General features: G+C 73.6%; 52 protein-coding genes (1 of these 52 cut by a window edge). 21 read left to right on the top strand and 31 right to left on the bottom strand.

The window, feature by feature from the left end; genetic code table 11:
* Positions 1–79 precede the first annotated feature (79 nt).
* The gene (locus K8Z49_RS43390; protein ID WP_412516878.1) at positions 80–1,234 is read right to left on the bottom strand and encodes a helix-turn-helix domain-containing protein; all 1,155 of its coding nucleotides are present in this window, start codon (positions 1,232–1,234) and stop codon (positions 80–82) included.
* Positions 1,235–1,335: 101 nt separating this feature from the next.
* Positions 1,336–2,370 carry a chitinase gene (locus tag K8Z49_RS43385; protein ID WP_412516877.1) on the bottom strand — a complete coding sequence of 345 codons (1,035 nt, stop codon included), beginning with the start codon at positions 2,368–2,370 and terminating at the stop codon, positions 1,336–1,338.
* A gap of 127 nt (positions 2,371–2,497) precedes the next feature.
* Between K8Z49_RS43385 and K8Z49_RS43380 the strand changes: the two genes are divergently transcribed.
* Entirely contained in the window at positions 2,498–2,947 is a 450-nt protein-coding gene (locus K8Z49_RS43380; protein WP_021597411.1) for a YdeI/OmpD-associated family protein, read from the top strand.
* Here the strand turns inward: K8Z49_RS43380 and K8Z49_RS43375 are convergent.
* Both K8Z49_RS43375 and K8Z49_RS43370 read right to left on the bottom strand, forming a co-directional pair.
* Positions 2,916–4,310, bottom strand: a complete 1,395-nt coding sequence (locus tag K8Z49_RS43375) for a sensor histidine kinase (protein WP_021597410.1) — start codon at positions 4,308–4,310, stop codon at positions 2,916–2,918. The genes K8Z49_RS43380 and K8Z49_RS43375 overlap by 32 nt on opposite strands.
* The gene (locus K8Z49_RS43370) at positions 4,307–4,993 is read right to left on the bottom strand and encodes a response regulator transcription factor (protein WP_024934660.1); all 687 of its coding nucleotides are present in this window, start codon (positions 4,991–4,993) and stop codon (positions 4,307–4,309) included. The genes K8Z49_RS43375 and K8Z49_RS43370 overlap by 4 nt, the downstream gene beginning before the upstream one ends.
* A 27-nt stretch (positions 4,994–5,020) precedes the next feature.
* On the opposite strand from K8Z49_RS43370, the gene K8Z49_RS43365 reads away from it, so the two are divergent.
* Together K8Z49_RS43365 and K8Z49_RS43360 are read left to right on the top strand one after the other, a co-directional pair.
* Positions 5,021–5,545: a hypothetical protein gene (locus tag K8Z49_RS43365; protein ID WP_033330655.1), complete on the top strand. Its 525-nt coding sequence runs from the start codon at positions 5,021–5,023 to the stop codon at positions 5,543–5,545.
* Between the two features lie 121 nt (positions 5,546–5,666).
* Positions 5,667–6,998 (top strand): MFS transporter, encoded by a 1,332-nt coding sequence (locus tag K8Z49_RS43360; RefSeq protein ID WP_075019666.1) that lies wholly within the window; start codon positions 5,667–5,669, stop codon positions 6,996–6,998.
* Here the strand turns inward: K8Z49_RS43360 and K8Z49_RS43355 are convergent.
* Both K8Z49_RS43355 and K8Z49_RS43350 read right to left on the bottom strand, forming a co-directional pair.
* Complete coding sequence (locus K8Z49_RS43355) at positions 6,982–7,614, bottom strand: PaaI family thioesterase (RefSeq protein ID WP_412516876.1); 633 nt, start codon at positions 7,612–7,614, stop codon at positions 6,982–6,984. The two genes, K8Z49_RS43360 and K8Z49_RS43355, sit on opposite strands and share 17 nt — an antisense overlap.
* A gap of 123 nt (positions 7,615–7,737) precedes the next feature.
* Complete coding sequence (locus K8Z49_RS43350; protein WP_412516875.1) at positions 7,738–9,258, bottom strand: serine/threonine-protein kinase; 1,521 nt, start codon at positions 9,256–9,258, stop codon at positions 7,738–7,740.
* Between the two features lie 104 nt (positions 9,259–9,362).
* Between K8Z49_RS43350 and K8Z49_RS43345 the strand changes: the two genes are divergently transcribed.
* Positions 9,363–9,947: a DUF4870 domain-containing protein gene (locus K8Z49_RS43345; protein WP_244938935.1), complete on the top strand. Its 585-nt coding sequence runs from the start codon at positions 9,363–9,365 to the stop codon at positions 9,945–9,947.
* A gap of 28 nt (positions 9,948–9,975) precedes the next feature.
* On the opposite strand, the gene K8Z49_RS43340 is transcribed toward K8Z49_RS43345, so the two are convergent.
* The 3 genes from K8Z49_RS43340 to K8Z49_RS43330 all read right to left on the bottom strand — a co-directional run bounded on the left by K8Z49_RS43340 (position 9,976) and on the right by K8Z49_RS43330 (position 12,346).
* A complete protein-coding gene (locus K8Z49_RS43340) occupies positions 9,976–10,800 on the bottom strand; it encodes an LLM class F420-dependent oxidoreductase (RefSeq protein ID WP_021600323.1) in 825 nt (274 codons plus the stop codon).
* Between the two features lie 68 nt (positions 10,801–10,868).
* Positions 10,869–11,618 (bottom strand): hypothetical protein, encoded by a 750-nt coding sequence (locus K8Z49_RS43335; RefSeq protein WP_412516874.1) that lies wholly within the window; start codon positions 11,616–11,618, stop codon positions 10,869–10,871.
* A 44-nt stretch (positions 11,619–11,662) separates the two neighbouring features.
* Positions 11,663–12,346 (bottom strand): cyclase family protein, encoded by a 684-nt coding sequence (locus K8Z49_RS43330; RefSeq protein ID WP_111833572.1) that lies wholly within the window; start codon positions 12,344–12,346, stop codon positions 11,663–11,665.
* A gap of 45 nt (positions 12,347–12,391) precedes the next feature.
* Between K8Z49_RS43330 and K8Z49_RS43325 the strand changes: the two genes are divergently transcribed.
* Both K8Z49_RS43325 and K8Z49_RS43320 read left to right on the top strand, forming a co-directional pair.
* Positions 12,392–13,219 carry a HipA family kinase gene (locus K8Z49_RS43325; protein ID WP_024936784.1) on the top strand — a complete coding sequence of 276 codons (828 nt, stop codon included), beginning with the start codon at positions 12,392–12,394 and terminating at the stop codon, positions 13,217–13,219.
* The gene (locus tag K8Z49_RS43320) at positions 13,216–13,635 is read left to right on the top strand and encodes a DUF3037 domain-containing protein (RefSeq protein WP_021596345.1); all 420 of its coding nucleotides are present in this window, start codon (positions 13,216–13,218) and stop codon (positions 13,633–13,635) included. The genes K8Z49_RS43325 and K8Z49_RS43320 overlap by 4 nt, the downstream gene beginning before the upstream one ends.
* 18 nt (positions 13,636–13,653) lie before the next feature.
* Here K8Z49_RS43320 and K8Z49_RS43315 read toward each other — a convergent pair whose 3' ends face one another.
* The 10 genes from K8Z49_RS43315 to K8Z49_RS43270 form a co-directional block, all read right to left on the bottom strand.
* A complete protein-coding gene (locus tag K8Z49_RS43315) occupies positions 13,654–14,562 on the bottom strand; it encodes a hypothetical protein (RefSeq protein ID WP_075019662.1) in 909 nt (302 codons plus the stop codon).
* Between the two features lie 120 nt (positions 14,563–14,682).
* Positions 14,683–15,609, bottom strand: a complete 927-nt coding sequence (locus K8Z49_RS43310; protein WP_075019661.1) for a helix-turn-helix domain-containing protein — start codon at positions 15,607–15,609, stop codon at positions 14,683–14,685.
* A gap of 77 nt (positions 15,610–15,686) precedes the next feature.
* A complete protein-coding gene (locus tag K8Z49_RS43305) occupies positions 15,687–16,529 on the bottom strand; it encodes a GNAT family N-acetyltransferase (RefSeq protein ID WP_024936782.1) in 843 nt (280 codons plus the stop codon).
* Positions 16,530–16,666: 137 nt separating this feature from the next.
* Positions 16,667–18,259 (bottom strand): alpha/beta hydrolase, encoded by a 1,593-nt coding sequence (locus K8Z49_RS43300; protein WP_412516873.1) that lies wholly within the window; start codon positions 18,257–18,259, stop codon positions 16,667–16,669.
* A 170-nt stretch (positions 18,260–18,429) separates the two neighbouring features.
* On the bottom strand, positions 18,430–20,019 hold the full coding sequence (locus K8Z49_RS43295) for an alpha/beta hydrolase (RefSeq protein WP_021596340.1): 1,590 nt from the start codon (positions 20,017–20,019) through the stop codon (positions 18,430–18,432).
* A 173-nt stretch (positions 20,020–20,192) separates the two neighbouring features.
* Positions 20,193–21,854 (bottom strand): alpha/beta hydrolase, encoded by a 1,662-nt coding sequence (locus K8Z49_RS43290; protein ID WP_024936590.1) that lies wholly within the window; start codon positions 21,852–21,854, stop codon positions 20,193–20,195.
* A 260-nt stretch (positions 21,855–22,114) separates the two neighbouring features.
* Positions 22,115–23,308, bottom strand: a complete 1,194-nt coding sequence (gene ispG, locus K8Z49_RS43285; RefSeq protein WP_021596338.1) for a flavodoxin-dependent (E)-4-hydroxy-3-methylbut-2-enyl-diphosphate synthase — start codon at positions 23,306–23,308, stop codon at positions 22,115–22,117.
* Positions 23,309–23,423: 115 nt separating this feature from the next.
* Entirely contained in the window at positions 23,424–24,623 is a 1,200-nt protein-coding gene (locus tag K8Z49_RS43280; protein ID WP_021596337.1) for a M50 family metallopeptidase, read from the bottom strand.
* A gap of 38 nt (positions 24,624–24,661) precedes the next feature.
* Complete coding sequence (gene dxr / locus K8Z49_RS43275) at positions 24,662–25,879, bottom strand: 1-deoxy-D-xylulose-5-phosphate reductoisomerase (protein WP_021596336.1); 1,218 nt, start codon at positions 25,877–25,879, stop codon at positions 24,662–24,664.
* Positions 25,880–25,919: 40 nt separating this feature from the next.
* Positions 25,920–26,300: a winged helix-turn-helix transcriptional regulator gene (locus K8Z49_RS43270; protein WP_220126896.1), complete on the bottom strand. Its 381-nt coding sequence runs from the start codon at positions 26,298–26,300 to the stop codon at positions 25,920–25,922.
* 122 nt (positions 26,301–26,422) lie between these two features.
* Between K8Z49_RS43270 and K8Z49_RS43265 the strand changes: the two genes are divergently transcribed.
* On the top strand, positions 26,423–27,271 hold the full coding sequence (locus tag K8Z49_RS43265; protein WP_412516872.1) for an NAD(P)H-binding protein: 849 nt from the start codon (positions 26,423–26,425) through the stop codon (positions 27,269–27,271).
* Between the two features lies 1 nt (position 27,272).
* Here K8Z49_RS43265 and K8Z49_RS43260 read toward each other — a convergent pair whose 3' ends face one another.
* Positions 27,273–28,319 (bottom strand): sensor histidine kinase, encoded by a 1,047-nt coding sequence (locus tag K8Z49_RS43260; RefSeq protein ID WP_412516871.1) that lies wholly within the window; start codon positions 28,317–28,319, stop codon positions 27,273–27,275.
* Positions 28,320–28,556: 237 nt separating this feature from the next.
* Between K8Z49_RS43260 and K8Z49_RS43255 the strand changes: the two genes are divergently transcribed.
* The gene (locus tag K8Z49_RS43255) at positions 28,557–28,940 is read left to right on the top strand and encodes a hypothetical protein (protein WP_412516870.1); all 384 of its coding nucleotides are present in this window, start codon (positions 28,557–28,559) and stop codon (positions 28,938–28,940) included.
* Between the two features lie 9 nt (positions 28,941–28,949).
* Here K8Z49_RS43255 and K8Z49_RS43250 read toward each other — a convergent pair whose 3' ends face one another.
* The 4 genes from K8Z49_RS43250 to K8Z49_RS43235 form a co-directional block, all read right to left on the bottom strand.
* Entirely contained in the window at positions 28,950–30,167 is a 1,218-nt protein-coding gene (locus tag K8Z49_RS43250; RefSeq protein ID WP_021599366.1) for an ABC transporter substrate-binding protein, read from the bottom strand.
* A 466-nt stretch (positions 30,168–30,633) separates the two neighbouring features.
* Positions 30,634–30,999 (bottom strand): hypothetical protein, encoded by a 366-nt coding sequence (locus K8Z49_RS43245; protein WP_021599367.1) that lies wholly within the window; start codon positions 30,997–30,999, stop codon positions 30,634–30,636.
* A 222-nt stretch (positions 31,000–31,221) separates the two neighbouring features.
* Positions 31,222–32,721 (bottom strand): CoA-acylating methylmalonate-semialdehyde dehydrogenase, encoded by a 1,500-nt coding sequence (locus K8Z49_RS43240; protein ID WP_021599368.1) that lies wholly within the window; start codon positions 32,719–32,721, stop codon positions 31,222–31,224.
* Positions 32,718–34,022 (bottom strand): aspartate aminotransferase family protein, encoded by a 1,305-nt coding sequence (locus K8Z49_RS43235; RefSeq protein ID WP_075019657.1) that lies wholly within the window; start codon positions 34,020–34,022, stop codon positions 32,718–32,720. Before K8Z49_RS43235 ends, K8Z49_RS43240 begins: the two co-directional genes overlap by 4 nt.
* 145 nt (positions 34,023–34,167) lie before the next feature.
* Between K8Z49_RS43235 and K8Z49_RS43230 the strand changes: the two genes are divergently transcribed.
* The gene (locus tag K8Z49_RS43230; protein ID WP_024936592.1) at positions 34,168–35,784 is read left to right on the top strand and encodes a PucR family transcriptional regulator; all 1,617 of its coding nucleotides are present in this window, start codon (positions 34,168–34,170) and stop codon (positions 35,782–35,784) included.
* Between the two features lie 61 nt (positions 35,785–35,845).
* On the top strand, positions 35,846–36,640 hold the full coding sequence (locus K8Z49_RS43225) for an alpha/beta fold hydrolase (protein ID WP_024936593.1): 795 nt from the start codon (positions 35,846–35,848) through the stop codon (positions 36,638–36,640).
* On the opposite strand, the gene K8Z49_RS43220 is transcribed toward K8Z49_RS43225, so the two are convergent.
* Complete coding sequence (locus tag K8Z49_RS43220) at positions 36,603–37,601, bottom strand: hypothetical protein (protein ID WP_024936594.1); 999 nt, start codon at positions 37,599–37,601, stop codon at positions 36,603–36,605. The genes K8Z49_RS43225 and K8Z49_RS43220 overlap by 38 nt on opposite strands.
* A gap of 118 nt (positions 37,602–37,719) precedes the next feature.
* Here K8Z49_RS43220 and K8Z49_RS43215 point away from each other — a divergent pair, with 118 nt between their 5' ends.
* Both K8Z49_RS43215 and K8Z49_RS43210 read left to right on the top strand, forming a co-directional pair.
* Positions 37,720–38,850, top strand: coding sequence for a carboxylate-amine ligase (locus K8Z49_RS43215; protein WP_075019655.1), 1,131 nt, complete (start codon positions 37,720–37,722; stop codon positions 38,848–38,850).
* Between the two features lie 17 nt (positions 38,851–38,867).
* A complete protein-coding gene (locus K8Z49_RS43210) occupies positions 38,868–39,503 on the top strand; it encodes a class I SAM-dependent methyltransferase (protein ID WP_111833564.1) in 636 nt (211 codons plus the stop codon).
* A gap of 216 nt (positions 39,504–39,719) precedes the next feature.
* Here K8Z49_RS43210 and K8Z49_RS43205 read toward each other — a convergent pair whose 3' ends face one another.
* A complete protein-coding gene (locus K8Z49_RS43205) occupies positions 39,720–40,205 on the bottom strand; it encodes a helix-turn-helix transcriptional regulator (RefSeq protein ID WP_075019653.1) in 486 nt (161 codons plus the stop codon).
* A 255-nt stretch (positions 40,206–40,460) separates the two neighbouring features.
* Here K8Z49_RS43205 and K8Z49_RS43200 point away from each other — a divergent pair, with 255 nt between their 5' ends.
* The 8 genes from K8Z49_RS43200 to K8Z49_RS43165 all read left to right on the top strand — a co-directional run bounded on the left by K8Z49_RS43200 (position 40,461) and on the right by K8Z49_RS43165 (position 51,153).
* A complete protein-coding gene (locus K8Z49_RS43200) occupies positions 40,461–41,657 on the top strand; it encodes a hypothetical protein (protein WP_083597154.1) in 1,197 nt (398 codons plus the stop codon).
* Positions 41,654–44,029, top strand: coding sequence for a serine/threonine-protein kinase (locus K8Z49_RS43195; RefSeq protein ID WP_075019651.1), 2,376 nt, complete (start codon positions 41,654–41,656; stop codon positions 44,027–44,029). Before K8Z49_RS43200 ends, K8Z49_RS43195 begins: the two co-directional genes overlap by 4 nt.
* Positions 44,026–45,291 (top strand): protein phosphatase 2C domain-containing protein, encoded by a 1,266-nt coding sequence (locus K8Z49_RS43190; RefSeq protein WP_412516869.1) that lies wholly within the window; start codon positions 44,026–44,028, stop codon positions 45,289–45,291. The genes K8Z49_RS43195 and K8Z49_RS43190 overlap by 4 nt, the downstream gene beginning before the upstream one ends.
* The gene (locus K8Z49_RS43185; protein WP_021600287.1) at positions 45,288–46,619 is read left to right on the top strand and encodes a vWA domain-containing protein; all 1,332 of its coding nucleotides are present in this window, start codon (positions 45,288–45,290) and stop codon (positions 46,617–46,619) included. Before K8Z49_RS43190 ends, K8Z49_RS43185 begins: the two co-directional genes overlap by 4 nt.
* A 2-nt stretch (positions 46,620–46,621) precedes the next feature.
* A complete protein-coding gene (locus tag K8Z49_RS43180) occupies positions 46,622–47,413 on the top strand; it encodes an FHA domain-containing protein (RefSeq protein ID WP_412516868.1) in 792 nt (263 codons plus the stop codon).
* Positions 47,410–48,924: a hypothetical protein gene (locus K8Z49_RS43175; protein ID WP_412516867.1), complete on the top strand. Its 1,515-nt coding sequence runs from the start codon at positions 47,410–47,412 to the stop codon at positions 48,922–48,924. The genes K8Z49_RS43180 and K8Z49_RS43175 overlap by 4 nt, the downstream gene beginning before the upstream one ends.
* Positions 48,912–49,766: a transporter substrate-binding domain-containing protein gene (locus K8Z49_RS43170; RefSeq protein WP_412516866.1), complete on the top strand. Its 855-nt coding sequence runs from the start codon at positions 48,912–48,914 to the stop codon at positions 49,764–49,766. Before K8Z49_RS43175 ends, K8Z49_RS43170 begins: the two co-directional genes overlap by 13 nt.
* A 190-nt stretch (positions 49,767–49,956) precedes the next feature.
* Positions 49,957–51,153, top strand: a complete 1,197-nt coding sequence (locus tag K8Z49_RS43165) for a hypothetical protein (protein WP_021594754.1) — start codon at positions 49,957–49,959, stop codon at positions 51,151–51,153.
* On the opposite strand, the gene K8Z49_RS43160 is transcribed toward K8Z49_RS43165, so the two are convergent.
* Positions 51,114–51,671 (bottom strand): hypothetical protein, encoded by a 558-nt coding sequence (locus tag K8Z49_RS43160; protein WP_244938932.1) that lies wholly within the window; start codon positions 51,669–51,671, stop codon positions 51,114–51,116. The genes K8Z49_RS43165 and K8Z49_RS43160 overlap by 40 nt on opposite strands.
* Positions 51,672–51,870: 199 nt before the next feature.
* Between K8Z49_RS43160 and K8Z49_RS43155 the strand changes: the two genes are divergently transcribed.
* The gene (locus K8Z49_RS43155; RefSeq protein ID WP_021594756.1) at positions 51,871–52,389 is read left to right on the top strand and encodes a PH domain-containing protein; all 519 of its coding nucleotides are present in this window, start codon (positions 51,871–51,873) and stop codon (positions 52,387–52,389) included.
* Between the two features lies 1 nt (position 52,390).
* On the opposite strand, the gene K8Z49_RS43150 is transcribed toward K8Z49_RS43155, so the two are convergent.
* The 4 genes in view from K8Z49_RS43150 to K8Z49_RS43135 are tightly spaced (at most 14 nt apart) and all read right to left on the bottom strand, a layout consistent with a single transcriptional unit that may run on beyond the window.
* Positions 52,391–53,842, bottom strand: a complete 1,452-nt coding sequence (locus K8Z49_RS43150; RefSeq protein WP_021594757.1) for an NAD(P)/FAD-dependent oxidoreductase — start codon at positions 53,840–53,842, stop codon at positions 52,391–52,393.
* A 14-nt stretch (positions 53,843–53,856) separates the two neighbouring features.
* Entirely contained in the window at positions 53,857–54,678 is an 822-nt protein-coding gene (locus tag K8Z49_RS43145; RefSeq protein WP_412516865.1) for an ABC transporter permease, read from the bottom strand.
* The gene (locus tag K8Z49_RS43140; RefSeq protein WP_021594759.1) at positions 54,675–55,538 is read right to left on the bottom strand and encodes an ABC transporter permease; all 864 of its coding nucleotides are present in this window, start codon (positions 55,536–55,538) and stop codon (positions 54,675–54,677) included. Before K8Z49_RS43140 ends, K8Z49_RS43145 begins: the two co-directional genes overlap by 4 nt.
* Positions 55,538–55,912, bottom strand: partial view of a polyamine ABC transporter substrate-binding protein gene (locus tag K8Z49_RS43135; protein WP_021594760.1) — the 3' portion only. It continues 870 nt past the right edge of the window; only the last 375 of its 1,245 coding nucleotides appear in the window; its start codon lies off the right edge, out of view — the gene reads right to left on this strand; its stop codon occupies positions 55,538–55,540. Before K8Z49_RS43135 ends, K8Z49_RS43140 begins: the two co-directional genes overlap by 1 nt.

Genomic DNA, 55,912 nt, shown 5'->3' with positions numbered 1-55,912 from the left:
CTGAGCACAAGGATGTGACCGCCGCCATCGCCTGACCATGGGCGACGCCCCAACGCTCCGGGGCGCCGGTTGTGGCCGGCTACAACGAGTCGAGGTCGTCCGGCCGCAATCCCGCCAGCAGCCAGGAGAGCTCGACGAGCGTGTCGCTCTCCTCCAGGGAGCAGGACGCGATCTCCTCGAACCGGCGCAATCGGTAGCGCAGGGTGTTGTGGTGCACGTGGAGGGCGGCCGCCGCCGCGGGGATGTTGCGCCGGTGGAGGAGATAGCCGTCGAGCGCCTCGACGACGACCCGGCCGAACTCGCCGTGGCCGCGCAGCGGAGCGAGGTACCGGTCGCGAAGAACCTCGGTGACCTCGGGGCACTGGGCCACACCGAGCCGCCAGGTGACGGTCTCCAGGCTGTGCACGCCCGCGCTGGGCGGCCGGCGTACGGCGGCCAGGACGCGGGTGGCGATGTCGAACGACTCCCGCGCCTCGCTCAGCGGCCGTGCCGGGCCCACCGCGACGACACCCCGCCGGATTCCGGACGGCACGCGCGCGACCAGCCCGACGACCTCGTCCCCCGACTGGATCACGAGGCCGCCCGTGCCGGGCGGTGCCGCGAACCGCTCGATCTCGCGCCGCAGCACCAGGGGCGACGCGGTGTCGAGAGGAACCGCCCGCAGCGCGTACAGGTGCGACTCGCGATGCAGGCCGTAGGCGACCGCCCCTTGGTGGAGCTCCGTGGACGGGAGCCCCAGGGTGAGCACGCGCATGACCCAATCGGCACGGCGCTGCTGGTCTGCGACCGCGGCGGCGATGTCGTACTGCCGGTAGACGACGGCCACCCGTGCGGAGAACGCGTCCCCGAGCTGCCAGAGCAGGGAGGAGAGTTCGACCACGTCCGCCGGTTCGACCCCGTGGAACGGGGCCACGTCCACCAGACGGGCCTGGATCCTCGACAGGACGACCCGGAAGCCGCGCATGATGTCCTCGATCGGGACGCCCTGCCGCAGCCGCTCCAGCGTGGACACCTCGGCCTCGGAGATCTCCTCCGCGGTGGGCGCCCGCCCGCTGCTGATCGTGCGGGCGGCCAGCCCGAGGTTCCGCCCCACACTGGCGATCAGCGACTCGTGCGGCACGGGGGCGTACGAAGGGATCTCCTCGCGGACCCGGGCGATGATCTGCTCGACCAGACTCTCCTCGGGTGCCAGCGCGCCGACCAGCGCCTCCATCGTGGCCTCACGTGCCCGCACTGCCCTTCACCCCCTCGGTGTCCTTCCGAGAGGTACAACATGCGGGCCCGCCCCACCAGTCCGCACCCTGCGAACCCGCCAGGGGCGACGCCGGGTGCTGGTCAGTTGGTGAAGGCGTGGGTGAAGGCGAGGGGCTGCTGGTCGATGCTGCTGCAGGTGGGGTCGGCCTGGGGCTTGGGGCCGCCGGGGCAGGGCCGGTCGCGGTTGGCCGACCACATCGCCGTCCAGGCCAGGCCCTTGTCCGCGGCGAACGCGGCGACCTGCGCGGCGTCGTCCACGGTGAAGGTCTCGGTGACGACGTCGTTCACGCCGATCATGGGGGTGACGGCGAGCCGGCTCCACGCGGACGGGACGTCGAGCGCGGTCCGCAGCTGCGCCTCGGTGGACGTCGCGGCCTGCACGGCGAGGTCGCCCATCGCCGAGGACGGCGGCCCGTAGTCCATCGCCATGATGTTGACAGCGTCGATGGCGACGCCGTTCGCCCTGGCGTTCTCGACGAGGCCGACGCCGTCCTGTGTGAGGCCGGTCGGCAGGACGGGCAGCGTGAACGACACCTTCAGGTCGGGGTGCTTCTTCTGGAGCGCGGCGATGGCCTGCGCCCGGCGCGTGTTGCCCGCGCTGTCGGGGAGCGCGGCGCCCTCGATGTCGAAGTCGGCCCGCTTGAGGTCGAACGCCGTGACGACCCGGTCGTAGGCCGCGGTGAGGGACTCGACGGTGGTGCACGCCGTTCCGAGCTCGCTGCCGGACGCGCCGCCGAACGAGACGCGGATGTCGCCGCCGGCCGCCCGCAGCGCGTCCGCCTGGTTCGCGACCGGGTTGGCGTCCAGGTCGGTGACCCCGCCCCACTTCGGCACGCAGCCGCCGCCGGAGGTGATGAACGCCAGCGTGAACGCCTTGGCGCCCGTCGTCTTCGACGTCTCCACCAGGTCGAACGGCGGGGAGAGGCTGCCGTCGACGTAGGGCGCGAACTCGGGGCCGGTGCTCGCGACGCGGACGACCTGGACCTGGTACGAGGTGGGCGCGGTGGGCTCGTAGCCGCTGGCGAGGAAGCCGGCGACGGCGATGACCACGGCGACGATGAGTCCGACGACGCCGATCACCCCGGCGGCGACGTACTGCGGGCGGGGGCGCTTCATGGCGATCAAGCTAGGGCCGCACTCGGGCGACATCTCCGGATTTAAGGGGCGTTTAAGGCGCGCCTATGTCGATCCGGCCGCCGGCCGTTCGACGCGTTGCCGAGGCACGCTTCACAAGGAGGTCATCATGAGGTTTCGCGCGACGCTGGAGCTGGGCGGGAAGACGGCGACCGGGCTGGAGGTGCCCGGCGAGGTCGTGGAGGAACTCGGCGGGGGACGGCGTCCCGCCGTGACGGTCACGATCAACGGGCACACGTACCGGTCGACCGTGACGCCGAGGGGCGGTCGGTACATGCTGCCCGTCAGCGCGGACAACCGGCAGGCCGCGGGGATCGCCGCGGGCGACGCCGTCGACGTGGACGTCGCGCTCGACACCGCGCCGCGCGAGGTGGCCGTCCCGGACGACCTGGCGGAGGCCCTGGCGGCGGACGGCGAGGCGCGGCGGTTCTTCGAAGGCCTGTCCTACAGCAAGCGGCAGTGGTTCGTCCTGTCGGTCGAGGGCGCGAAGAAGCCGGAGACGCGCCGGCGCCGGGTCGAGCAGGCCGTCAGGATGCTCCGGGAGGGACGGAGCCGCTAGCACGGGAGCGGCGCGGCTGGGTGCGGGAGTGGCGGCGGCGGCCGACCAGGCGGCGGGAGCGGCGGGCGGGCGGCAGCCACTTCGTGCGGAACCACATCTGCACCTGGGCGCCGCCGAGGACGCTGCGGTGGATCCGCAGGTAGCCGCCCGTCGACTCGGCGGCGCGGCGGGCGATGTCCAGGCCGAGGCCGGTGGAGCCGCCGCCGCTGCTGCCGCGCTTGAGCGCCGCGTCCGGGTCGCTGATGCCGGGCCCGCCGTCGGCGACGAGGATGCCGGTGACGCCCTGCCCCTGGTGCAGGGTGACGACGAAGCCGGTGCCCTCGGCGGTGTGCCGGAAGATGTTGCCGAGCAGCGCGTCGACGGCGGCGGCCAGCTCGGTGCCGGGGATGGGCAGCGGCGCCGGCCCCTCGGCGCCGATCAGCTCGCAGGAGCGCCCCTCGTCCTCGGCGAGGACGGACCAGAACGCGACGCGGTCGCGCAGCACCTTGGAGGCGTCGCAGCTGCCCCGCCCGGTCGGCCGCCGGACCGTCCGGATGATCTGGTCCACCTCGCGCTCGATGCGGTCGACGGCCTCCCGGGTCTGGTCGGCGACCGACCCGTCCCCGAGCGCCTCGGCGTTGAGGCGGAGCGCGGCGAGCGGCGTGCGGAGCCGGTGCGACAGGTCGGCGGCCATCTCCCGCTCGGCCGACAGCAGCTGCACGACGTGGTCGGCCATCGCGTTGAACGCCAGGCCCGCCTCGATCAGCTCCGGCGGCCCGTCCGGCTCGATCCGCACCGACAGCTCCCCGTCCCCGAAGGCGCCGGCCGCCTCGGCGAGCCGCCGGGTGGAGCGGATCATGCGGGCGCCGAGCCGGTCGGCGACCGCGACCGACCCGGCGACGAGCGCCGCGGCGACGGTCGTCATGACGAGCCACGCCTTCCACACGCCGCGGGACAGGTCGTCGTCGGGGAGGAACACCTCGACGACCGCGGTCCGGCCCGCGTCCAGCGACACCGGCTGCAGCAGCGCGTACCCGCCGTTCACGCGGGCGGTGTAGGAGCGCCCGCGGCGCCCGGCCTCGGTGAGCTGCTCGGGCGCCGCGCTGAAGTCGCCGTGCGTGTTCTTCGGGACGAGCCCGCCGTCGGGCATGTGCACGGTCATCCGGCCCGCCGCGCCGGCCTGGGTGCTCGCGACGGCGCGTTCGAGGGCGGCCGGGTCCTCGGTGACGACGAGCACCGGCCCGAGCGCGCTGGCCTGCCGCTCGGCGGTGGTCAGCGCCCGGTCGCGGGCGATCTCCCGGACGGTGAGCGCGAGCGGGATCAGGAACGCGAGCGCGACCATCGAGGTGACCGCCAGCGAGACGAGGACGAGCGTCTTCCTCATGACCGCGGATCGGGTTCGGCCAGCCGGACCCCGACGCCGCGCACCGTGTGGAGGTAGCGGGGGGCGGCGGCGGTCTCGCCGAGCTTGCGGCGCAGCCAGGACAGGTGGACGTCGATGGTCTGGTCGTCGCCGTAGGCCTGCCGCCACACCTCCGCGAGCAGCTCGCGCCGCGCCACGACCCGGCCGGGACGGGCGGCGAGGTAGGACAGCAGGTCGAACTCGCGCCGGGTCAGCTCCAGCGGCTTGCCGTCCAGCATCGCCTCCCGCCGGTCCAGATCGATGTGCAGGCCGCCCACGCTCAGCTCCGCGGTCGGCCCGGACCGCGCGGACCGGCGCAGCACCGCGGCGAGCCGGGCGCTCAGATGCTCGATGGAGAACGGCTTGATGAGATAGTCGTCCGCTCCGGCGTTCAGTAACCGGACGATCTCGGGCTCGTCGTCCCGTGCCGTCGCGATGATGACCGGGACGTCGGAGATGCCGCGCAGCATCTTCAGCACCTCCGCGCCGTCGAGGTCGGGCAGCCCGAGGTCGAGCACGACGACGTCGGGCGGCGCCTGGGTGACCTCGCGCAGCGCGTCCATCGCGGTCCCGACGCTGCGCACGACGTGCGACCGCACGCTCAGCTCCCTGATCAAGGCGGTCCGGACATTCGCGTCATCCTCGACCACCAGAACACTCGCCATGGCGGAACCGTATGCCACCATGTGCCCATGCGTCGCGCGATGTCGTATGTTGCCCCGTGGGCAGCGGTGACCGCGCTCGCGGTCGCGCTGTCCTGGCTCGGGGTTCGCGGCGTCGTGCGCGGCGCGGTGTCGGAGCGGTCGGCGCCGCCGCCGATGGCCGGCCCGGTCATCCACTCCAGCCCGTCGACGCCGCCGGGCCCGACCAGCATCGGGTCGCCCACCGCGCGGCCCCGCCCGGGGACCGGCGAGGACAAGGGGCCCGAGCCGTCCAAGAGCCCGAAGGCGCCGGCCGGCGGCCCCACGGGCACGCCCACCTCCCCGAAGCCGCACGACAACGTGCGCAGCTTCGCGACGCGTGGCGGGCGCGCCGCGATGGCCATCGAGAAGGACCGGGTGCGGCTCGTGTCGGCGACGCCCAACCCCGGCTACGAGACGCGCGTGACGCAGGCCGAGGGCTGGCTGCGCGTCGACTTCCTCTCCGACAAGCGCACCTCGTCGGTCGTCGCGTCCTGGTACGGGCACGACCCGGCGGTAAAGGTCTACGAATACTGACCGCCGGACCAGCGGATTGTAGACCGTCCGCCGGAAAGCGGTTTCGGCCGCGGATCCGGCGGGAAACAGTCGGGCACGTTCACCAGAGCCGGCGGGGGCGGCGACCGAGAAGAGAGCTCCCATGGTCCTGGATCCCGGAGAGGCGGGACGCGCCCGCGCCGCCGGTGCCGACGAGCGCCGCGCGCAGGTCCGCAAGGCCGCCGCCGCGAGCGTCATCGGCACGTCCATCGAGTGGTACGACTTCTTCCTCTACAACACCGCCGCCGCGATCGTCTTCAAGGACGTCTTCTTCCCCGAGTCGAGCGACTACGCGGGCACGCTGTCGGCGTTCGCGACGTACGCGGTCGGGTTCGCGGCCCGGCCGGTCGGCGCCGCGATCTTCGGGCACTGGGGCGACCGCCTCGGCCGGAAGGCGACGCTGATCGTCACGCTGGTGCTGATGGGCGTGTCGAGCGCGCTCATCGGCCTCCTCCCGGGGACGGGGACGATCGGCTGGGCGGCGCCCGTCCTGCTCGTCCTGCTGCGGATCCTCCAGGGCATCGCGGTCGGCGGCGAGTGGAGCGGCTCGGTGCTGCTGTCCATGGAGTGGGGCGACCGGAACCGGCGCGGGCTGATGGCGAGCCTGCCGCAGCTCGGCGTCCCGATCGGGCTCATCCTCGGCACCGGCATGATGACGGCGATCGCGCTGTCGGCGGAGGACGCGTTCAAGGACTGGGCGTGGCGCATCCCGTTCCTGTTCAGCGTCGTCCTGGTCGGGATCGGGCTGTGGGTGCGGATCCGGGTGATGGAGACGCCGCTGTTCGCCGAGGTCGTCGAGCGGGACGAGGTCTCCCGCGTCCCGGTGGCCGAGGTGATCAGGCGGCACCCGCGGGAGATCCTGCTGAGCGCGCTGCTGCGCTGCTCGGAGCAGATGCCCTTCTACCTGTTCACCTCGTTCGCCCTCACCTACGTGCACGAGGACCTCGGCAAGGCGCAGGGTCTCGCGCTGAGCGCGGTGACGGCGGCGGCGGTCCTGGAGCTGTTCACGATCCCGGCCTCCGGGCACCTCGGCGACCGGATCGGCCCGCGCCGGGTGTACGCGGTCGGCTCGATCTGCGTCGCGCTCTTCGCGTTCCCGTACTTCGCGCTGCTCAACACCGGGGTCGCGGCGCTGATCGTCGTCGCGGTCGTGGTGGCGCAGATCCCGCACGCCGTCCAGTACGGGCCGCAGGCGTCGCTGATCGCCTCGACGTTCCCGACCCGGCTGCGGTACGGCGGCGCGGGCATCGGCTACCAGCTCGCCTCGGTGTTCGCGGGCGGCCCGGCGCCGCTGCTGGCCACCTGGCTGCTGCACGACTTCGGCTGGCAGGCGATCTCGATCAGCATGATCGTGGCCTCGGCGCTGACGCTGACCGCGCTCGGGTTGCTGCCCGCGCCCGCCGAGGAGCGCGCGAAGGTCAGTACGGCGACGTGACGAACCGCTGCGGCATGATGAACATCGCGGTCGCCTCGACCGTGACGCGGCCGTCCGGGGCGCTGATCGCCCCGGACGCGTAGACCTTGCGGCCCTCGACCCGGCTCGCCTTCGCCTCCACCTGGAGCGGGACGCCGAGCGGGGTCGGGCGCCGGTAGCGCGTCTCCAGGGTCGCGGTCATGCCGGGCGTGCCGGAGGCGGCCGCCGCCATCCCGAGGGCCTGGTCGAGCACCATCGCCGACACGCCGCCGTGCACGTAGGACGGCGGCCCCTCGTACAGGGCGCCGAGGGTGAACTCGCCGCGGACGATGCCGCCGGCGCCGACCGTGAGCACCACCGGCGGGGCGATGGGGTTGGCCGTCCCCGTTACGGGGTTGGCGATCTGGTGGTCCATCGTCCGCTCGCCGGGCGTGACGAACGGCGGCGCGTCCCGGCGCTCCGCGGTGAGGCGCGCGGTCAGCGCCGCGACCTCGCCCGCGATCGCGGTGGTCTCCGCGGCGCCCGCGCGGGTGAGGACGGCGGCCTCGGCCAGCTCGCGTACGCGGGCGGCGAGTTCCGCCAGCGCCGCGGCCTCGTCGTCCTCCAGCTCGGGCCGCTCCATCGGGATCGCGCTCACTCCAGCCTCCTCGCGGGGGACGCCCCCGGACATCACCCATGGACCGAACCCGATTCTAGAACGTGCGGGCGACCGGATCGGCCGCCGGGTCCCGCTCAGTGAGCATTCCGGCCCTGCGACTTCTCAGGAGCGCGACAGCGGACCCACGACGGTCCATTCACGGCCGTTCGAAGACCGGCCGACGTAGCGGAACATCAGCCGGTCCCCTCCGGCCTCCGGGGTGAGCGTGAGCGTCCCGGTGTCCACGCATCGTTCCGTGCCGAAGGTGATCCGCTCGCGGAACCTCAGCGTGCCTCCCGACTCGCCCAGGTAGATCTCGGACCCCGAGCAGTTCTGCTCCGGATAGGCGATGCTCCCCGCGGCGCCGCCCGCGGGGAGCACGAGCCTCGCGGAGAAGACCTTCCCGTCGTTCTGCGTCAGCCGGCCCGTCCACGTCCCCGCGTACCGCTGCGGGATGCCGTTCTCCGGCCCGGAGGTGCCCGGCGACGGAGACGAAGGCGTCTCGGACGGCGGGCTCTCCGGTCGCGTCGCGCCCGCCGTGCCGGACGTGGCGGCCAGCGGGCGTCCGCTCGCGCCCGGCCCTTCCGGGTTCTCGCCGCCGCCGTCCCCGCTGGACAGCGCGAGCACCGTCACCACGACGGCGGCCGCCACCGCGACCACGGCCGCCGACACCGCGACCACGCCCGTGACCGGCCGCCGGTCCCGGGGCGCGGGCGGGCCCGGCGGCGCGGGATGCGCGTACGGCGTGGGCGGCGTGGGCGGGGCGGGCGGGGCGGGCGGGGCCTGCATGGTCCGCGTCCCGGCGGAGGCGGGCGGGGCGGGCGCCTGGTCCGCGTCGCCGAGCAGGGCGCGCAGCACCTCCGACGCGGTCGGGCGCGCCGCCGGGTCCTTGGCCAGGCAGCGGGCGGCCACGTCCCGCAGGGGCCCGGTCAGCTCGCCGAGGTCCGGCTCGCCGTGCATGACCCGGCCGACCATCGCCGTCATCGTGTCGGCGGCGAACGGCAGCCGCCCGGACGACGCGAACACCATCGTGCCCGCCCACGCGAACACGTCGGCGGCGGGCCCGGCGCGCAGCCCCTCCAGCTGCTCGGGCGCCATGTAGGCCGGCGTGCCGATCGCCCCGCCGGAGGTGATCGTCCCGGTGTCCAGGGCGCGGGCGATGCCGAAGTCGATGACGCGCGGCCCGTCCGGCCCGAGCAGCACGTTGTGCGGCTTGAAGTCGCGGTGCACGACGCCCGCCCGGTGGATCGCCACGAGCGCCGTAGCGGTGCCGACCGCGAGCCGCTCCAGCGCCCCGCGCGCCCGCGGCCCCTCGGCCGTCACGACCCGGTGCAGCGACGGCCCGTCGACGAGCTCGCTCACGATGTAGGGGCGGTCGCCCGCCACGTCGGCGTCCAGGATCGCGGCCGTGCAGAATTCCGCGACGCGCTTGGCCGTCTCCAGCTCGCGCAGGAACCGCGACCGCGCCTCGGTCTCGGGGCCGAAGCCGCCGTTCAGCAGCTTGACCGCGACCCGCCCGTGCGTGCCGCGCTCGTCCTCGCCGAGGAAGACCACGCCCTGGCCGCCCTCGCCGAGCCGGCCGAGCAGCCGGTACGGACCGAGCCGCTCGGGGTCGCCGGGACGCAGGGTGCCCGCCGCCGACATGTGTGCCTCCCGTTCTGGTGAGACCCGCGTCGGCGAGCCCGGTTCCTATAGATTCCTGAAGTATCTCCCACCGAGCCATGCGCAGAGGACCTAAAGGAACACCAGTGACGGACCAGCCCCCGCCACCACCCCCCGAGCAACCGCCGCCCTACCCCGGTGCCTACGGCGGGCCACCTGGCCCTCCTCCCGGGCAGCCGCCCGGCCCGCCGCCCGGACAGCCCCCCGGCCCGCCGCCCGGACAGCCTCCGGGCCCGCCGCCCGGAATGCCGCCCGGCGGCTACGACCCGCGCTACGGGTACGGCCCGCCCGGGTACGGCCCGCCCGGGTCCGCCCACGGCGAGGAGACGACCTGGGCGGTCTTCGCCTACGTCGGCAACGTCCTGATCGGGTTCCTGCCGGCGCTGGTCATCTACCTGTGGAAGAAGAACCTGTCGCCCTACACCCGGTTCCACGCCGCGCAGTCGATGAACTACCAGCTCACCATGCTGATCCATCTGCTGGCCGTGGCGGCCGTCTGCGTGCCGCCGGCCATCCTGCTGGACGCGCCCGCGTTCCTCGCCCTGCTCGCACTCCCGTACCTGGAGTTCCTGATCGGCGGGTGGTGGCTCCTCATCCTGGGCGCGGTGAAGGCCGGCAAGGGGCAGTACTACCGGTTCCCGACCTTCATCTGCTACCGCATGATCCGCTAGCTCCTCCGCGGGCTCCCTGGGCCGGGGCTCACAGATACGAGCGCGCGTACCCGTCCAGGACCGGCAGGACGGTGTCGCGGCCGCCGCCGGGGACCCGCAGCACGACCTCCTCGATCCCGAGCGAAGCGTAGTAGGCGAGCTTCTCCGGGGTCGGCAGCGTCCCGAACGGGATCACCGGCACGGGGTCCCGCCCCGCCTCCGCGCAGGCGCGGCGCAGGGCGGGCAGCGCCTCGCGGATGCCGGCGCCGCCGATCGGCAGCCATCCGTCCCCGTACTCGGCGAGGTGCGCGAACAGCGTGGGCCCGGCCGCGCCGCCGAGGAGCACGGGGATCCGGCGGGACGGCTTGGGCCACGACCAGCTCGCGTCGAAGCGCACGAACTCGCCCGCGAAGGACGCCTCGTCGTCCGTCCACAGGGCCCGCATGGCGAGGACGTGCTCGCGCGCCATGGCCCGCCGCCGCTTCCAGCGGACGCCGTGGCCGGCGCCCTCCTCGGCGTTCCATCCGTAGCCGACGCCGAGCGCGACCCGTCCGGGCGCGAGCCGGTCGAGGGTGGCGACGGCCTTGGCCGTGACGATCGGGTCGCGCTGCGCGGGCAGCAGGATGCCGGTGCCCAGCGTGATCCGCTCGGTCGTGACGGCCGCGGCGGCGAGCGAGACCAGCGGGTCGAGCGTGCGGGCGTACTCCTCGGGCAGGCTCTCGGCGCCCGTCGGCGGCGCGGTCTCACGGGCCACCGGGATGTGGGTGTGCTCGGGGACGTAGAGCGAGGCGAACCCGCGGCGCTCCGCCTCCACCGCCAGCTCGTGCGGAGCCATGGTCCGGTCGGTCGCGAACATCGTGATCCCGAGCCGCATGCCGCTCCTCTCCCAGGGGTCGCGGGCACCCTACGGCGCCGCCCGGCGGGCGCTCGCGGCGGTCCCGCTCAGCGGCCGAACTCGCACACGGCCACCGTCGCGTCGTCGTGGACCTTGTTCCGCGGCCAGCGGGCGGCCCGCGGGTCGGTCCGCTCGATCTCCCGCGTCCGCCCGATCAAGGCGGCGGGCCCCGGGTCCGCCGCCAGCGCGGCCAGGCCGGCCCAGTCGGTGGCGCCGAACATGTCGGCGAGCCGGGTCGCGCCGTCGGTCAGCAGGACCGCGCGGCGCAGCTCGGCCGCCGGGACGGTGCCGGTGACCGCGGCGCCGGCGACGGCGGGATCGGCCGCGGCGTAGGAGGTGCCGCCGGTGATCTCCCGCACCCCGTCCCCGCCCTCCAGCAGGACGGTCGAGTCGGCCAGCACCAGGTAGTCGACCAGCCCGCCGCGCAGCCGCAGCGCCAGCACGGTCGCCGCCGGTGTCGTGGGGACGCGCAGATCGCAGCTCAGCCGGTGGGCGGCGGCCACGTCCGCGATCGCGCCGGCGAGCCGCGCCACCAGCGGGCGCGTGCCGGGACGGTGCGCGCCCTCGGGCGGGCCCACCGGCGAGCCGGCCGGCGGTCCGGCGCCGTCCAGCATCCGCGCGAGCAGCCGGGTGCCGAGCGACCGCGCGTACCAGGCGGTCCCGTGCACGCACCCGAGGTCGGTGCCGAGCGGCAGCCCGCACCCGTCGAGGACCACGACCGCACCCGCCGCCGCGGCCACGAAGTCCTCGTTGAGCCGCTCGGGGCTCCCCTGGTCCGTCGCCCATTCCACCCGCACGCGTTCCCGCCCTCCGTCGCCCGGCTCCCAGTATGGGGTCCGGCTCAGCCGGGCGCGGCGCGCTCGCCGACGCGGGCCACGGCCCGGACGGGGGCGCCGTCGGCTCCCGCCAGCGCGAGGGGGAAGAGGGAGACGTCGATCGCGCGGCCCGCGGCCTGGGCGTCGACGAGCCGGTCCAGGCCGGTGAGGTTCTCCGCGATCACGGCGCCGGCCCCGCACAGGACCCGGTGGGCCGCCAGGGAGAAGTCATCGGAGCCGGGCGGCGGGGTGCGGTCGACGCTGAGGGCGTCGATGCCGACCGTCCGGACCCCGGCGGCGGCGATCGCCTCCGCGGTCTCCGGCGCGGGGTAGGGATGGGCCAGATAGCCGTCGGTCCCCCAGTGCTCCGGCCAGCCGGTCGCGATGAGCAGGACGTCACCGGGCGCGAGGCCGGGCGGGACGGCGTCCGGCGGTATCGGCGTGCGGGGCGGCAGCCCCCGGACGTCCATCACCACCGCCGGGCCGGTGAAGCGCTCCAGCGGCACCTCGTCCAGCTTCGGCAGGGCGTCGTCGATGTGGAACGGAGCGTCCACGTGGGTGCCGGTCTGCGAGCCCATGTGCAGGCGCAGGACGTTCACCCCCGAGCCGGCGACGGTGAGCGCGGGCACGGCCTCCACCTCCGGGTCGCCCGGATAGACCGGCATGCCCGACACGACCGGGACCGACAGGTCGACCAGCTCAACGCCCATGAAACCGATTATCCCGGCCGGAGGCCCACCCGGTAGCGTTGCGCCGTGTTGCCACATGTGACCGCCATCCGATACGTGACGCCGCTGCGCGAGGGCGGTTCGCTGCCGGGCGTCGTCGAGGCCGACGATCTCGGCACCTACGTGATGAAGTTCCACGGGGCCGGGCAGGGGCGCAAGGCGCTGATCGCCGAGGTGATCGCCGGTGAGCTGGCGCGCGGGCTCGGCCTGCGGGTGCCCGACCAGGTGCTCATCGACCTCGACCCGGCGATCGGGCGGCACGAGCCCGACCCCGACGTGCAGGACCTGCTCAAGGCCAGCCCCGGCTGGAACCTCGGCGTCGACTTCCTCCCGGGGTCGCTCGGCTTCGACCCGCTCGGCTGGACGCCCGACCCCGGCTTCGCCTCGCGGGTGCTGTGGTTCGACGCGTTCATCGGCAACGTGGACCGGAGCTGGCGCAACCCCAACATGCTCGTCTGGCACGGCGACGTGTGGCTCATCGACCACGGCGCGAGCCTCATCTTCCACCACGCGTGGACGAACGCGGCGCGGCTGTTCTCCGGCCCGTACGACGTCGACGACCACGTCCTGACCCCGTACGCGACCGCGCTGCGGGACGCCGAGGCCGAGCTCGCCCCGAAGATCACCGAAGGGCTGCTGCGCGAGGTGATCGAGCTGGTGCCCGACCGCTGGCTGGAGGGCGAGCCCGGCTTCGAGAGCCCGCGCTCGCTCCGCGACGCCTACCTCGACATCCTGCTCCCGCGCGCCGGCAAGCCGCGCGACTGGCTGCCCGACCTGGACGTCGGCGGCCGCCGCCCGGACACCTCCGCGCGGCGCGGCCGGAACCGCCCCGACTGGCTCGGCGGTGCCCCATGAGCGGCGACCGGGTGAGGACCAACATCAGGACGGCCGCCGAGCCGACGGTGTTCGAGTACGCCGCGCTGCGCGTCGTCCCGCGCGTCGAGCGGGGCGAGGCCATGAACGTGGGCGTGGTGGTGTACTGCCGTGCCCTCGACTACCTGGGGTGCCGCACGCACCTGGACGAGAAGCGCCTGCTCGTCCTGGACCCGGCGCTGAACCTCGACGGCGTCCGCGCCGCGCTCCGGGGCGTGGACGCGCTCTGCCGCGGCGGCGAGCGCGCCGGCCAGGCGGCGGCGGAGGCGCCGGGCGCGAGGTTCCGCTGGCTCACCGCGCCGCGCAGCACGATCGTCCAGCCGGGGCCGGTGCACGCCGGCCTCACCGAGGATCCGGCCGCCGAGCTCGACCGGCTTCTCGACCTGCTCGTCAGGTAGCCGCCGGCCGGGGTCCGGTCACGTCCACTCCCAGCGGATGCCGTGGTACCCGGCGGCCATGCCGAACTCGATGAAGTGGACGCTGTGGTAGCTCGACAGGCGCAGGTCGGCGGTGTCCTTGAGCGCGGTGTGGCCGTCGGGCCGCCACGTCCGGTAGCAGCGGGCGGGCAGCGCCGCCGGATGGAACCGGACCTCGATGAGGTACTCGTGCTGGGGGGCGCGGAAACCGCGCCCCTCCTCGGTCACCGGCGGGCCCGTCCCGTCGAACCCGAAGCCGAACTCCACCAGGTAGGTCTCGCCGCGGCCGAGCGCCCGGTCGAAGAGCAGCTCGGCGGCGATCAGGCCGCTGGACTCGTCCATCCGGACCCGGCCGAACCGGCAGCCGCGCACGGTGCGCGACGACGGCAGGACGCCCTGCGGATGGTGGTAGACGGCGGTCCAGCGGTCGGCGCCGCGCTGCTGGGCCTGGAACACCGCGCGGACCCGCACCTCGCGCAGCTCGCGGCGGCGGCCGAGGATGTACTGGTCGTGCATGCTGAGCCCGGTGAGCTGCCGTTCGCCGCGGTCGCCGATCTCGTCGAGCAGGTCGCGCACGCCCGGCTCCGGGCACAGCTCCTCGACCGGCCGCCACGTGCCCGCGGGGCGTTCGGCCACCGGCCGCAGCAGCGTCAGCAGCGAATGGCGCGGCAGTTCGAGGATGGTCTCCAGACCGCGGACGGCGCGCAGCGAGTCGGCGCGCTCGGGCCTGGTCCGGCCGCGCTGCCAGTAGCTCAGCGTGGACAGGCTGACGGCGATGCCCTGCTCCTCCAGGCGGCGCCGCAGCGAGTCGAGGCTCAGCCCGCGGGCCTGGATGGCGGCGTGAAGGGCGACGTTGAACGGACCGTACTGGAGGACCTGTAGGAGATCGTCCTCTGCGACACTCTGCACTTTCCGGCCTCCGGATCGGCTCCGGCCGGCCCCCGCGCGACGGCCTTGACTCCTGCGATTGCTGTTACCGCGCTCACTGTAAGGCCCCGGGGGCCGGTTGCCAACAGGCGAGCTGCGACATCAGTGCCATTCCCACTCGATCCCGACGATGCCGCGCCGGACGGCGCCGACCGCGATGTTGGCGCTGCCGGACGTGCCGATCCACAGCTCGCCGAGCCGCCGCCGCGGGGCGGCGGAGGTCTCGGCGGTGAAGCCGTAGCAGCGCGCCGGGAGCCGGTCGCCGGCGAACTGGACGATCGCCACGTAGTCGTGGACGGGATGGGAGAACCGCCGGTCGTAGCTGTCGCACGGGGGCTGCGCGACCCGCCCGAGCTCGTACTCGACGACCGCGGTGTCGCCCGCCGACAGCACCCGGTCGAAGACCAGCTCGAACGCCACCAGCCCGCCCTCGGCGCGGACCCGGCCGGGCCGGCAGTACCGCAGGCCTCCGAGGCGGGCCGCCCCGTCGTCCGGCTCGCCCTCCGCGCGGGAGCGGTCTCCCGTCTGGTGGACGCAGACGACGCGGTCGACGTCGTCGCCCGCGGCGCGCAGGACGGTGCGCACCGACAGCGTCCAGCAGCGGCGGGCCTCGTCCAGCCGGTAGACGTCGTGGATGCTGAGCCGTTCGAGCCGGTGGTCGCCCGACCGGTCGAGCTGGCCGACGAGGCCGGCGTAGCGCTCGGGGTCGGACCACAGGTCCCGGACCGTGCGGCCCCTCTCCCCGGTGGCGGCCCGGCTCGGCGCGGGCCCGGCGCGCGCCCCGCGGACCGCGACGGCCTCGGCCGCCGGGTCGTCCAGCAGCTCGGTGAGGCCGCCGGGCGGCACCTGGAGGATCTCTTCCAGGGCGACGACGACGGTGCGCGACCGCGGGCGGCTGCGGCCCCGCTGCCAGTAGCTGAGCGTGGCGACGCTGACCGTCAGGCCCTGCGTGCCGAGCCGGTGGCGGATCCGGTCGAGGGTCAGCCCGCTCGCCTGGACGGCCTGCCGCAACGCGCCGGCGAACTCCACGGCCGGATGGTACCCGCCCCGCAAGATCGATTCAGGAAACCGGGCAGATCAGGCACGCAGCGACAAATCAGAAGACATCAGAACAGGATCGACGTGAACGAGCCGAGTTCGGTGAAGCCGACCCGCCGGTAGGCCGCCCGCGCCCGCGTGTTGTAGTCGTTGACGTACAGCGACACGGTCGGCGCGATGGTGCGCAGCGCCTCCCGCACCACCGCCGACATCCCGGTCTCCGACAGGCCCCGGCCGCGCAGGTCCGGCGGCACCCACACGCCCTGCACCTGGCAGGCCCGCGGGGTGACGGCGCCGACCTCGGCCTTGAACATGACGCGGCCGTCCTCGATGCGGGCGAACGCGCGGCCGTCGCGGATCAGCTCGGCGACGCGGGCGCGGTAGAGCACTCCCCCGTCGCCGGCGTTCGGCGACACCCCGACCTCCTCGGTGAACATCGCCACGCAGGCCGGGTAGACGATGTCGAACTCCTCCATCCGGACGCGCCGCACCCGCGGGTCGGCGGGCACGGCGGGGACCGCGGAGGTGGCCATCACCGGCTGGACGGCGCGGACGGCCCTGGCCGGCCCCCAGTAGGGCGCGAGGATCTCCCACAGATCGCCGACCGCGTCCACGGGCCCGACGATGGACGAGCAGCGCCGCCCCTGGGCCTGGGCGCGCTCGGCGAACGCGCGGACCGCCTCGGGGCCGGCCGCGACCGGGATGAGATTCGCGCCGGAGTAGCACAGCGAGACGAGCCGCCCGTCGCGCAGGTAGCCCCACATCTGGGCGCCGAGCCGGCGCGGGTCGAGTCCCGCGGCGTGCACGCGGGAGCTGACGAACACGTTGGACACCGGGTCGGCGTCCAGGATCGCGAGGGCCTCCGCCCGGTGCCGGTCGTCCAGCACGCGCACCGGCACCGAGCCCAGCATGCGCACGGCTACCGGCCCCTGGACGGGCGCGGCCCCCGTTCGGCCCTCACCACTGAAAGCTCCACGTGGACAAGCCTATGTCGTCCAGGGGCCGCGTACCCCCACCGGCTCCGGTCGCGCTCCGATCCGGCGCCGGGTCACGGGTGGGTGGCCACCACCCGCCCGGTCTCCCGCGCCGTCCCGCGCTTCGCGGGCTCGGGCGCGGGCCCGCGCGCGCACCTCGCGTCGGGGCCGGGCCGGGAGGCGGGGACCCGGCCGGTGGCGAGGTAGCCGGCGACGGCCCCGTCGACGCACTCGTCCCCGCCCAGCGTGACGCCGTGGTCGCGCCCGCCGGTCTGCACCAGCAGCCTGGACGTGGGGAGCCTGCGGTGCATCTCCAGCGCGCCCCGGTAGGGGGTCGCCGCGTCCTCACTGCCCTGGACGAGCAGGATCGGCGGCAGCGAAGAGGCGCCCTTCACCCGCGGCGGCGGCCCGCCCGGCACCGGCCAGAAGGCGCAGGGCGCGTTGTACCAGGTGTTGCTCCACGTCTCGAACCGGTAGCCCTGGCTGAAGAGGCGCCGGCTGTCGGCGTGCCAGCGGGCCCAGTCGCGCGGCCAGGGCGCGTCGCGGCACTCGACCGCGACGTAGACGGTGTAGTTGTTCTGGTCGAGCCGCCCCGGCGGCTGCCACGCCTTGCGCAGCGGCCCGGGGTCGTGCCGGACGACGAACGCGGACAGGGCGCTCGCGTGCGACGCCCAGGAGTGCTCGCCGTAGCCGTCGGCGAGGAACACGTCGTCCAGCTCGGACGGGCCGATCTTCCCGTCGACGGGCCGGGCCTTGAGCGCGGCCCGCGCCTTCGCGTAGGAGGCGGCGACCTTCCGCTCGGTCCTCCCGAGCCGGTACACGTCGTGGTGCCGGGCGATCCAGGCGAAGTACGCGCGGATGCTCTTCTCGAACGCGACGTTCTGGTCGAGGTTGTTGCCGTACCAGACGCCGCTCGGCCGGACGACGCTGTCGAGCACCATGCGGCGGACCCGCCCGGGGAACATCGTCGCGTACACCGCGCCGAGGTAGCTGCCGTACGAGTACCCGAAATAGCCGATCTTCTTCTGGCCGAGGGCGGCGCGGATCGCGTCCATGTCGCGCACGAGGTCGGCGGTGCCCATGTGCGGCAGGATCCCGCGGTACTTGCGGGCGCAGTCGCCGGCGTAGGCCTTGGCCCTGGCGGTCCAGGCCCGCTCCTCCGCGGCGTTCGCGGGGATGGTGTCGGAACGTGCCCGGCCCGGGTTCTGGTAGCCCGGGTCGCAGATCAGCGCCGGTTTGCTCGCGCCGACGCCGCGCGGGTCGAAGCCGATCCAGTCGTAGGACGCGGCGACCTGCTTCGGGAGCCTGCGGGAGAAGAAGCCGGACAGGTCGCGTCCGTGCGCGCCGGGCCCGCCGCGGTTGAGCAGCACCACGCCCTTGTACGTGCGGGCGGTGTGCCGGGCGCGGGTCAGCGCGAGGGTGATGTGCTCGCCCCTGGGCCGCGCGTGGTCGAGCGGCACGCTGAGGGAGGCGCACTCCAGTCCTTTGAGCCGGGTGCCCTCCACCGGGTCCTTGGCGGGGCAGGGCTTCCACGCGAGGCCGGCGGGCCTCGGCTCGGGACGGGGCGCGGTCCGGGCGGCGGCGGGCGGCCCCAGAACGGCGACTCCGAGCGTGAGTGCGGTGGCGGCCGTCCCGGCGGCGGCCTTCTTTCCAGCGTCGTTCAGCACCTTCGATTTCTACAGGCGCGAGGCCCTGAACTGCGCGAACTCCCACATCGCGCGATTCCGGCCGCAACCGGCGGAAACGAACGCGGCGTGCCCGGCTCCGCCCTGCGTGGGGGACGGAGCCGGGCACGCCGCAGGCGGTGTGCTACCCGCGTGCCACCGCTACCCGCGTGCTACGGGCGTCCGACCGGGAGGTCCTTGCCCGCGGCGGCGCGGGCCGCCTTCGCGGTCATGGCGGTCGGGTCCGGATCGTTCAGCTCCGGAACGGCCTTGCAGTAGGCGTCCGGGCCGCGGTGGCCCGCCGGCAGGGCACCGGTGTCGAGGTACGCGGCGACCTTGTCGTCCAGGCACACGTTGCCGTTGAGCGTGTTGGCGTGGGTCTTGCCGCCGACCTCGAACACCAGCCGGGAGGACGGGAAGACCTTGTGCATCTCCAGGCCGCCCGCGACCGGCGTCGCCGCGTCCTTCGTGGACTGGACGAGCAGCATGCCCGGCAGGCCCTTGGCGCCCTTCAGCCTGAACTCCGGACCGCCCGAGAACGGCCAGAAGGCGACGGGGGCGTTGAACCAGACGTTGCTCCAGGTGTTGAACCGGTAGCCCTGCTCGTAGAGCTTCACGGCGTCGCGGTGCCACTTGCTCCAGTTGCGCGGCCACTTGGCGTCGGCGGCCTGGACGGCGTTGTAGACGGCGAAGCCGTTGTCGTCGCCGCCGGGGCTGAGCCAGTCGAGAAGGCCGGCGGGGTCCTTGTCGTTGGCCCACGCCGAGAGCGCCTGCGCGAACGGGATGTAGAAGCCCGTGTTGTAGCCGGCGGACAGGACGATGTCGTCCAGCTCGTCCGGGCCGATCTTGCCGCCGATGGGCGCCTTCTTCGCCGCCGTGCGGACGGCGTAGTACTTCGCCTCGACGGCCTTCTCGGTCGTGCCGAGGTGGTAGACCGAGTCGTACTTCGCGATCCAGGCCCACCAGGCCTTCATGTTGGCCTCGAACGCCTTGTCCTGTTCGAGCTGGGCGTCGTACCAGACCGTCTTCGGGTTGACGTTGCCGTCCAGCACCATCCGGTTCACGCGGTTGGGGAACAGCGTGGCGTAGGTGGCGCCGAAGTAGGTGCCGTAGGAGAAGCCGTACCAGCTGATCTTCTGCTGGCCGAGGGCGGCGCGGATCGCGTCGACGTCGCGCGCGGCGTCGGTGGTGCGCATGTGCGGCAGCAGCCAGCCGAACTTCTTCGCGCAGTCCTGCGCGTACTTCTTCGACTTGGCGATCCAGGCCTTCTCCTCCTTCCACGACGCCGGGTTGTAGTCCGGGCGGATCGGGTCGGAGTAGTTCGGGTCGCAGCTCAGCGCGGGCTCGCTGGAGCCGACACCGCGCGGGTCGAACCCGATGATGTCGTACTTGGCCGCGACGTCGGCGTGCCCGGTGCCGCCGATCCAGCGGGCGAGGGCCGGCGAGTACGCCAGCCCGGACCCGCCCGGCCCGCCCGGGTTCACGAACAGGACGCCCTGGTAGTTCTTCTCGTCGGTGTGCTTGAAGCGCGACACCGCGATGGAGATCTTGCGCCCGCCGGGCCGGGAGTGGTCGAGGGGGACCTCGACCTGGGCGCACTCGGCCTGGTTCATCGGGTCGTCGGGGCCGCTGACCTCGCACTTGCCCCAGGCGATGCCCTCGGCGGCACCGGCGGGGCCGGTGTCCGCGCTCGCGGAGACGGCGACGCCCGCCCCGCCTGCCGTCACGACCAGCGCGGTCGCGACGAGGATGGTTCTCTTCACGTGACCCCCTCAGATCGGCGGCTCCGGACGCCCGACACGGGCCGGAGGGGGGAGCGACGCCGATGCGTTGCGGATGCGTACTGCGAATCGGTTCGCCGTCCGCGCCGGGCCCCGGGGATCGCTCCCCGGGGCCCGCGCGGGCGGCCCTGTGCGGACGGCCTGGCGGCCGGGCCTCAGCGGATGACGTCGGCCTTCAGGCGCGCGGCCTTCTGCGAACCCGGGCCGTTCAGCGTCCTGGCGGTCGCCGACGACGGCGGGGTCGGGTCACCGAGCTGCGGGACGTGCACCGTGCGCTGCTCCGGACGCTCTCCCCGCAGGAAGTAGGCGTCGAAGTAGGCGTCCACCTCGGCGGAACCGCGGTGGACGATGCAGTGCGTGCGGTCACCGTCCTGGACGACCAGGCGCGATCCCTTGAGCCGGCGCTGGAGCTCCAGCGCGCCCTCGTACGGGGTGGCCGCGTCGGCGGTCGACTGGAACATCAGGATGTTCTTCGGCAGGTCGCGCGTGTGGCCGATGTTCACCGGCTTGCCGGCCTTGGCGGGCCAGAACAGGCAGGGCGCGTTGAACCAGGCGTTGCTCCACGTCATGAACGGGTGCTTGCGGTTGATCCGCGTGTTGTCCCGCCACCACTTGCCCCAGCTCTGCGGCCACTGGGCGTCGGTGCACTCGGTCGCGGCGTACATCGCGTAGCCGTTGTCGTCGGTCTCGCCGGACGTCGGGGAGCCGAACGTCCCGACGAAGGTGGCGGTGTCGCCGGTCTTGTGGGCGGCGAGGCCGGCGGCGTAGCCGTGCCAGACGGCCTGGCTGCGGCGGTAGGCGGCGTTCAGGATCACGTCGGTCAGCTCGTCCGGACCGACGGCGAGCTGCTGCCCGCTGTCGGGATCGGTGTAGTAGACCGGCTTCTTCTTGAGCTTGCCGCGCAGGTCGTAGAAGAAGCTCCGCACCTTCTTCTGCGTCGCGCCCAGGTGGTACACCGAGTCGTACTTGGCGATCCAGCCGAAGTAGTACTCGATGTTCTTGTCGAAGGCGACGTCCTGGTTGAGGTTGGCCTCGTACCAGACGCCGGACGGGCCGACGTTGCCGTCGAGGACCATCTTGTCGACGTTCTTCGGGTACACGGTGGCGTAGGCCGAGCCGAGGTAGGTGCCGTAGGAGGCGCCGTAGTAGTCGAGCTTGTCGCCTCCGAGCGCCTTGCGGATCGACTCCACGTCGTTCACCGAGTCGATGGTCTTGACGTGGTCCAGCAGCCCGATCTTGTCGGCCTCGCCGCAGTCGTCCGCGTAGCCCTTGGACAGCTTCAGCCAGGTGGCGACGGACTTGCGGTCGCCGGTGCCGTAGTCGGGCCTCGGGGCGTTGGTGTAGGTGGGGTCGCAGCTCAGCGCGGGGACGCTCATGCCGACGCCGCGCGGGTCGAACCCGATGACGTTGTAGGCCTCGCGCATCGGGGCGGAGTTCTGCGCGAACACGCGCGGCCCGAAGAGCGCGCCGCCGCCCCCGGGGCCACCCGGGTTGACGACGATGTCGCCCTTCGCCTTGCCCTCGCCGGTGTGCGGCGTTTTCGTGAGCTGGAGCGTGATCTTCTTGCCCCGCGGCTTGGCGTAGTCCAGGGGCACCGACAGCTCGGCGCACTGCACGATCTTGGAGACCGGGTACAGGGCGTCGTAGAGGTCGTGCACCGTCTGGACGAAGTCGGTGGGGCAGGCGTGCCACTTGAGCGCGGCGGGGTTGAAGCCTCCGGCCGTTCCGGCGGATGGACCCTCGGCCTGCGCGCTTGTGGCGCCGAGGCCGGTGAGACCGAGCCCGGCCACCGCGGCCACGACAACGATCCTCTTCACATATCCCCCTATCGTGCCGACTCCGGTTGAGTCAGACATACGGGTAAATGAGTGAAGATTGTTGCGGTTCGGGCATCCGGCTCGACAGGTCCTGATCAGAGTGGATGCCGAATCGTGACAAGATCAGCGGAACTCCGTGACATGCTGGATCGTTCCGGATCCGGGATCACGATCCGCGGTCCCCGGGCACGCGAAAGGGCCCCGGGTCGCATTCACACCCGGGGCCCTTCGGACGCTGCGGCGTCAGCGCATCGGTGAGATCAGCCGACCACCACGTCGGCGCCCGGCCCGGAGACCGAGCCGTCCTCGCCGATCTCGATCCCCATCTCGTCGGCGATCCGCATCGCCTCCTCGATCAGCGTCTCGACGATCTGCGACTCGGGGACGGTCTTGACGACCTGCCCCTTCACGAAGATCTGGCCCTTGCCGTTGCCGGAGGCGACGCCGAGGTCGGCCTCCCGGGCCTCGCCCGGCCCGTTCACCACGCAGCCCATCACCGCGACGCGCAGCGGGACGGGGAAGTCCTTCAGCCCGGCGGTGACCTGCTCGGCGAGCGAGTAGACGTCCACCTGCGCGCGCCCGCAGGACGGGCAGGACACGATCTCCAGGCCGCGGGTGCGCAGCCCGAGCGACTCCAGGATCGCCGCGCCGACCTTGACCTCCTCGACCGGCGGCGCCGACAGCGACACCCGGATCGTGTCGCCGATGCCCTCGGCGAGCAGCGCGCCGAACGCGACCGCCGACTTGATCGTGCCCTGGAACGCCGGGCCCGCCTCGGTGACGCCGAGGTGCAGCGGGTAGTCGCAGGCCGCCGCCAGCTTCCGGTACGCCTCGATCATCACGACCGGGTCGTTGTGCTTGACGGAGATCTTGATGTCGCGGAAGTCGTGCTCCTCGAACAGCGAGCACTCCCACAGTGCCGACTCCACCAGTGCGTCGGGGGTGGCCCTGCCGTGCTTCTCCAGCAGCCGCTTGTCGAGCGAGCCGGCGTTCACCCCGATCCGGATCGGCACGCCCGCGTCCTTGGCGGCGCGCGCGATCTCGCCGACCTTGTCGTCGAACTTCTTGATGTTGCCGGGGTTGACCCGGACGGCCGCGCAGCCCGCGTCGATCGCCGCGAACACGTACTTGGGCTGGAAGTGGATGTCGGCGATGACGGGGATCGGCGACTTGCGCGCGATCGCCGGCAGCGCCTCGGCGTCGTCCTGCGACGGCACGGCGACCCGGACGATCTGGCACCCGGACGCGGTCAGCTCCGCGATCTGCTGGAGCGTGGCGTTCACGTCGGCGGTGAGCGTGGTGGTCATGGACTGCACCGACACCGGCGCGTCGCCCCCGACCGGAACGTTCCCGACCATGATCTGCCGGGATGCGCGGCGGGGCGCGATCGGATCCGGCGCCCCCTGCCCGTCGCCTGCGCCGCGGACGCTCGGAATTCCCAGTGAAACGCTCATCCCTCTCCTCTGGCTTGCGGCCCCGTACAAAGCCTAGGCGCCCCGCGCCGCTGTGTTGACGCCGCGCGGCACATATCACTGTGAGCATTTGACCCCGCAACGTGAACATTTTGGGTCACTCCGGTAGCCGGAGCGGATTGAACAGGTCGGCGAGGATCAGCAGCACCCCGAACCCCACGAGCACCAGGACGGCCAGGTATGTCAAGGGCAGCAGCCGGGTCATGTCGACGGTGCCCGGATCCGGCCGCCCCCGGATCCGGTTGACGCCGGCGCGCGCCCGCTCGTACCCGACGACCGCGAGGTGCCCGCCGTCCAGCGGCAGCAGGGGCAGGACGTTCAGCGCGCCGAGGAAGATGTTCACCGACACGACCAGCGACAGGTACAGGGCGAGCTTGTCACGCGCGGAGCTGTCGGAGGAGAAGATCTGCCCGGACACGTCGGTGGCGCCGACCACGCTGCCGACCTGGCCGCCCGGCGTGCTCTCCCGCTCGGGCGTGAACAGCTTCGGCACGGCCGCCGGCAGGTCCACCACGACCTCGCCGATCCCGGCGAGGGTCCGGCCGATGCCGCGTCCGGCGAACACGGCCGCGTTCAGCGGGCCGGTCCGCTCGTACCCGGCGCCGACGACCTTCGCGGACATGCCGACGAACGGCCGCCCGTCCACGTCCGCCAGGGTGATGGGCAGCGTCACCGGCCGGGCCGCGCCCGGCCGCCGCACCGCCACCTGGACCGTCTCCCCCGGCTTCGCGTCGTCGATCGCCCTGGTGAGGCCGTCCCAGTCGGACACGGGCGTGCCGCCGAAGGAGACGACGCGGTCGCCCGCGCGCAGCCCCGCCCGGGCCGCCGGGGAGGGCGGGCGGCCGCCGCCGCAGTCGCTCGTCATCGCGGCCGGCACGCAGGGCGTGACCTCCTCGACCGTGCTGGTCACCGTGCCGGGCTCGCGCACGCCGACCGTCATGGCCATCACCATCAGCAGCAGGAACGCGAACACGAAGTTGGCGACGACGCCGGCGACGATGACCACCGCGCGGCGGCCGGCCGGCTGCCGGTAGAAGGCGCGCGGGCGGTCCGCGGGGTCGATCTCCTCCAGCGGCGTGTAGCCGACGATCTTGACGAAGCCGCCCAGCGGGATCGCCTTCACCCCGTACTCGGTCTCGCCGCGCCGGGTGGACCACAGGGTCGGCCCGAAACCCACGAAGTACTGGGTGGCCTTCATGCCGAACCGCTTGGCGGTCAGCAGGTGCCCGCCCTCGTGCAGCATCACCGACACCAGCAGCGCGACGACGAACGCCGCCGCGCCGAGGACGAAGGCCATCGGGTCTCCTCGGGGTCGGTCCCGAGGCGGGCCCCGGGTCAGCCGGTTCCGGTCAGTTCCGCGGTCCGGGCCCGCGCCCATCCGTCCGCCGCGAGGACGTCGTCCAGCGACAGGTCTCCGGGGGTTCCGGAACCGTGCTCCTCCACTACCCGCGCGATCGTGTCGACTATCCCGAGGAACGGGAGCCGTCCGGCGCGGAACGCGTCCACACATTCCTCGTTGGCGGCGTTGTAAACCGCCGGGACGGTGCCGCCCAGCTCACCGGCGTGCCGCGCCAGCGCGACGGCCGGGAACGCCTCGTCGTCGAGCGGGGACAGCTCCCAGGTGTGGGCCCTCGTCCAGTCGACGCCGGGCGCGGCGTCCGGGACGCGGTCCGGCCAGTCGATCCCGAGCGCGATCGGCAGCCGCATGTCGGGCGGGCTGGCCTGGGCGAGCGTGGAGCCGTCGGTGAACTCGACCATCGAGTGGATGACCGACTGCGGGTGCACCATGACCTCGATCCGGTCCATCGGGACGTCGAAGAGCAGGTGCGCCTCGATGACCTCCAGGCCCTTGTTGACGAGGGTCGCGGAGTTGATCGTGATGACCGGGCCCATGTCCCAGGTCGGGTGGTTCATCGCCTCCTCGGGGGTGACCTCGGCCAGCTCGGCGCGGCGGCGCCCGCGGAACGGGCCGCCGCTCGCGGTCAGCACGAGCCGCCGCACCTCCTCCGCGCGCCCGCCGCGCAGGCACTGGGCGAGCGCCGAGTGCTCGGAGTCGACGGGGACGATCTGCCCCGGCCGCGCCCGCTCCTTGACGAGGGGGCCGCCGACGATGAGCGACTCCTTGTTGGCGAGGGCGAGCGTCCGGCCCGCGTCCAGCGCGGCGAGGGTCGAGGCGAGGCCGAGGGCGCCGGTCACCCCGTTCAGCACCACGTCGCACCGCCACGCGGCGACCTCGGCGACCGCGTCCGGCCCCGCCGCGATCTTGGGGATGGGGTACTCGCCGGTGGCGTAGCCGCGCCGTTTCGCCTCGGCGTAGAAGGCGAGCTGGAGCTCCTGCGCGGCGGACGCCTTGGCCACCGCGACGATCTCGGGACGGAACTCCAGCGCCTGCGCGGCCAGCAGGTCGACCCGGCCGCCGCCCGCCGCGAGGCCGGTCACCCGGAACCGGCCGGGGTTGCGGCGGATCACGTCCAGCGCCTGGGTGCCGATCGAGCCGGTGGAGCCGAGGACGGCGATCTCGCGGGCGGTCGCGTCGGGGCTGGGTGCAGACATCACCGCTCCATTGTCGGGCATCTGCCGGGCATCGGCCCGCTCAGCTCCCGGTGGCGTCGTAGGCGCGCCGCGCCCGCTCCACCTTCTCCAGGTTCTCCGCGGACCACTCGGCGAGCGAGGCGAACAGCGGCGCCAGGCTGCGCCCCAGCTCGCTGATCTCGTACTCGACGCGCGGCGGCACCTCGGGGTGGTAGGTGCGGCCGACGAGGCCGTCGCGCTCCATCTGCCGGAGCCGCTGCGTCAGCACCTTCGGCGTGATGGAGCCGATGCGGCGCTGCAGCTCGACGAACCGCTGCCGGCCGTACTCGTGCAGCGTCCACAGGATCGGGGTCGTCCACCGGCTGAACACGATGTCGACCACAGGGGCGATCGGGCAGGCGTGCTCGGCGTCGAACTCCTCCGCGTTCCACACGGTCCCCACGGCGCCCTCCCGGGTAGTCACTATCTTCTAGGTACCTACTATATCGAGGATGCTAGCTTCGCCGGGTCGCACCGCGACAGCGCCGCCGCGGCGGCGTCAGCGCAGCTCATACGGAGTGACTCATGATCGTTGTCACGGGTGCCACGGGAAATGTCGGACGGCCGCTCGTCCGGGCGCTGGCCGGGGCGGGCGAGGACGTGACGGCCGTGTCCCGGCACGTCCCGGACGATCTGCCGGACGGCGTCCGCCACCGCGCGGCCGACCTCGCCGACCTCGAAACCCTCCGGCCCGCCCTGGACGGGGCGGACGCCCTCTTCCTCCTCATCGCCGGGCCGCTGCTCGGCTCCCCTGCCGGCCCCGGCCCGCGCGACGTCCTCGACGTGGTGAAGGCCTCCGGCGTCGCGAACGTCGTGCTGCTGTCGTCCCAGGGGGCGGGGACGCGCCCGGAGTCGCCCGCCCACGCGCGGCTGAGGGCGTTCGAGGAGGCCGTCCGGGAGTCGGGGCTCGACTGGACGATCCTGCGGCCGGGCGGCTTCGCCAGCAACGCGTACGCGTGGGCGGAGCCCGTCCGCGCGCACCGGTCGGCCGCCGCGCCGTTCGCCGGCGTCGCGCTGCCGTTCGTCGACCCGGCCGACATCGCCGAGGTCGCGGCCGCGGTGCTGCGGGAGGGCGGGCACGCCGGCCGCGTCTACGAGCTCACGGGCCCGGCGCCGGTCACGCCGCGGGACCGCGCGCGGATCATCGGCGAGGCGCTGGGCGAGCCGGTGGCGTTCACCGAGCAGACACGAGAGGAGGCGAGGGCCCGGATGCTGGAGTTCATGCCCGCGCCGGTCGTCGACGGCACCCTGGACATCCTCGGCGAGCCCACCGAAGCCGAGCGGCGGGTCAGCCCGGACGTGCAGCGGGTCCTCGGCCGCCCGGCGCGGTCGTTCGCGCAGTGGGCGGCCGGCGCCGTCGCCGCGTTCCGCTGAGTCACCGGGCGAGCGGGAGCCGAAGGACGAGGCGGGCGCCGTAGGTGCCGTCGGCGACGTACAGGCTCCCGCCGTGGCCGATCGCGATCTGCCGGGCGATCGGGAGCCCGAGGCCGCTGCCGCCCTTGTCGCGGCTGCGCGCCGTGTCCAGCCGGGCGAAGCGCTCGAAGACGCGGTCGCGTTCGGCGTGCGGGATGCCGGGGCCGTCGTCGTGCACCTCGACGACGGCGTCCCCGCCTTCCGCGCGCGCCTCGACCTCGATCCGCCCGTCCGCGTAGCGCTCGGCGTTGGCGAGCAGGTTGATGACGACGCGGCCGAGGCGCAGCCGGTTGCCCACCACCATGAGCCCCGGTTCCACCTTGACGGCCGTCGGGACGGCGGAGCAGCGCCGGGCGACCTCCGACTCCACCAGCGCGCCGAGGTCGATGCGCTCGCGGACGGGGACGTCGCCGGCGTCGAGGCGGGCGAGCACGAGGAGGTCGTCCACGATGTGGTGCAGGCGTTCGATGTCGGCGAGCGAGGACCGCAGCGTCTCGGCGACGTCCCCGTCCTCGGGGGCGGCGAGGGCCAGCTCGATGCGGGTCCGCAGGCCGGTGATCGGCGTGCGGAGCTCGTGCGAGGCGTCGGAGATGAACGCGCGCCGCTGGGCGGCCGCGCCGTCCAGCCGGCCGAGCAGGTGGTTGACCTGGCCGGCCAGCCGCTCGGCGTCGTCGCCCGTGGCCGGGACGCCGACCCGCTCGCCGAGGCCGGCCTCGTCGAGGTCCTGCAGTTCCCGGCAGAGCCGGCGTACCGGTTCGAGCAGCCCGCGGGCCAGGCGGGCGACGCCCCGGCCGGCGAGGCCCGCGGCGGCCGCGGCCAGCACCGCCATGACCGCCGCGAGGACTCCGGGGCGGCCGACGTCGGCCAGCAGGGCCAGCGCCACGGCCGCCAGGGCCACCACGGCCACCAGCAGGGAGCCGAGTGCGGTGACCGCGAGCGTCACGCGCGCCCGTACGGGGCGGGGCCTGTGCGGCCGGAGGCGCCGGAGACCGACGTTCCAGGCCGACATGTCTCCTTTGTACGCAACTGCCGACCAACGGACGGCAAAGATCCCGGCCCATGACCGCATAGCCCTGGTCCGCGATCCCCGCCCGCGGGGCTCCGGCGGCGCATAGCTCAGCCGATCTTGGACGTCCCGGCGACACGGGATGCTTTGCCGCGCTTTTCACCTTCGGTAACGGTGACCACACCCTCCCCCGCCTATAAAGGAGTGACGTGAAGCCGACTCCCGCCGGGGGATGGAGACATGGGCCAGACAGGCGAGCCGATCGTCGACCAGGGCGGGCTCAGCAGAGCCCAGCGCCTGGGCGACGCGTGCGTCGTCTGCCGCAAGAGCTGGCCCCGGCCGCGCGTCCGCGTCGGCCGCCTGCCGGACTCGTCCGGGGTGTTCGCGTGCGACGACTGCGCACCCGCCCCGCCGGTATCCCGCGCACGCCGGGGCCCCAGGGAGCAGCTCACGGGCGCCGGGCGGCCGGTCGGGGAGCCGCCGCCCGCGCGGACGGCGGCGCCCGCCGCCGTCATGGAGGTCTCTCCAAGGAGAAGGGTGACCCGGGCGTTCGGGGGGAAGTCCGGGACCACCCCGCAGGCGCGTCCGGCTGGGGGCGGCCGGACGCGCCGGAGAGACCCCTAGGGGCCGCCGTCAGCCCTTCGTCCGCGTCGCCGTGAGCCAGGTGCGGGTCCACTCGGCATAGTCCGTGCAGCTCGCCTTCTCGTCCTCGTCCTTCTTCCCGCCGCACGCCTTCGACGGCGCGTGCGCGAAGATGATCTTGTCGAGGTAGGCGCGGTCGCCCACGTGGTAGGCGGCGCAGAACCCGGATCTGAGGCGATCGCCCGAGCACGCCTGCGGGTTGGCGGGCGCCACCCCGGTCCACTCGGCGACCTGCTGCTGGACGTCCGGCGAGGCCGTCCACTGGAGCCACTGGTACATGCAGTTGGGGTGCTGGGCGCGGGCGCCGATCATCCACGCGTCCATCCACCCGGTCGCGCCCTCCGACGGGATGACGCCCTGGACGGGACGGGACGCGCGGTTCAGCACGTCCACGTGGTAGGGCCACGCCTGGCCGAGGACGGCCCGCCCCCCGGCGAACGCGCTGACGGCCTCGGCCGGCAGCTCCCAGTACTCCCCGACGTACGGGCGCTGCTCGGCCAGCACGCGCCCGGCGGCGGCGAGCTGCGCCGGCGTCAGCGAGTACGGGTCGCGGATCTTCAGCTTGCGCCGCTCGCCCTTGAGGTAGAGGGCCGCCTCGGCGATGGCGAGCGGGCTGTCCCGCATGATCAGCCTGCCGGAGTACCGGCGGGCCTGGGCGGGGTCGAACAGCGCGGCCCAGCTCGCCGGCGGCGGCACGGTCCGGGTGTCGTAGGTGAGCAGGTTGGTGCCCCACACGTACGGGATGCCGTAGTGCTTGCCGCCGCGGTCCAGCAGCTTGCGGAGCTTCGGCTCCAGCTTCTTGTAGCCGTCCACGAGGTCGGGGTTGACCGGGACGACCTGGTTCTCCTCGATCAGCCGGCCGGCGACCTCGGGCGGCGCCGCGACGCCGTCGTAGCGGCGGTCGGGGTCGCGCATGAGGGCGGCCATCTCCTCGGGCGTCTGGACGGTCTTCAGCCCGACCTTGCAGCCGGTGCGCTTCTGGAACGGGGTGGCCCAGTCGACGCGCGGGTCGGTGGTGCCGCTCTCGACGGACCCGGGCAGCGCGACCAGGTTGAGCATCCCCTCGCCCGGCCCGAGGGTGCCGGCCACCTTGGCGACCCCGGCCGGCCTCTCCTCGTCCCCGCTGCAGGAGACGAGCCCCGCGGCGAGCGCCGTGGCCGCCACCAGGGCCCCTGCCGTCCAGACCCGCGCCGTGGCCGTCAGCCGCATCTCGCTCCCGATCCGTGCCAGGGCCCTCCCCCTTCGCGAACGGGCCCGTCGGCGCAGCGTAGCGTCTCCGGGGCCGCGGGGCGGCGCGCACCCGGCACCGGGCGGGGCCCGCGCCCGTCCGGCCGCCATTCCGTCCGTTCCGGAGGCCGCCGGCGAATTTATCGCCGGTGGGGCACGGCTTTTCCCGCCGACTTCGAGTCGTACGACCGGGAATTACCGGTGATCGCGACTCGCGAGTTCAGCCGAAACTTTCCCGGAGGTAAGAACTCCATAGCCATTGCCGTACCGTTTACTGGCGCATTTCGGCCGGCCGTTCAACGGAGAAACCGCCGGGGCCCCGGGAGACGGCGGGTGCTGGCGTCCGCGCCATACACGGAGGTTGCTGGAGAGGGATATGGCGCGGGCTGCCGTCCTGCCCGGGACCGCGGCGGCACCGGCGGGCGTGGCGAGGTTGGGGAACAGCGGATCACCGTGCGGTGCTGCCTGGCCACGCGATCACCGGTACCCGGCCGAACGGCGACGGTGTGACGCCCTCGAGACGGAGGAGGTTCGAGGGACGCCGCACGTCCTGCCGGGTGTCGCGGGACGGCCGCGGAGGGCCGTCGGGGGATGCCGGCACACCGGCCGGCGGCCGCCTGGGAGCGGCGTGCTTGACCACCTCGATCCGTGCGATGAGCCGCTGCGGGGTGTCGGCCTCCAGGAAGTCGCCGACGTCGCGGTCCTTGGGCGGCAGCGCCCACCAGTGGCCGGTGCACAGGCCGAACCAGATGGTCCAGCCCGGGAATCGCCTTGCGAGGGCGTCCACCTCTGCGGCGTGGTCGCCTGCGGTCATAGCGCGGCTCTCCTGCACGTTCCGGCCCCACGTGGCCCTGCGGCCCCTGGACTCCGTGTTTCTGACTGCCAACCCTGACTTTTGAATTCATCCCAATTAATTGAGACAGTCAGATTGTGTCGCCGGACACAGACCCCGTCAATGGGTGTAGCCATTATTCGTCCGCGCACGGCGGACGAAAATCAACGACGAAAAACGCCGGAGGTAGGAAACTCCCGTACCTCAGCCGCCGGCGGGAAATCCCAGCTCAACGCCCCGGTGGCTGGGATCGGCCCAGCGCGCGGTGACGGCCTTGGTCCGCGTGTAGAAGTGGACGCCCTCCATCCCGTGGGCGTGACTGTCGCCGAACAGTGAGTCCTTCCAGCCGCCGAAGGAGTAGTAGGCCATCGGGACCGGGATGGGCACGTTGACGCCGACCATGCCGACCTCCACCTCGTTCTGGAAGCGGCGCGCCGCCCCGCCGTCGTTGGTGAAGATCGCCGTTCCGTTGCCGTACGGGTTGGCGGAGATCAGCTCCATGGCGGCGTCGTAGGAGCCGGCCCGCGCGACCGACAGCACCGGCCCGAAGATCTCGTCCTTGTAGGCGTCCATGTCCGGGGTGACGTGGTCGAGGACGGCCGGGCCGAGCCAGAAGCCGTCTCCCGCGCCGCCGAGCACGTCCGGGTCGCGCCCGTCGACGGCGAGGGTGGCGCCCTGCGCGACGGCGCCGTCCAGGTACGAGGCGACCTTGTCGCGGTGCGCCCGGGTCACCAGCGGCCCCATCTCCGCCTCGGGATGGTCGCCGGGGCCGATCCGGAGCCGGGCGACCCGCTCGCGGATCTTCGCCGTCAGCTCGTCCCCGACCGGGTCCACGGCCACGACGACGGAGATCGCCATGCACCGCTCCCCCGCCGACCCGAACCCGGCGGACACGGCGGCGTCCGCGGCGAGGTCGAGGTCGGCGTCCGGCAGCACGAGCATGTGGTTCTTGGCGCCGCCGAGCGCCTGCACCCGCTTGCCGTTCGCCGCCGCCGTCGCGTAGATGTACCGCGCGATGGGGGTGGAGCCGACGAAGCTGACCGCCTTGACGTCCGGATGGTGCAGCAGCCCGTCCACCGCGGCCTTGTCCCCGTGCAGGACGTTGAACACGCCGTCCGGCAGCCCCGCCTCGGCCCACAGCTCGGCGAGCCGCACCGACGCCGAGGGGTCCTTCTCCGACGGCTTGAGCACGAAGGTGTTCCCGCACGCGATCGCCACGGGGAACATCCACATCGGCACCATCGCCGGGAAGTTGAACGGGGTGATCCCGGCGGCCACGCCGAGCGGCTGCAGGATGGAGTAGGCGTCGACGCGCGACGAGACGTTCTCGGAGAAGCCGCCCTTGAGCAGGTGCGGGATGCCGCAGGCGAACTCGACGACCTCCAGGCCGCGCGACACCTCGCCCGCCGCGTCGGAGACCACCTTGCCGTGCTCGGAGGAGATGAGCCGCGCCAGCTCGTCGCGGTGCCGGGCGACCAGCTCGCGGAACGCGAACAGCACCTTCGTGCGCTGCGAGAGCGAGGTGTCCCGCCAGCCGGGGAACGCCTCCTTCGCGGCTGCGACGGCCGCGTCGACCTCCGGCCGCCCGGCGAGGTCGACCGCCCCGGCGAGGCGTCCGGTGGCGGGCTCGTAGATGTCGCCCTGCCGGCCGGGCTCCCCGTCGAAGGGCTTCCCGCCGATCCAGTGTGCGACGCGGTGGCTCATACGGACTCCTCCGGAAGTGCTTCGAGGGACGCGATCAGGATGCCGAGGCCTTCGGCGGCCTCGTCGTCGGTCAGGGTCATCGGCGGCGCCATGCGGACCACGTTGCCGTACAGGCCGCCCTTGCCGACCAGCAGCCCCCTCTCGCGGGCCGCCTCCATGAGGGCGGCGGCGAGCGGCGGGCTCGGCTCGCCGGTGCGCGGGTCGGCGAGCTCGACGGCGAACATCAGGCCCTTGCCCCGGACGTCCGCGACCACCGGGAACCGGCCGGCCGCCGCCGCCAGCCCGCCGATGATCGTCGCGCCCTGCCGCGCCGCGTTGGCCTGCAGATCGTGGTCGAGAATGTGGTCCAGCGTCGCGTTCGCCGCGGCCATCGAGACCGGGTTGCCGCCGAACGTGGAGATGCCGACCGCGTGCAGGCCGTCCATGAGGTCGCCGCGCGCGACGACGCCGCCGACCGCGAAGCCGTTCCCGAGGCCCTTGGCGAACGTCATCGCGTCCGGGGTCACGCCGTGGTCGTCGATCCCCCAGAAGCCCTGGCCCGTCCGCCCCCACCCGGTCTGCACCTCGTCGGAGACGAACAGGATCCCGTGCTCGTCCAGGACGCTCTTGTAGGCGGCGAACAGCCCGTCGGGCGGCATCGTGAAGCCGCCGACGCCCTGGATCGGCTCGGCGATCAGCGCGGCGACGTCGCCGCCGGTCGCGGTGGCGAGCACGTGCCGCAGGTCCTGCGTGCAGGCGTCGATGTACCGCTCGTCCGACATGCCCGCGAACTGCGGGAGGTGGCGGTCGGCGCCGTGCAGGAAGTGGACGTCCAGCGGGGAGAAGGACAGGTTCGTCCAGGCCCGGTTGCCGGTCACGCCCGTCGCGGCGAACGACCGGCCGTGGTAGCTCTGCCGCATCGCGAGGACCTGGTCGCTGCGCCGCGCGTACGCGGCGAGCAGCAGCGCCGCCTCGTTGGCCTCCGTTCCGGAGTTGACGAAGAACACCTTCGCGTCCGGGATGCCGGAGAGCCGGGCGATCTTCTCGGCCAGCTCCACCTGCCCGCGCAGCAGGTACGCGGTGGAGGTGTGCACGACGCCCGTCGCGATCTGCCGCTCCACCGCCTCCCGGACCTCGGGCACGTCGTAGCCGAGCATGTTGGTCAGGATGCCGGTGAAGAAGTCGAGGTAGACGTTGCCCTCGGCGTCGGTCACGCGGTTGCCCTTGCCGCCGACGATCTCGATGGGGTCCCGGTAGTTGAGCGCCATCCACGACGGCATGACCGCCCGGTGGCGCCGGAGCAGGTTCGCGTGTTCCGACATGGCACAAGTCTCGTTCGCGGGAGGGGCCGGAGGCCACCCGCAGAGTGTCAATACCGCGCCGCTCCGCTTGACGGTCTGCTCGCGGCTGACACCCTGTAACGACCTGATCATCGTCGTTGACACCCTGTCGGATACCATCGCGGTGATGCTGCCCACTGTCGACGACGTCCTCCAGCTCGACGCGGTCCGCCGCGGCCAGCCGCACGTCGTCGCGGGCGCCGACCGCACCGGCAACCGGGTCCGCTGGGTGCACGTCGCCGAGGTCACCGACATCGCCCACCTGCTGCACGGCGGCGAGCTGGTGCTCACGACCGGGATCGCGCTGCCGGACGAGCCGGAGCGGCTGCGCGCCTACATCGGCGACCTCGCCGAGGTCGGCGTCAGCGGCCTGATGATCGAGCTCGGCCGGCGCTACGCCAGCGTGCTGCCGCCCGCGCTGATCGCCGCCGCCGAGGAGTTCGGCCTCCCGGTGATCGTGCTGGCGCACGAGCCCGCGTTCGTCGACATCACCGAGTCGGTGCACGCCCGGATCGTGCAGGAGCAGTACGCGGAGCTGCGCGCCTCCGAGCAGCTGCACGAGATCTTCACCCAGCTGTCGGTCGAGGGCGCCTCCACCGACGAGGTGGTCCGGCAGGTCGCGGCGCTCGGCGGGCATCCCGTGGTGCTGGAGAACCTCGCCCACCAGGTCCTCGCCGCCGACGCCGGCGGCGCCGACCCCTCGGAGCTGCTGTCGGCGTGGGAGACGCGGTCCCGCGCCGTGCGGCCGGGCCGCCGCACCGGCTACGACGAGGCGTCCGGCTGGCTGGTCACCATGGTGGGCGCGCGCGGGGAGGACTGGGGCCGGCTCATCATCGACCTCGGCGCGCCGCCCTCGCCGCGGGAGACGGTCCTGGTCGAGCGGGCCGCGACCACGCTCGCCCTCGGCCGCCTCCTCGACCGGCACGCCGAGAGCGTCGAGCGCCAGGCGCACGGGACGATCATCGCCCGGATCCTCGCGCACGCCTACTCCGACCCGCAGGAGGCCGCCGCCCGCGCCCGCGCCCTCGGCGTCCCGCTGTCCGGCCGCCGGCTGCTCGGCGCGGTGCTGCGCCAGCGCGGCCCCGCCTCGGCCGCCCCGCGGGTCGGGGAGCTGTCCCAGCTCGCCGAGACCGCGGCGGCGGCCTGCAAGGACGCGCGGCTCGCCGCCCTCGTCGGGGTGCTGGACGAGGGCGGCCCGCACGCCCGCGTCGGCGTGCTGGCCTCCCTGCCGGCCCGCGCCGACGTGGAGACGGCCCTCGCCGAGGTCGCCACCCGGATCCGCGCGCAGTCCGGCGGCACGGTCATGGCCGCCGGGTCCGTCGTGGAGACGATCCGGGACGTCCGCCGCTCGTTCCTGGAGGCCGAGCAGGTCGCCGACGTCGCCGCCCGCGGCTCCGGCGCCCGCCTCTTCTACCGCCTGCCCGACCTGCGCCTTCGCGGCCTCCTGCACCTGCTCCGCGACGACGCCCGCGTCCAGACGTTCGTGGAGCGCGAGCTCGGCCCGCTCCTGGAGTACGACGCCGAGCGCGGCGGCGACCTGACCCGCATCCTGGAGCTCTATCTTGAATCGGGGCGTAACAAGGCGGTGGCCGCCCAGCGGGCGCACCTGTCCCGTCCCGCCTTCTACGAACGCCTCCGCCGGATCGAGCGCGTTCTGGACGCCGACCTGGACGATGTCGAGTCCTGCGTGTCCCTCCACGTCGCGCTGCTGGCTCTGTCGTCCGTTCGCTGGGAACGTTCCTGACATCCGGCCGTGACCGGTGAAGGCCGTCCGCGCGGGTTCTTCCGCGCATACGCTTTACCTCATGGCGGACTCGGCATTGCACGTTCATCGGTATGGGGATCCTGCCGGCGACCCCGTGGTCCTGCTGCACGGCGTCACAGGGCACGGGGCGCGCTGGCGCCGGACCGCCGAGCGGTACCTGGCGGACCGGTCCGTCCTGGCACCCGACCTGCGCGGGCACGGGCGGTCGACGCACGAGCCGCCGTGGACGGTCGAGCGGCACGTCGCCGACGTCCTCGGCCTGATGGACGCCGAGGGCGTCGAGCGCGCCGACCTCGTCGGCCACTCCTACGGCGGGATGATCGCGGTGCACCTGGCGCGGACCGCGCGGCGGCGGGTGCGGCGGCTCGTGCTGCTCGACCCGGCGATCGGCCTGGAGCCGGCGAAGGCCGCCGAGGAGGCGCGCGGCTACCTGGCGCCCGCGTCGTTCGGCGACGTCGCCGAGGCGCGGGCGTACCGGGCGGCGCGCTGGCCGAAGTCGCCGGACGACGCCGTGGACGAGGAGATCGCCGTCCACCTGGAGCACGGCGCGGACGGGCGGCTGCGGTGGCGGTTCGAGCCGGCCGCGGTGGTGACGGCGTACTCGGAGATGGCCCGCCCCCATCTGGCGCCGCCCGCGGACGTCCCGACGCACCTGGTCATCGCGGCCGAGGCCGACCTCGTCCGGCCCGAGTTCGTGGTGGACCTGCGCGCGGCGCTCGGGCCCGGCCTCGTCATCAGCGAGATCGAGGCCGGGCACATGCTCTACCTCGACCGGTTCGAGGAGACCGGATCGCTGCTCAGCGGCTGGCTGGACGGAGCAGGCGCCGCCCGGTGAACGGCGGCAGGGTCAGCGGCGTGTGCAGTCCGGGCGGGGCCCCGGCCACCGCCGGAACGGCGGCGGCCATGCGAAGCGCGGCCGAGTCGCCGGGACCGGCGAGATCGGCGCGCCAGGACGGCTCGCCGGCGATCTCGACGCGGTGGCCGCCGCCGGAGGCGGCCGCGGGCCAGTGCGGGGCCACGTCGGCGCGGGCCCGCGCGACCCGCTCCACGGTGATCACCGGGCGGCCGCCCAGCATGCCCGACACCTGGAGCCGCAGCCCCGCCTGGGCGCCCCGGGCGATCCGGCCGATGTCCTCGGGCGCCGTGCACAGCTCGTAGGTCTCGCGCACCTCGTCCAGGGGGACGGCCAGATGCTCGGCGAGGAGGCGGACCACCGGGCCCCACCGGCGCCGCGGGGTGCCGGGCCGCACGGCCGGCGGGCGGTGGCCGGCGGGTGCGCCGAAGCCGGCGGTCTCCGGGGCGTCCGGGCCGGTGAACGTGGTGATCGTGACGGCCTCGATGCGCAGGCAGGCGCCGCTGAGCAGCAGCGGGAGCACGTCCTCCACCGGGCCGGGGCCGAGCGTGAGGCAGGCGGCGCCGCCGGTGGCGCAGGCCGCGCGGACGCGCCGCACCAGGCCCCGGTCGGCGGACGGCGGATGGACGAGCGAGGGCACGGCGTCCGACACGACTCCGGCGCCCGCCTCCAGGAGGCGGCACAGTTCGCCCACCGCGTCCGTCCCGCCGGACTCCGTGTGGCAGATGACATGGGGGCGGCGGGCCAGGAGCTCCGCCGGGTCATCGGCGGCGAGGACGCCGAGGGGGCGTCCGGTTCCGGCCAGTTCGGCGGCGTCCGCGCCGGCGTGCCGGGGGTCGCCGGTGACGACGCCGGCGAGTTCGAGGTCCGGATGCTCGATCAGGGCTCTGAGCACCCGCATGCCGACGGTTCCGGTGCCCCACTGGCCGACAAGAAATGACATATCACCACTTTTCAACCAAGCGCTCGGTCAACGGCGGCGCGCATTGTAAGCACGCTCGTCCGGCCAGGACGAGACCCGTCCGGGACGTACATCCGTGCACCCCGGGAAGGACTCTCTTGTGACGTTTCGTACCGATCCGCGCACTTTCGGGGTGGAAGAGGAACTGCTGCTCGTCGACCCCGAGAACGGCGCGCCCCAGGCCGTCTCCGGGTCCGTCATCCGGTACGCCCGGCGCCACGACGAGCTGTTCCTGACCGGCGGGCGGCGGTCCAACCCGCTGGAGACCGAGTTGCAGCGCGAGCAGCTGGAGACGGCCACCCCCGTCTGCACCTCGCTCGGCGAGGTGTCCGAGCACGTCCGGTCGGCGCGGCTGGCCGCGGCCGAGTCCGCGGCGGGCGCGGGCGTCGCGGTGGCGGCGCTCGCGACCTCGCCGGTCAGCGTCCGCCCGTCGCTGACCCCGACGCACCGCTACCTGCGGATGGCCGACGCCTACGGGCCCACCGCCGACGAGCAGCTCACCTGCGGCTGCCACGTGCACGTCGGCGTCGAGTCCCCGGACGAGGGCGTCGCCGTCCTGGACCGCATCCGGCCGTGGCTGCCGCCGCTGCTGGCCCTCAGCGCCAACTCGCCGTTCTGGCAAGGCGCCGACACCGGCTACGACAGCTGGCGGCACCAGGTCTGGAGCCGGTGGCCGTCGAGCGGCCCGACCGAGCTCTTCGGCTCGGCGGAGGGGTACCGGGCGACGGTCGAGGCGCTGCTCGCGACCGGGGCGCTGGTCGACGAGGGCATGATCTACTTCGACGCCCGGCTGTCCCGGCGCTACCCCACCGTGGAGATCCGCGTCCCGGACGTGTGCCTGAGGGCCGACGACGCCGTGCTGGTGGCCGCGCTCGTCCGCGCCCTGGTCGACACGGCCGCTGCCGCCTGGCGGTCCGGCGAGCAGCCCGACCCGGTGCGCGCCGACCTGATGCGGCTGGCGATGTGGCGGGCCGGACGTTCAGGCCTGCGCGACGACCTCGTCCACCCGTGCACCCGCCGCGCCGCGCCCGCCCGCGAGGTCGTGGGCGCGCTGCTGGACCACCTGTCCCCCGCGCTCGACCGCTCGGGCGACCTCGGGACCGTGGCCGGGCTCCTGCGCGACGTGATCGAGCGCGGCAACGGCGCCCAGAGGCAGCGCGCCGACTTCACCCGCACCCACGACGTCACGGCCGTCGTCACGAGCGCCGTCGAGCAGACGATCGCCTTCTGATCAGAGACAATCCCCGGATGCTCCTCGACGACGCCGCCCTGGAACAGTCCGCGGTCGTGGCCAACTGCGCCATGAACCGCGAACGCCGTCTCGACGGCTACGCCCGCGAGCTGGGCATCGACATCACCGAGTTGGCCGGGGACCGATGGCTCGACCTGTGCTGCGGGACGGGCCGCGCCCTGGCCGACGCAGCGGCCGTCCTACCGGAAACGGAGATCGTGGGCGTAGACCTGGTAGACCACTTCGTCCCCGGAACAAACGCGCTCCGCCTGATCACCGCCTCGGTAACCACCTGGGAACCGGAGGCGCCCTTCGACCTGATCACCTGCGTCCACGGCCTGCACTACATCGGCGACAAGCTGGGCCTCCTCACCCGAGCCGCATCATGGCTGACGGGCGACGGCCTGCTGGTCGCGAACTTCGACACCGGAAGCGTTCGGCTGCCCAACGGAACCCCGGCCGGACGCCGCCTGACCACAGCCCTCCGCGAAGCGGGCTTCACCTACGACTCCCGAAGCCGCCGCATCTCGATGCGCGGCCACCGAAGGATCGGCCTGCCCTACCTCTACCTAGGCGCGGACGACCAAGCAGGCCCCAACTACACAGGCCAACCAGCCGTCCACTCCTTCTACAAACGTATGAACAACGCCTGATCCGGGACCACGAGATGTGGCCCCGGACCATCACGCACCTACCTCAGCCACCACCGCAACCACGCAACAACCTCAATGGTCGCGATCGCGTCCGAAGGCAGGTTCAAGCGAAGCGAGAACCTGATCGCGCAGCGAGCCGCTAGGCGAGTCGGATGCGATGCCAGCGATCGCCCGCATTTGTCGACGATGGAGGGCCGCCAGGCCCGAAGGAGGAGATCAATGCCATGGGAGGTACCTCTCTGCGCGGCGGGGGCGGGCGAGGAGGCCGGTGGACTCGACGGCGAGGACGCGGTCGAAGCGGAAGGCGCGGACGCCGCGCCGCATGCGGCACCAGCCGACGAGGTACCAGTGGTCGCGGTGGACGAGGCAGGTGACGGGCTCGACCTCGCGGATCGTGACGTTGGCGCCGGCGTCGCCGTAGCAGAGCCGGACGACGCGGTGCTCGGTGATGGCGGCGGCGATCACGCGGGCGCGGTCGGAGGTGGAGGCGTCCAGGGGCGCGGTGAGGGTGGCGAGCGTGGTGGTGACCACGTCGTCGTGGGGGGTGGCGTCGAGGAGGGTGTGCAGGGCGCGGCGCGCGGTGGTGGCCTGCGGGCCGGTGCCGAGGTGCGCGAGGGACAGCGCGAGGGCGGCGATCTCCGCCGCCGTGAGCGCGGCCGGCGCGGTGGGCGCGGTCTGGGGGTGCGTCGCAACGTTCGCCATGGTTCGATCATACGTTCGAACACTGACATTTTGGAGGTCGCGGCACCCTCCGGCCGAGTCGTGCGACGCACCGCGGGGCGGCCGGGGCACATGATCGGCTTCACGCTTGAGAAGGCGGCCTCACATGGGGAAAACTGAGGCACCGAAACGTGCTCTATTCGGGGGAATCAGGGGCGAACATGGGCCAAGCGTGGACCGGCGTTGAGTGACGCGCGCGTGAACCGGCCCCCGTTGAGCCGGGACGAGGCGGACAGAATGCTCGCGCGCCTCCAGGACGAGAAGGAGCGCATCGGCGCCGCCCTGCTCGAACTGGAGGCCCATCACGGCTACCAGCTGCTGGAGGGCGCGAACCTCACCGGGCGGACGCTGAGCGTGCAGTCCGACGTGCGTTCCCGCATGGCGTCCCTGTGGTTGCTGTTCGACCTGTACGGGCGCGTCCTCACCGAGGCCGGTGAACTGCGGGCCCGCCATGCCAAGCCGGGCCAGGCGCAGCTCGCGGAGCTGACCCGGCTCCTGGACGGGCCGTCGGTGGAGCTGCCCGCCCAGGAGGTGCCGCTGGAGCGGCGGACGCTGCTGTCCGCCCCGTCCGGCGAGCGCCTCACGCTCCGCGCGGCGGTCGACCGGATGACGCCGCTCTACGAGGAGATCGCCCAGGCGGTCGCCGAGATCGACGGCGTCTGGTCGGCGCTGCTGTCCCGGCTGGCCGAGGTGGAGGCCGAGCGGCGCGCGGTCGAGGAGCTGCTGCGGTCCCTCGGCGGGGTGGACCCCGACTTCGAGAGGCTTCGCGGCGAGCTGGAGTCCGCGGCCGCCGTCGTGCGCGGCGACCCGGTGGCGCTGGAGCGGGACGGCCGCGCCGACACCGCACGGCTCGACGAGATCCGCACCGGCCTCGCCGAGGTGCGTCGCGGCCTGGAGGAGGCGCGGCGGCTGCGCGACGGGTTCGCCGACCGGATCCGCGGCGTCACCGCCGTCCTGGACCGGCTGCGCGAGGCGGAGGCGGAGGCGCGGGCCGCCCACGACGAGGTGCTCGTCAAGATCGCGGCCCCGGCGCCGCCCGAGCCGCCCGGCTCCAGCGCCGCCCTCGCCGACCGGCTCGCCGCCGTCGCGCGGCCCCGGGACGGCGCGGCGGCGCGCGGCGCGGGCTGGAACGACGTCGCCGAACGGCTCGCCGACCTGGAACACTCGGCGGACACGGCGCTGGCGCGGGCGCGCGAGGCCACCGCCCTCATCCGGGGACTGCTGGACCGGCGCGAGGAGCTGCGCGGCCGGCTTCAGGCCTACCGGGTGAAGGCCGCACGGCTCGGCCACGCCGAGGACCCCGACCTTGCCAGGATCTACGAGCAGGCCCGCGAGCTGCTGTGGACCTCCCCCTGCGACCTGCGGAAGGCGACCGTGGCGCTGACCGGCTACCAGCAGGCCATCACCTCGCGGGCGAAGGGAGTGGATCGATGAGCCAGTGCGCGCAGCCGGGCTGCGGCGGGACGATCGCGGACGGGTACTGCGACGTCTGCGGAAATCCCCCCGCGAGCGCCGCGCCGGGCCCGGCGCCGGCCGCCGCGCCGAGCGTCCCGGCGCCGCGCCCGCCCGCGGAAGGGCCGGAGAAGTGCCGCCAGGCCGGCTGCACCGGCACGATCATGGACGGCTACTGCGACGTGTGCGGCTCGCCGCCCGCGCACACCACCCGCGTCCCGACCACGTCCTCGCCGGGGACGTCCGGCACCGCGGGGAGCACGGGGAGCACGGCGACCGGCAGCACCCGGACGGGCAGCACCCGCACCGGGTCGGCGCGCTCGTCCGGACGCCGCGGGATGCTCGGCGCCGGGCTCGTCGAGGTGCCGCGCGTGCCCTACCGGGACCCGTCCAGCGCCGTGCTGAGCAACCCGGAGGTCGCCGAGGCCAAGCGGTACTGCAGCGGCTGCGGCGAGCCCGTCGGCCGGAGCCGCGGCGACCGGCCGGGGCGGACGGAGGGCTTCTGCCCCAAGTGCGGCGCCCGCTTCTCCTTCACCCCGAAGCTCGCCCCCGGCGACCTAGTCGGCGGGCAGTACGGCGTGCTGGGCTGCCTCGCCCACGGCGGCCTCGGCTGGATCTACCTCGCCAAGGACAGGAACGTCAGCGACCGCTGGGTGGTGCTGAAGGGCCTGCTCGACAGCGGCGACGCGGACGCGATGGCCGCCGCGGCGGCCGAGCGCGCCTACCTGGCCGAGGTCGAGCACCCCAACATCGTCAAGATCTACAACTTCGTCCAGCACGACGGCGACGGCTACATCGTCATGGAGTACGTCGGCGGGCAGTCCCTCAAGGACATCCTGCTCCAGCAGCCGCTGCCGCCGGGCGAGAAGCACCTGCCGCTCGCACAGGCCATCGCCTACGGGCTGGAGGTCCTGCGGGCGTTCGAGTACCTGCACGCGCAGGGCCTCGTCTACTGCGACTTCAAGCCGGACAACGTCATCCAGTCCGAGGAGCAGCTCCGGCTGATCGACCTCGGCGGCGTCCGCCGGCTGGACGACCCGGACGGCGCGATCTACGGCACGGTCGGCTACCAGGCGCCCGAGATCGCCGACGACGGGCCGTCGATCTCGTCCGACCTGTACACGGTCGGCCGCGCCCTGTCCGTGCTGAGCTTCCCGTTCAAGGGCTACACGAGGACGTACGTCGACGCGCTCCCGCCGCGCTCGGAGGTCCCCGTCCTGCAGCGGTTCGAGTCCTACGACCGGCTGCTGCGCCGCGCGACGCACAAGGACCCGCGGGCGCGCTTCCAGGACGCGGCCGAGATGGCCGAGCAGCTCACCGGCGTGCTGCGCGAGGTCCTGGCGGCCGAGGACGGCACGCCGCGCCCCGCCCCGTCCGGGCTGTTCGGCGCGGAGCGGTTCACCTCGTCGATGGCGGGCGAGGCGCAGGAGGGGCCCGCGCTGCCGCCCGTCCCGCCGGAGGTGGCCGCGGCGGCGCTGCCGGTCCCGCTGGTGGACGGCGCCGACCCCGCCGCCGCGTTCGTGTCCGGTCTCGGCGCGCTGGAGCCCGCGCAGGCGGCCGAGGCGGCGGCGAACGCGCCGGAGCGGACGCCGGAGGTCAGGCTGACGCTCGCCCGCGTCAAGATCGAGCTGGGCGCGGCGGCCGAGGCGGACGCGCTGCTCGACGAGCTGGCCACCGAGCGTCCCGCGGACTGGCGGATCGGCTGGTACCGCGCGGTCGGGCTGCTCGCGCAGGGCCGGGTGGACGAGGCCGCGCCGCTGTTCGACCGGCTGTACGGGCTGCTGCCCGGCGAGCCCGCGCCGAAGCTCGCCCTCGCCTACTGCCGCGAGCGGTCCGCTCCCGACGAGGCCGTCCGCCTGTACGAGACCGTGTGGCGCACCGACCAGAGCTACATCAACGCGGCGTTCGGCCTGGCCCGCGTGCACCTGGCGGCGGGTGACCGGCGCGCGGCCGTCGCCGCCCTCGACTCGGTGCCGCGGATCTCGATCCGCTACGTGCCCGCGCAGGTGGCCGCGGTCGCGACCACCGTCCGCGGCCGTCCGCCCGCGGAGCTGTCGGCGGCCGAGCTGGTCGCCGCGGGCGACCGGCTCACCGCCCTGGACCTGGACGGCGAGCGCCGCGACCGGCTCGCCGCCGAGGTGCTGGAGGCGGCGCTCGGCTGGCTCCTGGGCGGCCCCGGCGCCGCGCCGGGCACGCACGGCGGCGCCCTGTTCGGCTCCCCGCTCACCGAGATCCCGCTGCGCCGGCTCCTGGAGCGGACCTACCGGGAGCTCGCGCGCCGCACCCGCGACCGGGACGAGTGCCGGCGGCTCGTCGACTCCGCCAACGCCGTACGCCCGAGGACGCTGCTGTGACCGACGACCGACCCGGACCCGACGCGGCCGGCACCGACCACGCGAAGGCCGCGGAGCTGACCTGCCCCGCCTGCGGCGAGACCGTGTACCCCGACGAGATCTTCTGCGAGGAGTGCGGGCACCGGCTGGCCGACGCCGCGCCCGCGCCGCCCGCCGGGACGGGACGCGACGGCGCGACGATCAGGCAGGAGTCGGCGCCGTCCGCGGGCCGGCCGGCCGCGGGGCCGTGCCCCGGCTGCGGCGGGACGGCGATCGACGCGGACGGCTACTGCGAGGCGTGCGGGCTCCGCCAGCCCACCGAACGCGACCACGTCGAGATCGAGCTGCCCGCGCTCGGCGCCGGGAACGGCTCCCGCCCGGTCGTCGCGGCGGGCGCGAGCGACCGGGGCCGCCGCTACTCCCGCAACGAGGACGCGCTGGCCATCGCCGCCCACTCCGCCGGGATCGCGGCCGTCGTGTCCGACGGCGTCGGGTCGTCGCAGCGTCCCGACGAGGCCTCCCGCGCCGCCGCCGACACCGGCGCCGCCGAGCTGGTGGCGCGGCTGGACGCCGGCGAGGACCCAGAGGACGCCACCCGGCACGCCGCGCTGCGCGCCGCCGCGGCCGTCGCGGCGCTCTCCACGTCGCCGTCCGACGCGCCGTCGTGCACGTACGTGTCCGCGGTGACGCGCGGCCCGGCGGTGACCGTCGGCTGGGTCGGCGACAGCCGCGCGTACTGGCTGTCCGCGGACGGCGCCGCCGAGGACGGGCCCGGCCCGGCGCCGGGCGAGGCGGACGCGGCCGAGGTCAGCACCGGCGACATGGCCGAGCTCGGGCCGTCCCGGCGGCTCACCGAGGACGACTCGTGGGCCGCGTTCATGATCGCCGAGGGCTCGCTCTCCGAGGCCGAGGCGGAGGCCCACCCGAACGCGCACGTCATCACGGCGTGGCTCGGCGCCGACGCCGGGCAGGTCACCCCGCACGTCGCGACGTTCCGCCCGGCCGGCCCCGGGACGCTGCTGGTCTGCAGCGACGGCCTGTGGAACTACTTCCCGGCGGCCGGCGACCTGGCGGCGCTGCTGGGCGGCGGCGCCGGCGAGGCCGGGGCCTCGGCGCACGACCCGGCGGCGGACCCCCTCGGCGCCGCGCGGACCCTCGTCCGGCACGCGCTGGACGCCGGCGGCCGCGACAACATCACGGTCGCGGTGATCCCGCTGCCCTCCCCGGGCACCGCCGACGGCCGCATCCACGAGAGCACACCGCAGAGCACGGAGCCACGATGAGCGAGCAGCCGCAGTTCACCATCTCGATCGACCAGAACAAGTTCCTGCCCGAGGGCGGCCGCGAGGTGCACGCCATCGTGTCCGTCGAGGCGACCGCCGCGGAGGGCGCGCCCGTCCCGTCCTCGACGCGGGCGTCCGAGGTCATCATCATCGACACCTCGGGCTCGATGTCCTACCCGGAGACCAAGCTGCGCGCCGCGGTGGCGGCGGCGCAGGTCGCGATCGACACGCTGCGCGACGGCGTGGAGTTCGCCGTCGTCTCCGGCTCCAACACCGCCACCATGGTGTACCCGCGGCAGCCCGGGCTGGTGCCGGCGAACCCGCAGACCCGGGACGAGGCCAAGCACGCCCTGGCCAGGCTGAGGGCGGCCGGCGGCACCGCGATCGGGTCGTGGCTGCGGCTCGCCGACGAGCTCTTCGGCGACCGGGGCGGCATCCGGCACGCGATCCTGCTGACCGACGGCAAGAACCAGCACGAGACGCCGGAGGAGCTCGACGCGGTCCTGTTCCGCTGCGGGGGCCGGTTCGTGTGCGACTGCCGCGGCGTCGGCACCGACTGGGAGGTCGCCGAGCTGCGCAAGGTCGCCTCGGCGCTGCTCGGCAGCGTCGACATCGTCGCCGACCCCGCCGGGCTGGTCGCCGACTTCCGGGCGATGACGGAGGCGGCGATGGGCAAGTCCGTCGCCGACGTCGCGCTGCGGGTGTGGACGCCGCAGACGGCGCGGCTGCGGTTCGTCAAGCAGGTCCTGCCGTCGGTGGAGGACCTGACCGGCAAGCGCGTCGACTCTGCGCCGCAGGCGGGCGACTACCCGCTCGGCGCGTGGGGCGCCGAGTCCCGCGACTACCACATCTGCGTGAGCGTCCCGCCCGGCGAGGTCGGCAAGGAGCTGCGCGCCGCGTGGGTGAAGCTCGTCGTGCCGGGCGCGCCGGGCGAGGAGGCGCGGGTCCTCGCGTCCGCCAACGTCCTCGCCCAGTGGACCGACGACGAGGCGGAGTCCACCCGGATCAACGCGCGGGTGGCGCACTACACCGGGCAGGCCGAGCTGGCGTCGGCGATCCAGGAGGGCCTGCAGGCCCGCAAGGACGGCGACCTCGACACGGCTACCGCGCGGCTCGGCCGGGCCGTGGTGCTCGCCGACGAGGCGGGCAACGACGCGATCACCGCCATGCTGCGCAAGGTGGTGGACGTCGTCGACCCGGCGACCGGCACCGTCCGGCTGAAGCGCAACGTCGACAAGGCCGACGAGATGGAGCTGGACACCCGCTCCAGCAAGACGATCCGGACGCGCAAGGACGAGACCGTGACCACCAGGAGGGGCGAGGGCTGAGCATGGCGAGCTGTCCCAACGGACACACGTCGCAGTCGCCGGACTACTGCGACATCTGCGGCGAGCGCATCGGCGCCGCCTCCTCCGGCCCGTCCTCCGGCGGCCCGTCCTCCGGCGAGGCACCGGGCGCGCAGTCCTCGCCCGGCGCGAGGCCGTGCCCCGACTGCGGGACGCCCGGCACCGACCGGTTCTGCGAGGCGTGCGGCTACGATTTCGCGACCGGCGGCGGCAAGCCGACGCCCGCGCCTCCGGTGCCCGCCCCGCCGGTGCCGGCGCCCCCGGTTCCGGCGCCCCCGGTGCCCGCTCCTCCGGTGCCCGCTCCTCCGGTCCCCGCGCCGCCCGTGCCGGCGCCCCCGGTCCCGGCGCCGCCCGTGCCGGGAGCGGTGTGGACGGCGGTCGTGACGGCGGACCGCGACTACTACAACGCGATCATGGCGGAGGAGGGCCCCGACTCGGCGTCCCTGGCGTTCCCGCCCTACGCGCCCGAGCGGCGGATCCCGCTGACCGGGCGGCAGGTCCGGATCGGGCGGCGCAGCTCCTCGCAGCCGACCCCGCCGGAGATCGACCTGCGGGAGCCGCCCGAGGACCCCGGCGTGTCCCACGTCCACGCGGTCCTGCTGGCGCGGCCGGACGGCGCCTGGACGCTGGTCGACCCCGGATCCACGAACCGGACCTGCGTGAACGGGTCCACCGACCCCATCCCCTTCAACGTGGAGATCCCGCTCTCCGAGGGCGACCGGATCCACGTGGGCGCCTGGACCACCATCACGCTCACCCGAGGCGAGGCGACATGACGGCCGTTCAGCAGGCTCCGCAGGCGGGCGGACCCGCCCCCGGCGCGCAGGCGCCGCCGCCCGCCCGGCGCGGCCCGGCGGCCCGGCTCCAGCCGCGACCCGAGGTGCCGCCGGCCGGTGTCGCGCGGCTGCTGCCGCGGACGGTCGCGGCCCGCGTCAGGACGCTGACGGCGCTCTCCCTCGTCCTGCTGATGGTGCTGCTCGGCGTGGCCTGGGCGGCGGTCTCCAACGCCCGCGAGGGCGTGCGGGTCATCGGGCACGACGCCGGCCCGCAGGTCGTCGCCACCGGCGACCTGTACTTCCAGCTCACCGACATGGACGCGCAGCTCGCGAACGCGCTGCTGATCGGCGACGCGGCGGGCGGCGGGCGCGACCAGGCGCTGGCCCGCTACGACGAGAACCGGCGCAAGGCCGGCGACGCGCTGCTGAAGGCCGCCAAGCTCGCCGACGAGACGACCGAGAACAACACGGCCCGCGACCTCCTGGACGCCCTCGCCCGCTACGAGCGCCTCGCCGGGCAGGCGCTCCTGCTCGACCGGCAGACCCCGCACGCGTCCGGGCCGCCGTCCCAGCGGGTCATCGACCTGTACCGGCAGGCCACCGACCTGATGAAGCTGGACCTGCTGCCGAAGGCGTACAACCTGACGCTGGACAACGGCACCCTCGTCCGGCACACCTACGAGGACAAGCGGTCGGCTGTCCTCATGGGGCGTACGGGGATCCTCGTCACGGGCCTGGTCCTGCTGGCCGTGCTGGCCGGGTTCCAGCTGTTCCTCGCGCGGCGTTTCCGCCGGCTGCTGAACCTGCCGCTCGCGGTCGCGACGCTCGGCACGCTCGTCCTGGTCGGCGCGGGCACGCTGATGCTCTCCGGCCAGGCCGACCATCTGCGCCAGGCCAAGGAGGAGGGCTTCGACTCCATCCTGGCGCTCTCGCGGACGCGCGCCATCAGCAACAGCGCCAACGCGGACGAGACCCGGTTCCTGCTCGACCCGGGACGCGCCGACGCGTACGAGCAGGTCTACCTGAGCAAGTCGCAGACCGTCCTGTACCTGAAGGCCGGGAACCTGACCCAGTACAACGCCGCCGTGCAGAAGGACCTGTCGTTCGAGCCCGGTCGCGCGCCGTTCCTCGGCTTCCTCGGCACCGAGGCCAACCGGCCGGTGCAGTCGGCCGAGCAGAGGGCGCAGCTCGCGACGATGATGAACAAGGTGCTCGGCGACTACCAGAAGGTGCAGGCGAACGACCGCCGGATGCGGGACCTCGTCCACGGCGACCAGCGCGACCAGGCCGTGGCCGCGCGCACGGCGGCCGCCGCGGACTTCGCCCAGTACGACCGGTCCCTGCAGGGCCTCATCGGCATCCACCAGAAGGCGTTCGACGAGGCCGTCAGGGACGGTGACGGCGGGACGAGCGGCTGGTACGTGGTCCTTCCGGTCGCCGGCGTCGTCATCGCCGTGCTCGTGCTCGCCGGGGTGCGCCCCCGGCTGGCGGAGTACCGGTGGTCGGCGTGAGGGCGCGGCGCCTGGCGGCGGCCCTCCTCGCCGCGGCGGCGGTCCTCGCCGCGGGGACGGCGTGCGGGATCGCCGACGCCGGGGAGAGCACGGTCGCCGGCAAGGACTCGCTGGTCATCGGCGTCAACGGCGACCAGCCGGGGCTCGGCGAGCGGCAGGGCGACGGCTCCTTCGCCGGCTTCGACGTCGACGTCGCGAAGGAGATCGCCCGGCGGCTCGGCGTGCCCGCCGCGAACGTGACGTTCCGGCGGGTCACGTCGGCGACGCGCGAGAAGGTGATCCAGGACGGCGACGTCGACCTGGTGGTGGCCAGCTACTCCGTCACGCCCGAACGCAAGGTGGACGTGTCGTTCGCCGGCCCGTACTACGTCGCCCACCAGGACATCCTCGTCCGCAAGTCCGACGCCGGAGAGATCCGCGGCATCCACGACCTGAAGGGGCGGCGGCTCTGCCGGGTGGCGGGGTCGGTGTCGTTCCCGCGCGTCCACGACGAGCAGGGCGTCGCCGCGCTGCCGGTCGACGCGGACGGGTACGCCGGCTGCCTCTCGGAGCTGACGGGCGGGCGGCTGGACGCGGTCTCCACCGACGACCTCATCCTCGCCGGCCTCGCGGCGAAGGCGGCCGGCAACGGCCGCGAGATCACGGTGGTCAACGCGCCGTTCACCGACGAGCCGTACGGCGTCGGCATACGCAAGGACGACGTGGACGGCTGCGAGGCGGTCAACAAGGCCATCACCGGGATGTACCAGGACGGCACCGCGCCGCGGCTGCTGAACAAATGGTTCCGGGCCTCCGGGCTGAAGCCGACCACGACGGTCCCGCAATTCGAGGGATGCGTCTGACCGGGGACCCTCCCGAGAATTCGTCACCCACCGCAGGGAATGGATTACGGAATGGCACCGGAAGGGCAGGTGAGACCGGCCGGTCACTGAGATCAGTCGGTTACGTAAGTTACGGTCGGCGCGCGTGATCGTAAGTTATGGTCGCGATCAAAACCCGATCCGGCAACCACCGTCACCCCCGAGGAGTTCCATGACGACGGTCATCCTGGTGGTGATGTGCGTCGTGGTAGGGGCGCTCGAACTGTACGCGGGCAAGCAGAGCCGGGACCAGGCGAACGCCTTCCGCCGCCGGATCGACGAGCTGAACGACCAGGTCACGAAACAGAACAACGTGCTCGTCACCGTCGGCGAGCAGCTCACCGCGGAACTGTCGCGCGTCAAGCAGGACGTCCTGCCCGCGCTCGACAACCGGCTCCGGCAGAACACCGGGCAGGTGGAGGAGCTGGCGGGCCTCGTCCACCAGGCGGACGACTACCTGCGCACGCAGGCGAACCGGCTGCACGAGCTGGAGCAGCAGCGGATCACGCTGGCCGCGCTGCGCCGCAAGCTCGGCGAGGTCGAGACGTCGGTGCGGGCCGTCACCCGGACGGGCGGCGAGGCCGTCGAGGGCAAGGTCGACGCCGCCCTCGGCCGGCTCGCCGACCTGGAGCGCGGCGGCGAGGAGATCCTGGAGCTGCAGCGCGCCCTCACCCGCACCCTGGAGGACGTCGAGGACGTCGTCGCCGAGCTGCTCCAGTTCACCGAGGGCGAGCTCGACGACACCGTCACCGCGGCGCTCACCGGCCGCCCCCGCGCCCACGGCGACGCCGTCACCGCCACGGGCCGGCTGTGGACCCGCGACGACCAGCTGGAGGACATCCTCTGCGAGATGTACGAGCGGTGCGTGCGCGCGAGCCGGCTGAACGTCCGGTTCCGCACCGCCGAGGGCTCGGACGGCCCGGACCCCGGGTCCCCGGAGCGCCGCCGCTACTTCCTCGGCGGGCACGCCAGCGAGGACCTGGCGGGCGTGTTCAGCGCGCTGCTCATCTCGGCGGGCGCCGACCTGCCGTCCAACGGCCTGGCGAACGGCGGGGGCAGGCGGGGCCTCGCGCGGGTGGAGCCGGGCGTCCCGTCAGGGGTCGACCCGGTGCGCCCGCCGGAGGACGAGGCGGCGCTCCAGGCCCTGCTGCGGACGCTGTCGGAGTGCACGGGCGCCGTCGCGCAGATCGGCCCCCTCATGGCCGTCCGGACGCGGGACGAGCTGCTGTGCGCGGTGCTGACGGCCGGGCAGTCGCTGGAGCTGGAGAGCGACGAGGTGTTCTGGGACCCGGCCGCCGCGACCGTCCGGCTGCGCCGGCTGCCGTCCCATCAGCTGTGGGACCTGACCGGCTGGGCGACGGCCCCGTAAGCACGCACGGTCCGCTCCCCCGGCCCGCCGATGCGCACGTACAGGGGGCAGCTCAGGGCGCGCGTCGCCGGATCGACCTCGGCGCACAGCCCGATCCCGGCGGCGCGGTCGAGGAACACCGCGTTCTCCACCGCCCGCGCCCCGCGGATCGCGTACGGGACGGAGTCGGCGTCGCCGGTCTCGAAGAGCTCCTCGAACGTCAGCCGGCGCGCGAACCGCATCAGCACCTCGGCGTCCACGACGCGGCTGCCGATCGCGGCGGCCGGGCCCGCGACGACGATGCCGAAGCTCGGGTTCTCCCGGCCGCGGACGTAGATCTCCCGGTCGGGTTCCAGGCCCTTGCGGCGGCCGGTGATCTGGACGCCGAACCCCGCCTCGCCGTTGAGGTAGGCGGGCGGGCCGAACCCGGGCGGCGCCGTCCCGTTCCGGACGCGCACGGCCCCCGCGGGCATCTCCCAGCCGGGCAGGTACACCCCGAGACCGCGCAGCAGCAGGCGCCAGATGGGACGTCCGGTCACATCGGGCGCGAACTCCCCGCGCGGTCCCCTGGCCCCCCGCGAACCTTCGGCGTCGCCGTCCATAACGTCCATCATCGGTGTCCGGATCTTGCTCTTACAAGGCCCCGCACGGGCACCAGAGCCCTTACCGCGCCGCCCCTGCATCGCCCGGGCCGGGTCGGCTACGGTTGGAGCAACCGGATCATGACGAGGACCCGCCGTGAATCTGCAGGACATGATGGTGCACCGCGACACCGCGTCGCGGACCGTCGACAAGTATCTGATGTCCTACGAGGGACGTGTCATCGCCGTGCGCCGGCACCCCGCCGTCCTGCTGCTGCCCGTCTCCGTCGTCGTCGCCGGTCTCGTCGCGTGCGCCGCGATCAGCGCGGTCGGCGGGCTGATCTGGGTCTGGTGGCTGTGGCTGATCACCCTGTGCTACCTGGTCTGGAAGGTGATCGCCTGGTCGGTGGAGTTCTTCCTGGTCACCGAGCACCGGGTGATGGTGATCAACGGGGTGCTCAACCGCAACGTCGCGATGATGCCGCTCGCCAAGGTCACCGACATCGCGCTGAACCGCTCCGTGATCGGCCAGCTGCTCGGCTACGGCGAGTTCGTGATGGAGTCCGCGGGCCAGAAGCAGGCGCTCCGCAACGTCGACCACATGCCGTACCCGGAGCAGCTGTACCTGGAGGTCTCGTCCGTCATCTTCGGCACGATCGACCAGTCCCCGGACTGACCTAGGAGTCGAAGCCGAGGCCCATGCGGTCGAGGGTGCGGAGCCAGAGGCCGCGGCGCCCGGCGTTGCGGTCCGCGCGGGCGATCTCGCGGCGGGTCAGCTCGATGACGCCGTAGCGGAGCGGCTCCGGCGGGAACGGGACGGGCCTGGACCGCACCATCCTCAGCCGCGTCCGCTCGGTCTCCTCGCCGGGGGCCAGGCCGACGCGCAGCAGGTCGAGCATGACGTCCGCCCCGAACCGGGTGGCTCCGACGCCGAGGCCGGTGTAGCCCGCCGCGTACGCGAGCCGGCCGTCGCAGGCCGTCCCGTAGAAGGCGCAGAAGCGGGTGCACGTGTCGATGACGCCGCCCCAGGCGTTGCTGAAGCGGATTCCTTCGAGCTGCGGGAACGTGGTGAAGAAGTTCCGGGCCAGGGTCGCGTAGGTCGCGGGGCGGCGTTCGAGGCCGGGACGCATCCCGTTGCCGAAGTGGTAGACGGCGTCGTAGCCGCCCCACAGGATCCGGTCGTCGGCGGTCAGCCTGTAGTAGTGGAACCGGTTGGCGCTGTCCCCCAGGCCCTGCCGGTGCCGCCAGCCGACGGCCTCGCGCTGGCCGGCGGTGAGCGGCTCGGTCACGAGGGCGTAGTCGTACACGGGGACGACGAAGCCGCGCAGGCGCCGCAGGACCGGCGGGTGGGCGCCGGTGCCGAGCGCGACGCGGCGGGCCGTCAGCGTCCCGCGCGCCGGACGGCCGTCCGCGGTGGCCGCGCAGGTCAGCGTCAGCCGCCGGGCGTCCGAGCGCAGCCGCGTGACGCGGGTGTGCTCGTACACGCGGACGCCGAGGGACCGGCACGCGTCCGCCAAGCCCCAGGCGAGTTTGGCGGGATGCACCATCGCGACGGCGTCGCGGTCCCACAGCCCGGCGAGGTACGTGGGCGAGTCGACCTCGGCGCGGACGGCCTCCGGGCCGAGCAGGATCGGCTCCCAGCCGTGCTCGTACGCCTTCTCCGCCGCCTCCTCCAGCGCGGGCACCTGCCACTCCTCCGTGGCGACGCTCATCTCCCCGGACGGCTCCCACTCGGCGTCGATGCCGTACCGGGTCAGCGTCCCCGCGATGGCGCGGAGGTTGTCCCAGCCGAGGCGTTCGAGCGTGTGCATGTCGTCCGGCCAGCGTCCGAGGCCGTTCTCCAGCCCGTGGGTGAGGCTGGCGGCGCAGAACCCCCCGTTGCGCCCGGACGCGGCGGCGCCGATCCGGCCTCCCTCCAGCACGACGACGTCGAGCGACGGGTCGCGCTCCTTGGCGAGCAGGGCCGTCCACAGCCCGCTGTACCCGCCGCCGACGACGGCGAGGTCGCACGCCTGCGCGCCGGTCAGCGCGGGACCCGCGTCCGGGCGGCCGGGGTCCTGGAGCCAGAACGGCTCCGGCGCGGCGTCGGCCAGCGACATCGTCACGTCCACGTTCGTCCCCCCGATCATGCCCCGCGTCCCCGTCAGCGGGACGCCCGGACGCTGCGCCGCGCCGACACGACCGCGATCACGACGCCGACCGCGAAGATGAGCGTCCCCATCACGTTGACCTGCGGCGGCGTGCCCGTCCTGGTGGAGCCGTAGATCCACAGCGGGAACGTGACGGTGGCGCCGCTGGTGAAGTTGGTGATGACGAAGTCGTCGATGGACAGCACGAACGCCAGCAGCGCCCCCGCGACCACCCCGGGCATGATCATCGGCAGCGTGACGAGGCGGAACCGCGTCCACGGCCCGGCGCCGAGGTCCTGCGCCGCCTCCTCCACGGCCGGGTCGAGGCCGACGACGCGCGCCCGGACCGTCACGGCCACGAACGCGATCGAGAACATCACGTGCGCGACGAGGATCGTCAGGTAGCCGCGCGGCAGGTTGAACGTGACGAACATCGACAGCAGCGACGCGCCCATCACGATCTCCGGGCAGGAGATCGCCATGAACAGCAGGAGGTTCGTCGAGCCCTTCCCGCGGAACCGGTACCGGCCGAGCGCGAGGCCCGCGAACGTCCCGATGACCGTGGTGATGAGCGTGCTGAGCAGCGCGATCGTCAGCGAGTTGACCACGGCGGTGGTGAGGTCGCTCTTGTCGAACAGCTGCGCGTACCACTTCAGCGTGAAGCCCTGCCACTGGAAGTTCTGCTTGCTGCGGGTGTCGTTGAACCCGAACAGGATCATGATCGCGATCGGCAGGATCAGCCAGGCGATCAGCACCAGCGTGTAGACGTGCAGGCCGGAGATCCGGCGCCGGTGCGGCGCCCGGCGCCGCTGCGGGGCCTTCGTGAGGACCGTCATCGCCTCGCCGCCTCCAGGACGTCCTGCGTGCCGAGCGTGCGCGCGTAGGCGAAGATGCCGGCGAGCAGGATCGCCATCAGCACGAACGACAGCGCGGACGCCGTCGGGTACGCGCTGTTGTTGAAGTACTCGGTCTGGATGATGTTGCCGATCATCGTGTTCTGCGGGCCGCCGAGCACCTCGGCGTTGACGTAGTCCGACGACACCGGCACGAACGTCATGATCACACCGGCGAAGACGCCGGGCAGCGACAGCGGCAGGATGACCCGCGCGAACGCCTGGAGGCGGCTCGCGTACAGGTCGTAGGCGGCCTCCACCACGCGCGGGTCGATGCGCTCCAGCGCCACGTAGATCGGCAGCACCATGAACGGCAGGAAGTTGTAGGTGAGCCCGGACACCACCGCGACGCCCGTGTCGAGGACGTGGAATCCCTCCGGCAGGACCCCGTGGTCGCGCAGCGGCCCGAGGATCGGCCCGTTGTCGGTGAGGACGAGCTTCCACGACACCGTCCGCAGGATGAACGAGACGAAGTACGGAAGCAGCAGCAGGAACAGGTACGTCGACTTGTGCCGCCCACCGCGGAACGCGATCCAGTACGCGGCCGGGTAGGCGATCGCGATGCACGCGACGGTCGCGAGCAGCCCGTACCAGAGCGACCGGACGAACTTGTCGCCGTAGGTGCTCAGGCCGTCGGTGTAGTTCTGCCAGTGGAACGTCTGCCGGAACCCGTCGATGAGGTTCCCCGTCTGCAGCGACAGGGACACCATCAGCACCATCGGGACGAGGAAGAACGCCGCCAGCCACAGCCCGCTCGGCAGGATCATCAGGTACGGCGCGAGCCGTCCCCGGCCCCGCGCCATCACGACCCCTTGGAGATGGGCTCGAAGATCTTCTGGTACTCGGTCTCCTCGGCCTGGGTGAGCCGCCGGTAGTGCCGCAGCCGGGCCAGGTCGGCCTCCGACGGGAAGACCAGCGGGCTCGTGCTCAGCCGGGTCAGGTCCTTCTTCTCGTCCCCGGTGGCCTCCGCCGCGTGCTGCGTGATGATCTGCTGGGTCGACGGGATCGGCGGCATGTAGTTGATGAACTCGGTGAGCGGGGCGTTGTTCTCCGGGACGTACAGCCAGTCCATGAGCGTCAGCGCGTCCACCGGGTTGTCGGCCGTCTTCGGGATGCACAGGTTGTCGGTCCAGATCGTGCCGCCCTCCTTGGGCACCACGAACTTCACGTCCGGGCT

The organism is Actinomadura madurae (genome assembly GCF_047130825.1).
GTDB classification, from domain to species: Bacteria; Actinomycetota; Actinomycetes; order Streptosporangiales; family Streptosporangiaceae; genus Spirillospora; species Spirillospora madurae.
The sequence above is the reverse complement of the archived record's forward strand: the minus strand, read 5'-3'. Positions and strand labels throughout refer to the sequence as shown.

Bases quoted from the DNA above. Each gene is read 5' to 3' on its own strand.
- K8Z49_RS43200 (WP_083597154.1), top strand. From the start codon at position 40,461: ATGCTCGCGCGCCTCCAGGACGAGAAGGAGCGCATCGGCGCCGCCCTG.
- K8Z49_RS43375 (WP_021597410.1), bottom strand. From the start codon at position 4,310: ATGAGGAAGACGCTCGTCCTCGTCTCGCTGGCGGTCACCTCGATGGTC.
- K8Z49_RS43265 (WP_412516872.1), top strand. From the start codon at position 26,423: ATGATCGTTGTCACGGGTGCCACGGGAAATGTCGGACGGCCGCTCGTC.
- K8Z49_RS43210 (WP_111833564.1), top strand. From the start codon at position 38,868: ATGCTCCTCGACGACGCCGCCCTGGAACAGTCCGCGGTCGTGGCCAAC.
- K8Z49_RS43255 (WP_412516870.1), top strand. From the start codon at position 28,557: ATGGGCCAGACAGGCGAGCCGATCGTCGACCAGGGCGGGCTCAGCAGA.
- K8Z49_RS43245 (WP_021599367.1), bottom strand. From the start codon at position 30,999: ATGACCGCAGGCGACCACGCCGCAGAGGTGGACGCCCTCGCAAGGCGA.
- K8Z49_RS43240 (WP_021599368.1), bottom strand. From the start codon at position 32,721: ATGAGCCACCGCGTCGCACACTGGATCGGCGGGAAGCCCTTCGACGGG.
- K8Z49_RS43230 (WP_024936592.1), top strand. From the start codon at position 34,168: ATGCTGCCCACTGTCGACGACGTCCTCCAGCTCGACGCGGTCCGCCGC.
- K8Z49_RS43320 (WP_021596345.1), top strand. From the start codon at position 13,216: ATGAGCGGCGACCGGGTGAGGACCAACATCAGGACGGCCGCCGAGCCG.
- K8Z49_RS43350 (WP_412516875.1), bottom strand. From the start codon at position 9,258: ATGTCGGCGGCGGGCACCCTGCGTCCCGGCGACCCCGAGCGGCTCGGT.
- K8Z49_RS43185 (WP_021600287.1), top strand. From the start codon at position 45,288: ATGAGCGAGCAGCCGCAGTTCACCATCTCGATCGACCAGAACAAGTTC.
- K8Z49_RS43195 (WP_075019651.1), top strand. From the start codon at position 41,654: ATGAGCCAGTGCGCGCAGCCGGGCTGCGGCGGGACGATCGCGGACGGG.
- K8Z49_RS43370 (WP_024934660.1), bottom strand. From the start codon at position 4,993: ATGGCGAGTGTTCTGGTGGTCGAGGATGACGCGAATGTCCGGACCGCC.
- dxr (WP_021596336.1), bottom strand. From the start codon at position 25,879: ATGTCTGCACCCAGCCCCGACGCGACCGCCCGCGAGATCGCCGTCCTC.
- K8Z49_RS43165 (WP_021594754.1), top strand. From the start codon at position 49,957: ATGACGACGGTCATCCTGGTGGTGATGTGCGTCGTGGTAGGGGCGCTC.
- K8Z49_RS43145 (WP_412516865.1), bottom strand. From the start codon at position 54,678: ATGACGGTCCTCACGAAGGCCCCGCAGCGGCGCCGGGCGCCGCACCGG.
- K8Z49_RS43380 (WP_021597411.1), top strand. From the start codon at position 2,498: ATGAGGTTTCGCGCGACGCTGGAGCTGGGCGGGAAGACGGCGACCGGG.
- K8Z49_RS43225 (WP_024936593.1), top strand. From the start codon at position 35,846: ATGGCGGACTCGGCATTGCACGTTCATCGGTATGGGGATCCTGCCGGC.
- K8Z49_RS43235 (WP_075019657.1), bottom strand. From the start codon at position 34,022: ATGTCGGAACACGCGAACCTGCTCCGGCGCCACCGGGCGGTCATGCCG.
- K8Z49_RS43180 (WP_412516868.1), top strand. From the start codon at position 46,622: ATGGCGAGCTGTCCCAACGGACACACGTCGCAGTCGCCGGACTACTGC.
- K8Z49_RS43280 (WP_021596337.1), bottom strand. From the start codon at position 24,623: ATGGCCTTCGTCCTCGGCGCGGCGGCGTTCGTCGTCGCGCTGCTGGTG.
- K8Z49_RS43140 (WP_021594759.1), bottom strand. From the start codon at position 55,538: ATGGCGCGGGGCCGGGGACGGCTCGCGCCGTACCTGATGATCCTGCCG.
- K8Z49_RS43305 (WP_024936782.1), bottom strand. From the start codon at position 16,529: ATGCTGGGCTCGGTGCCGGTGCGCGTGCTGGACGACCGGCACCGGGCG.
- K8Z49_RS43260 (WP_412516871.1), bottom strand. From the start codon at position 28,319: ATGTCGGCCTGGAACGTCGGTCTCCGGCGCCTCCGGCCGCACAGGCCC.
- K8Z49_RS43175 (WP_412516867.1), top strand. From the start codon at position 47,410: ATGACGGCCGTTCAGCAGGCTCCGCAGGCGGGCGGACCCGCCCCCGGC.
- K8Z49_RS43330 (WP_111833572.1), bottom strand. From the start codon at position 12,346: ATGGGCGTTGAGCTGGTCGACCTGTCGGTCCCGGTCGTGTCGGGCATG.
- ispG (WP_021596338.1), bottom strand. From the start codon at position 23,308: ATGAGCGTTTCACTGGGAATTCCGAGCGTCCGCGGCGCAGGCGACGGG.
- K8Z49_RS43250 (WP_021599366.1), bottom strand. From the start codon at position 30,167: ATGCGGCTGACGGCCACGGCGCGGGTCTGGACGGCAGGGGCCCTGGTG.
- K8Z49_RS43360 (WP_075019666.1), top strand. From the start codon at position 5,667: ATGGTCCTGGATCCCGGAGAGGCGGGACGCGCCCGCGCCGCCGGTGCC.
- K8Z49_RS43220 (WP_024936594.1), bottom strand. From the start codon at position 37,601: ATGTCATTTCTTGTCGGCCAGTGGGGCACCGGAACCGTCGGCATGCGG.
- K8Z49_RS43385 (WP_412516877.1), bottom strand. From the start codon at position 2,370: ATGAAGCGCCCCCGCCCGCAGTACGTCGCCGCCGGGGTGATCGGCGTC.
- K8Z49_RS43365 (WP_033330655.1), top strand. From the start codon at position 5,021: ATGCGTCGCGCGATGTCGTATGTTGCCCCGTGGGCAGCGGTGACCGCG.
- K8Z49_RS43340 (WP_021600323.1), bottom strand. From the start codon at position 10,800: ATGCGGCTCGGGATCACGATGTTCGCGACCGACCGGACCATGGCTCCG.
- K8Z49_RS43150 (WP_021594757.1), bottom strand. From the start codon at position 53,842: ATGATCGGGGGGACGAACGTGGACGTGACGATGTCGCTGGCCGACGCC.
- K8Z49_RS43205 (WP_075019653.1), bottom strand. From the start codon at position 40,205: ATGGCGAACGTTGCGACGCACCCCCAGACCGCGCCCACCGCGCCGGCC.